We start from the raw sequence: 57,671 nt of genomic DNA on the forward strand, positions 1-57,671 counted from the left end.
CCCCCGCCCCGCCCCGAACATCACACCCAACTGCGGCCCCGCCCCGGGCATCGCACCCAACCCCGGCATCGCCCGCGATACCGCACCCAACCGCGGCATAGACCGGGGTGTCACACCCGACTCCGGCCGCGTACCCCGGACCCACCCCCCGCTTGGAGGACGACACACGCCTGCAGGCAGACGCCACCGGCCACCCTCATCCCACGAGCGCGGTCAGATCAGCACCATGGGTGCGGAGACAGTGACCCGCAGAAGATCACAAGGAACCGCTGAAGATCACGAGCTGATCGGCATCGGATCGCCGCGTTCGAGCAGGCTGTGAGCAGGACTTTGAGCAGGCTGTGTGCACGGCATCCTCGGCCCTTTGGGCGCGTTCACCATGGAAGGGCCGGTCGCTCTCGCCGACCCCGGATATGAGGACGCTCCCAGGGTGGGCGGGAGAACCATCGCGGCCATGGCGACGGCGGGGGCGGGCGGAGCCGGGAAGAAACCGGAGGGTGGGTGGGAGGTCCACGGTGATCGTTGGATGTTTGTAAGGGGGTGGTGGTGAGAGGTTGATGGTGTGAGTAGTCCACCCGCTGGGCGGCAGGATGCGTACGAGCCGGGGCAGGATCCCCGGCGGTGGCGGGCGCTGACGGTCTGCCTGGTGGCGGGGTTCATGACATTGCTGGATATCAGCATCGTCAACGTGGCGTTGCCGTCCATTCAGGCGAGCTTGCACGCCTCGGACAGTGCGCTGCAGTGGGTGCTGTCGGGTTATGCCCTGACGTTCGGCTTGGCCCTGGTCCCTGCGGGAAGGCTGGGGGACGCGCGTAGCAGGCGGGCCGTGTTCATGATCGGGGTGGCGCTGTTCACGGTGACCAGCGCGGCGGCGGGGGCGGCGCAGCACGAGTGGTGGCTGGTGGGGGCGCGGCTGGTGCAGGGCGTGGCGGGCGGGATCATGATGCCGCAGGTGTCCGGGTTCATCCAGGAACTGTTCGCCGGGGCCGAGCGGGGGCGCGCGTTCGGGATGCAGGGGGCGGTGGTCGGGCTGTCGACGGCGGTGGGGCCGCTGCTCGGCGGGGTGCTGATCCAGGTGTTCGGGGCGGCGGACGGGTGGCGGTGGGTGTTCTACGTGAACCTGCCGATCGGGCTGGCCGCGCTGGTGCTGGCGCGGCGGCTGCTTCCCGCGCGTCACCCGGTCGCGAAACCGGCCGCCGAGGCGAGGCAGCGCGGGTTCGACCCGGTGGGGACCCTGCTGCTCGGCACGGCCGTGATGCTGATCCTGCTGCCCTTCCTGCAGGAACGTATGTGGCCAGGATGGCAGAAATGGCTGCTCGAACCCGTGGGGCTGCTGCTGATCGTGGTGTTCGTGCGCTGGGAGCGCCGTGCCGCGAAAGGGATCGAGCCGCTGGTCCACATGGACCTGTTCCGCATTCGCGAATACCGGCTAGGCGCGCTGCTCTCGCTGAGCTACTTCGCCGGATTCACCGCCGTCTTCTTCACCTTCACCCTCTTCCTGCAGAACGGGCTGCACTACACAGCGCTGCTCGCGGGCGTCGCCTCGACCCCGTTCGCGCTCGGCTCCGCGCTCTCGGCGGCCGTCGGCGGCCGGCTGGTGCTCCGGTTAGGCCGGGCCATGGTCGCGGGCGGGCTGCTGATGGTGGCGGCGGGATTGCTGGGCACGATGTGGGCCGTGCACCAGGTGCCTGGCCCGCACGTGGGCTGGGCGACGGCGGGCCCACTCCTGCTGGCAGGCCTGGGCAGCGGCCTGGTGATCACGCCGAACCAGACGCTGACGCTCAGCCAGGTGCCGGTGATCCGCGCGGGCAGCGCGGGCGGCGTGCTGCAGACCGGGCAGCGCATCGGCGGCGCGGCGGGCATCGCCACCGTCGGCGCGGTGTTCTTCGCCCACCTCGCCGGCTCCGGCGGCGATTGGGCGGCCGCGTTCCAGCTCGGCATGCTGACGTCGACGATGTTCGTGCTGATCGCCCTCCTGGTGGCGCTTTACGACCTGTTCGGCCCGGGTTCTCTCTAGCATTCAGCTATGAAGCGATTAGCGTTCCAGGTGGCGGTGGGGCTGAGCGTGCTGGCGATCGCGCCCATGACCTGGGCGTGGCTGGTGAGCTCGCCGTACCGGACGGACGCGGTCACCCGCGACTGGGTCGAGCGCGTGCCCGCCGCGCCGGTGGCGCTGGTGCTCGGCGCGGGTATCTGGGGTGACCACCCGACGCCGATGCTGGGCTCCCGGCTCGACATCGCCACCACGCTGTACGCCCAGGGCAAGATCAAGGCCATCCTCGTCTCCGGCGACAACCACATCAAGGCGTACGACGAGCCGACCGTCATGCGCGACTACCTGATCGCCAAAGGCGTGCCCAAGGACAAGATCGTGCTCGACTACGCGGGCTTCGACACCTGGGACTCCTGCGTCCGCGCGAAGAAGATCTTCGGCGCGAGCGCGGTGACGGTCGTCACCCAGAGTTTCCACCTGCCCCGGGCGGTGACCCTGTGCCGGACGGCGGGCCTGGAGGCGTACGGCGTGGGCGACGACTCCTCCCAGGCGTTCCGCGGCACCACCTACGTCTACGCGGCCCGCGAGTTCTTCGCCTCAGGCAAGGGCTTCCTGGACGCCGTCATCCTGCGCTCGGATCCCCAATTCCTCGGCCGCTACGAAACCTCGCTGGATCAGGCGATCGCGTCTGGGTGAGGGCCTGGCCCAGCGCGTACGTCCGCGGCGTCGTCAGCGCGGTGAGGCCCAGGCGCTCGTGCGCGGCGAGGGCGCGCTCCGCGTGGTCGCGGGCCAGGCCGGGGTCGCCGAGCCCAGCGGCCAGGTCGGCCAGGATCTGGTGGGTCGCGCCCCAGCAGACGACCTGGCTGCCCATCACCACCAGTTCGTCGGCGTGCGGCAGCAGCCGCTCGTACATGACCTCGGGGTCGGGCGCGCCGAGCCGGGCGGCGACCATGCCCCAGCCCGCCGTGACGAAGCGGGTGCTCCAGTCGGAGGGCTGCCAGCCCGCCCAGCGCCCGGTCAGCCGCCGGGCCGCGGCCTCGTCACCGGCGTCGATGGTGGCCAGTACGGCGAGCGGCCGCATCGGCGCGTGCACCGGGAGCTCGGCGGTGGCCACCAGGCCGGCGGCCATCTCCCCGGCCTGGCCCCGCGCCCGGCGGCTGGTGAACAGGGTGGCCAGCCGGCAGTCTTCCAGCCCCCACATGGTGGTCCGGCTCAGCAGCCGGCCGTACTCGCCGGTGAGCCGCTCCGACTCGGCCCACTCCCCGGCCATCGCGGCCCGGGTGGACTCGGCCAGCCACACCATGGCCACCAGGTCGGGCTGGTGCACCTCGGCGGTCAGGCGGCGGCACCGGGCCAGCTCCGCGTGCCATTCGGCCACCTCCGCGAGTTCCAGCAGCGCCGTCATGCGCATGATCCGGGCGACCAGTTCGGCGGACCGGGTGAGCCCGGGTAGGGCGATCATCTCCTCGGCCGCGGCCAGCCGGTCGCGTCCGCCGCCGGGCACCCAGGCGGCGTTGATGTAGTTGTTCAGGGTTCTGGCCCGCAGCGCTACATCGCCATTCTGCCGGGCGATCTCGACGGCCGCGGCGGCGTGGCGTTCGCCTTCGGCGCGGCGCGGGCCGTAGTGCAGTTCGAGACTGAGCGTGCCGAGCAGCGCGGCCCGCTGCTCGGCCGGCAGTTCCCCGGCCAGCAGGTCCTCCAGGACGGCCACCATACGGTCGTCGACCGTGCCGTAGGAGCGCCAGTTCCACACCGTCACCCCGCCGAACACCATCGCGGCCTCGGCCATCGCGGTCCGGTCCCCGATCCCGGCGGCCAGGTCGATGGCCTCGGCCAGGGTGGCGTGCGCGCCGATGACGTCGCCGGTCGCCCTGCGGGCCCGGCCCAGTTCGATCAGCAGCGCGCCGCGTTCGGCCGGGTCCCCGGGCCCGTACGCGGCGAGCGCCTGCTGCCATAGCTCGACCGCCTCGTCGAAGGCCAGCTGGGCGGTGGCCTGCCGGGCGGCCCGCGCCGCGTAGGAGACGGCCCTGGCCGCCCCGCCGACCCGGGCGGCCAGGGCGAAATGGTGGGCGAGCACCGGAAGCGGGGCGGACTCGCCGCCGGTCGATTCCAACGCCTCACCCGCCCGCAGGTGCAGCCTGGCCTTCGCCAGCCGGTCCAGCCCGGCGTACAGCGCGTCGCAGACCAGCACGTGCGAGAACCGGTAGTCGAAACCGTCGGGCGTCTCGGCCAGCAGGCCGGTGGCCACGGCGGGCGCCAGCCGCGCCATGACGTCCTCGGCCGGGATGGCCGCCGCCGCCGCGAGCACGTCAAGCCGGACGTCCCGCCCGAGCACGGAGGCGGTCCTGAGCAGGTCCTGGGTGGGTTCGGGCAGCCGGGCCACCCGGCGGGAGATCACGTCGCGGACCGTTTCCGGCACCTGGTCGAGGCGCTCGCCGTCCAGCAGGCGCAGCAGTTCGCCCAGATAGAAGGGGTTGCCGCCGGTCCGCCGGTAGAGCGCCGCGGCCAGGGCGGGGTCGGCGCCGCCCAGGTAGGCGGCCACGTCGCGCGGGCTGAACGGGGGCAGCCGGAGGCGTTCCGTGCCGGGTTCGCGGGCCAGCGCGGCCAGCGTGTCGGCCAGCTGCTCCGGTTCGCGGCCGGGTTCCGGGCGGAGCGTGGCCAGCACCAGCATCGGCCTGCGGTGCAGCTCCCTGGCGGCGTACCTGAGCAGCCGCAGCGAGGCGGCGTCGGCCGAGTGCAGGTCGTCCAGGACGACCATGACGGGCTCGGCCGCGAGCGTGCCGAGCACCCGCTCGTGCAGGTCGAACAGGGCCACGTCAGGGTCGGCCGCCGGGTCGCCGGAGCCGGAGGTGAGCCGCCTGACCGTGTCGGCGGCCCGCTCGCCGACCTCGCGCAGGGCCTGCAGCCAGGGCCAGAACGCGGGCGCCGCGTCGGCCTCCACGCAGCGCCCCCACACCACGCGCACCCCGGCCGCGTCGGCGGCGGCCTGCGCCAGCCGGGTCTTGCCGATGCCGGCCTCCCCGGCGACCAGCAGCACACCGCCCTGGCCACGGGCGGCCTCCGCCAGCCGGTCGGCGATCCGGCGCAGCTGGGCTTCCCTGGCGATCAGGCCGGCGGTGACGGCCTTCGGCGGCGGTTGCGCCTCCAAGGTCACCGACTGGTCGAAGACCGCCTGCTCCACCCGGCGCAGCTCAGGACCCGGCTCCAGGCCGAGGTCCTCGGCCAGCCGGGCCCGCGCCCGCCGCAGCGCGGCCAGCGCGTCGGCCTGCCGCCCGGCCCGGTACAGCGCCATCGCCAGCAGGCCCCACAGCCGTTCCCGATAGGGGTGCGCCTCGACCAGGCGCTCCAGGTCGGCGATCGACGAGCCGGTGTCGCCGAGGGCCAGCCGCGCCTCGAACCGGTCCTCGGTCGCCGAGGCCTGCAGTTCGCTCATCCGGGCGATCACCGGCTGGGCGAAGCCGTAGGCGGAGAATTCGGCCAGCGGTTCGCCGCGCCAGGTGGCCAGCGCGCGGTCCAGGGCGTCCAGCGCCTCGCCGTACGCCTTGCGGGACAGGGCCTGGCGGCCCTGCTCGACCCCGGCGGTGAACCGGACCAGATCGATCTGTTCCGGTTCGACCGCGAGCAGGTAGCCGGGCTCGCGGGTCAGCAGGATCGCCGGCGGGGTCCGCGGGGCGCGGCCGGGTTCCAGCACGCGGCGCAGGTGCGAGATGTACGCCTGGAGCGTTCCGATCGCACTGGAGGGAACCGTGTCCGCCCACAGCTCGTCGATGAGCCGGTCCATCGACACGATCCGCCCGGGCTCCAACGCCAGCAGGGCCAGCACCGCGCGCTGCTTGCGGGGCCCCAGATCGAGGCGTTCGCCGTCGGCCCTCCCCACCTCAAAAGGGCCGAAAAGTTGGAACTCCAGCGGATTCATGGATGAAGCGTACGGCCGGTCGTGAACGGCTTGGAAGTGGCTTGGACCGTGTCCAAGCCGCCTCCAGGAAGCCTACAAACGCCCCCACGCACCCTGAAGTCACACAAAGACCTTTCAGGGGAGAACCATGAACGACTTCAGCGCCCTCCGGTCCGATCTGCGCCGTGTCGTGCGCGGGCGGGTGTTCGTCAGCGGCGACTCCGGTTTCGACGACGCGCGGGCGGCCTGGGACTCGGCGGTCGAGCAGCGGGTCAAGGCGGTCGTCGAGGTGGCCGACGCCGCCGACGTGGCCGCGCTGGTCGGATACGCCCGCGAGGCCGGGATCGGCCTCGCCACCCAGCCGCTGGGCCACGCCCCGGCGAGCTTCGACGACGCGATCCTGGTGCGAACCAAGAACCTATCCGATATCCAGATATTTCCCGATCAGCGCCGGGCGAAGGTCGGGTCGGGCGCGCTCTGGGGCGACGTGCTCGCCCAGTCCGCCAAGCACCAGCTGACCGGTCTGGCCGGGAGTACCACCTATGTGAGCACCACCGGCTTCACCCTCGGCGGCGGCCTCAGCTGGTTCGGCCGCAAGCACGGCTTCGCCGCCAACCACGTGCACGCCTTCGAGGTCGTCGACGCCGACGGCGTCCCGCAGCGGGTCACCGCCGACTCCGATCCTGACCTGTTCTGGGCGCTGCGCGGCGGCGGTGGTGACTTCGCCCTGGTCACGAGCGTCGAGTTCGACCTGTTCCCGGCCCCGGAGCTGTACGGCGGGCGCATCCTCTGGCCGGCCGCCCGCGCCCAGGAGGTCATGGCGGCCTTCCGCGAGGTCACCGCCACCGCCCCCGAGGAGCTGAGCACCTGGTTCACGCTGATCCAGTTCCCGCCCTTCCCCGAACTGCCCGACTTCCTGCGCGGCCTGTCCGCCGTCGCCATCGACGTCACGTACCTGGGCGCCACCGCGGCGGCCGCCGACCTGCTGGCCGCCTTCGACCGCATCCCCGGCGTGATCATGGACACCCGCGGCCAGGTGAACATCGCCGACCTCGGCGACATCTGCGCCGAGCCCACCGAGCCGACGGTCGCCCTGCTGCGCACCGAACTCTTCGACCGCTTCGACGAGGAGACCTCCTCCGCGCTGCTGGCCGCCGCCGGCCCCGGCACCGTCGCCCCGCTGGCCGTCCTCCAGGTACGGCACCTGGGCGGCGCCCTCAGCCGCCCGGCCGGCACCGACGGCGCCTGCGGCCACCTGACCGAGCCCTACCTGCTGTTCATGCTCGGCATCCTGCCCTTCCCCGAACTCGCCGGCCCGATCCAGGAACGCCAGCGCGCCATCGCCCGCGCGGTCGCCCCGTCCCTGAGCGGCCGCCGGCCCTTCACCCTGCTCAGCCACGACGTCCCCGCCGAAGCGGCCTTCCCCGCCGAGACCCTCGACCGGCTGCGCGACATCAAGCGCCGCCGCGACCCCCAGGGCGTCTTCCGCAGCAACCACCCGGTTCTCGGCTGATGGGCGGCAATATCAGCCTTCTACGGTAGATATGAGCGCGGGGTCTCATGGGAGATCCCGCGCTCACTGCCGTAGCCGGCTCGTGCCCGCTGGTCCCTGAAATCCCATGACCCTGCTGGAGTCGCAATGTCTTCGCGAACTAACGCTGCCTTGGCAGTTGTCCTCGGTGGTGCGGTAGTGATCGGTGCGGTGGTCGCCCTAATGATCGCGCTTGCGCCGGCCGGCGAGACTCCCGCTGGCGGCCGGACCTCCTACTCGGGTCCGCATGCGAGCGGCGGCTCCGAGGAGCGATCAGAGGCGGGGGCGCGAGCGGCCGCGACGCGGGCGTTCGACGCCTACTCGGCTGGGGACTACGAAACGTTCCGTGAGATGTGGTCGATGTCGGCCCATGGCCTCATCACGCCGCCGGACTATGCGCGACTGCAGGAGCTGTGCCCTCCAAGTGACCACGGGGTGCGGCACACGGTGGAATCTGTTCGGCTGGCGGGGGACGTAGCGGAGGTTAACGTCGCCACAACCGATGGAACCGTCATCCACGAGTTCGTCTTTGAGGACGGCCGCTGGCGGTACAGGCTGTCGGCAGAGCAGTACGCGGAGTACGCAGAGAATTCGGTTGAGCGGATTGTCATCGACAGGCGCCAGGCGGACGCCTGCGCGTAGAGATCGATTACACGGCTGACCGATGTCGATCCGGGCGCGGGCCGTTCGTATAAGGGGTGAGAAGCTGAACGAGGAGGGGCCAGAGATGAAGCAATACCTGCTCAGCGTTTACCAGCCCGACGGCGACCCGCCGCCCGACGTCGACCTGCAAGCGATCATGCGCGGGGTCGAGGAGTGGGACCGGGAGCTGCGGGACGCCGGGGCGTGGGTCTTCACCGGAGCGCTGCACCCGGCGAGCACCGCCACCGTGGTCAAGGCCAAGGACGGCGACCTGCTCCTCACCGACGGCCCGTATGTCGAGGGCAAGGAGCACCTGGGGGGCTTCACGGTGATTCGGGCCGAGGATCTGGACGCGGCGCTCGGCTGGGCGGGCAAGCTCGGCCGGATCACCACGCTGCCGATCGAGGTGCGCCCCGTCCACGAGGGCTGATGCACGACATCGACCGGATCTTCCGGGGCGAGTACGGCCGCGCGGTGGCCGTCCTGGCCCGCGTCTTCGGCGACCTCGACATCGCCGAGGAGGCGGTCCAGGACGCGTTCGCGGCGGCCGTACGGCTCTGGCCGGAGAGCGGCGTGCCGCCCAGCCCGGCCGGATGGATCATCGTCACCGCGCGGAACCGGGCCGTCGACCGGCTGCGCAGGGAGGCCGCCAGGGACGCCAAGCACGCGCAGGCCGCGCTGCTGAGCGCCGAGGCCGAGCAGGTGGAGGAGGGCGCGGTGCGCGACGAACGGCTTCGCCTGATCTTCATCTGCTGCCATCCGGCGCTGGGCACGGGGGCCCAGGTGGCGCTGACGCTGCGCTTGCTGGGCGGGCTCACCACGGGGGAGATCGCGCACGCGTTCCAGGTGCCGGAGCCGACGATGGCGCAGCGTCTGGTCCGGGCCAAGGGCAAGATCCGGGACGCGGGCATTCCCTACCGGGTGCCGCGCGAGGCCGATCTGCCCGACCGGGTGCGCGCGGTCCTCGCGGTGATCTACCTCATCTTCAATGAGGGATATTTCGCGACTTCGGGCGATCGCCTGGTGCGGGAGGACCTGTGCGGGGAGGCGATCCGGCTGGGGCGGGTGCTGGCCGAGCTGATGCCTGACGAGCCTGAGGCCCTGGGATTGCTGGCGCTGATGCTGCTCATCGAAGCCCGGCGGGACGCGCGCGTCTCCGGTGGCGAGCTGGTGCCGCTGGGCGAGCAGGATCGGAGCCGGTGGGATTCCGCGCTGATATCCGAAGGGCGAATCCTGGTCAGGCGATGCCTGCGGCGGGGCAAGCCGGGGCCGTACCAGATTCAGGCGGCGATCAACGCCGTGCACACGGATGCGGGTGGGACCGACTGGGAGCAGGTCCTCCGGCTGTACGACCAGCTGATGGTCGTAGCGCCTTCGCCGGTGGCTGAGCTCAACCGGGCGGTCGCGGTGGCCGAGGTCTCCGGGCCCGGAGAGGCGCTGGGCCTCGTCGACGGGCTGGGTCTCGATGGGTATCACGTGTTCCACGCGGTCCGGGCGAACCTGCTGCGTCGTCTCGGCCGGGACGACGAGGCGGTGGCCGCCTACGAGGCGGCGCTGGCCAGGACCGGGAACGAGGTGGAGCGCGAGTTCCTGCGCAAGGGCCTTAGCCAGGCCTCAGGCCGCGTCGATGACTGATGGCGCGGCCTGTGCGACGGGGTTCACGCGGCGACCAGGGTGCCTCGGTGCGGAGTCATCACGGAACGGTCCGGCATGAGCAGGCCGGTGTCCTCGAACAGGATGACGCCGTTGCACAGCAGGCTCCAGCCCTGTTCCGGGTGGGCGGCGGTGACGTGCGCGGCCTCGCGGTCGGGTGCGTACGGGGACGGGCAGTGCGGCTGGTGGTTGCACATGATCTTGGTCCTTCTCGGGTTTCTCCAGGTTTGGTCGTTCAGTAGGGCAACGTGCGGCCCGATGGCGTGCGGAGGTCGGCGGCGGCGAGCCGGGTCGGCCGCTTGGGCCGAGGCCGGAGCCTGATCTGTGCCATCCTCATCACGTCCTCTTCGGTGGTATACGGCGATCCGTACGTCTAGAGTGTCCCAGTCCCCACTGACATTTTCGTCGTATTTTTCCGGGTTCCGGGTCGTCGTCCGGTCTCGCAAGTTCAGAGTGCGCCGCGGCGCTGACAGTTTGCTTTCATTGCGCTTTCCATCCCCTTACCGGGGGTGGCGGGTGTGTTCACCGCCCTAGCGCGGTGCAGCGTGGCGATCGGCCAGCCGCTGCGGCGTGGTTTGAGTTGTGTACTTCTTTGTCAACGGCATAGGGCTCGCCCGTAATCCCGCTTCTGAGGGTCAGGCTCCGGTTATCCAGGTAAAGGATCCTGCGCGATGACGCAATGTCAGTCTAACGCGAGGCAAGGGCTATACAACCCCTTTGACCTGGCATTTTGAAAGATCTACCCAACAGGACGCCAGGGTGATCACATGACTGTCGTCAAGCTGATCACCCCCGCCACCTGCCCCTGGCCAACGGCTACAGCCATGTGGCCGAAATAGCCCCCTGGAAGCCGCATTATCTGGACATCCGGCCATGGTCCCGATCTCCGCCCGACGGCGCGCAGGAGACGGGGAATCCCAGACGCGTCAAGACAAGGTCAACGTGGGTCTGGCACCGGAAGCCGCCGGGACCGGCCGGATATCGTGGTCTTGGGAGGAATCATGGGAATCGTTTCGCGTGGCTTCTTTGGGCGGCGGCGGGAAGAGGACGTCAAGCTTCCGCCGGGGCAGTACCTCACCCACGACTTCCCGGTGCTGTCGGCGGGGCCGACGCCGCGGATCGGGCTCGATCGGTGGGAGTTCGCGATCGACACCGAGCTGGGGGAGACCCATCGCTGGTCCTGGCCGGAGCTGCTGGCGCTGCCGTCGGAGACGCCCACCGTGGACCTGCATTGCGTGACGAAATGGTCAAAGCTCGGCACCGGCTGGCAGGGCGTGTCGCTGGACGTGCTGATGGAGAACGTCGAGACGGGCGCCGAATACGCGCTGGCCTACTCCTACGGCGGATACACCACCAACCTGCCGCTGGAGGACCTGCTCGACGGCAAGGCGTGGATCGCCTACAAATACGACGGCGACGACCTGGAGCCCCGGCACGGCGGGCCCGCCAGGCTGCTGGTGCCCCACCTGTACCTGTGGAAATCCGCGAAATGGGTGCGCGGCATCCGGCTGATGAACGAGGACTGGCCGGGCTTCTGGGAGACGGCCGGATACCACAACTACGGCGACCCGTGGCGCGAGCAGCGCTACCAGGGCGACTGATGCCGCGCCTGCCCTGGCGCGTGGCCAAACTGGTCGAGATCCGCCAGGAGACGGCCACCGCGCGCACGCTGGTCTTCCAGATCCCGGGCTGGCCGGGGCATCTGGCCGGTCAGCACGTGGACGTGCGGCTGACCGCGCCGGACGGCTACAGCACCGAGCGCAGCTACTCGGTGGCCGCGCCGGAGCAGGGGGATCGGGTCGAGCTGACGGTGGAGCTGGTCCCCGACGGGGAGGTCTCGCCGTACCTGCTGGAGATCCTGGAGGTCGGCGACGAGGTGGAGATCCGCGGGCCGGTCGGCGGGTGGTTCGTCTGGCGGCCGGACCACACGACGCCGGTGCTGCTGGTGGCGGGCGGCTCGGGCGTGGTGCCGCTGATGGCCATGATCCGGGCTCGCCGCGCGGCGGGCAGCTCCGCGCCGTTCCGCCTGATCTATTCGGTACGGGAACCCGATCAGCGCTTCTACCTGGACGAACTGGCCAATCCCGACCCCGGCTTGGACATCGCTTACCTGTTCACCCGCAAAACCCCCGACGGCTGGGCCAGACCTCCCGGGCGCATCACCCAGGCCGACCTGACCGGAGCGTCCACGGACATCGACAGTTACGTCTGCGGCCCGACCGGGTTCGTGGAGGCCGCCGCCGACCATCTGATCGCCCTCGGCCACGCCCCGGACCGCATCAGAACCGAACGTTTCGGACCCACTGGAGGCTGACATGTCCATCGACTACCTGGACGGCAACGCGCTGGCGGGCCCGCTCGGCGAGCTGTTCGCGGTCGACGTGACCGCCGCGATCGGCACCTGCGCGGGCTGCGGCGCCGCGGGCCCGGTCGCCGCCCTGCAGGTGTACGGCCCCGAGCCCGGCCTGGTCGCCCGCTGCCCCAGCTGCGAGGAGGTCGTGCTGCGCCTGGTCAGGACCCCGGACGCGGCCTGGCTCGACCTGCGCGGCGCGGTCTCGCTGCGCATCCCGATGCCGGAAACGCGGAGTTAATAGGGTTTACGGGGTATTCACCACGGCTTGCGCCAGGCGCAAGACCCGCATTGCTTGCAAATATGGCGGTATCTGACGATCTTTTCATGAGGTTCTCCCTGTTCTATCCAGTCGCCGTGGCCGGCGCCGCGGAGCTCGGGACCGGCCTGCTCGGCCTGGATCGGCAGCGTTACCAGACCACGATCAACGAACTCCGCGAGCAGGCGATCTGCGCCGACGAGTCCGGCTGGACCTCGCTCATGCTCGCCGAGCACCACTTCGAGGTGGAGGGCTACCAGGTCACCCCGAACCCGCTGCTGCTCAACGTCTACCTGGCCCAGCACACGACCCGGCTCCGCCACGGTCAGATGGGCCTGGTCCTGCCCAACTGGAACCCGCTCCGCCTGGCCGAGGACATCGCGCTGGCGGACCACATGACCGGCGGACGGCTGGACATCGGGCTGAGCCGCGGCTACCAGAACCGCTCGGTCGGCGTGCTCGGCCAGCACTACGGCGCCAACGTGGCCGGCAGCGGCAAGGCCGAGGTCGAGGCCCGCAACCGCAGGGTCTTCGAGGAGTGGTTCGAGGTGCTGCGCCGCGCCTGGACCGAGGACCTGTGGTCGTACCAGGGGGAGTTCATCGAGATCCCGGTGCCCGGCCTGGAGTGGCCGCACCCCGTCTCGGCCCGGCTCGGCGCCGGGGTCGAGGACGGCGAGATCAGGCAGATCGCGGTGGTGCCCAAGCCGCTGCAGACCCCGCATCCGCCGCTGTTCACCACGCTCACCCAGAGCGCGGCCACGCTGGACTGGGCGGCCAAAGTAGGCAGCACTGTCGTCACCATCGCCACCGACCAAGAAATGCTGCGCGGCATCGTCCAGGGGTACGCCGACCTCGCCACCGGATACGGCCGCCCCACCCTGCCCGGCGAGGGAGTGGCGATCTGCCGGGGGATCGCGGTGGGCAGGACGCACGAGGAGGCGTGGGAGACCGCCCGGCAGGGTATGTCGATCACGGCCGACTGGCTCGGCGGGTTCGGGTTCTTCGAGGCCTGGCGGCTGCCCGGCCAGGAAGGCCCGGTGCCGCGCACGCTGGAGCAGATGGCGGCGGCCGGAGCCATGCTGGTGGGCACCCCGGACGAGGTGGGTGAGCAGGTGGAGCGACTCCGCGACGAGCTGGGCGTCCAGCACTTCGTGTTCATGGCGGCCGCCGGCGCGACCGAGCACGCCCGGATGCTGGACACCATCCAGCTGTTCGGCGAGCACGTGATCGCCGGCGTGCCGGTGTGAGCCCGTCGTTCGACGGCCACATCCGATCGGTGCGGCGCGGCCTCGCCGCCCTGGATCTGCTCGTGGCCGCGGCCCCGAACACCGTGCGGGTCGTCGACGTGGCCGAACATCTGGAAGTCGATCAGGGTACGGCGTCCCGCATGCTGGCCACCCTGGTCGAGTCGGGATACGCCAGCCGTACGCCGGATCGGCGGTTCACGGTCGGGCCCAGGTCGCTGCCGATGGCGACGCACTGGATCTCCCGGCTGCGGAACGCGGCGGCGGCGCCGATGGCCCGGGTGAGCCGGGCCACCGGTGAGATCGTGCTCCTCAGCCAGCTGCTCGGGAGCCAGGACGTGCCGATCGCGTATCTGCCGGGCCGGGACGGGGACCGGCACGGGCTGACGGCCGGTTTCACCTCGACCTACCCGCTGTGGGCGACGGCCAGCGGGCGGGCGCTGCTGAGCCGGCTGTCGCCCGCGAACCAGGTGCAGCTGCTGCCGCCGGAGCCGTACCCGCGGCTGACCCCGCGCACCACCAGCGACTGGCAGGGGCTGCGGGACACGATCAGGGAGGGTTCGAAGCGGCGGGTGTACATCGAGCAGGACGAGGTGATCGCGGGGTTCTGGTGTGCTTTCGTGCCGCTGGAGCGGTGCGTGGGCGGGGAGTTGCTGGCCATGGGCGTGGTCGTGCGGGGTGAGCTGTCGGGGCGGCAACGGGCGCGCATCCTGAACACGCTCGCGGCCGAGACGCGGGATCTGGGGTTCGCGCTGACCGCGTGATCAGGCGGCGCTCCGGCGGAGCACCTCGGCCAGCGGCGTCGCCGGATGCCCGGTGATGTCGGGTACGGCGCTGCTGACCCCGTCCATCTCGCCATTCGCGAGGGCGGTGTAGGTGGACACCCAGGCGTCCACCAGCCAGCCGGGGGCGTTGTAGGAGGAACGCGACGCGTAGGCTTCCTCGATCGTTTCCTGCTGGTAGCGGACGGGGTCGCCGGTGACCTCGGTGATGATCTCGCACATGTCCGCGAGGGTGAGGGCTTCGGGGCCGGTCAGGTCGTGGGTGAGGCCGGTGTGCGGGGCCGGATCGCGGAGTACGGCCGTGGTCACGTCGGCGATGTCGTCCTGGGCGACCACGGAGGCGCGGCCGGTTCCGGCGGGGCCGCGGATCACGCCGTCCGCGCCGACCATCATGGGGACGAAGTCGGCGTAGAGGTTGTCGCGGAGGAAGGTGTGGGGGAGGCCGGTGGTCTTGATGTGTTCCTCGGTGGCCCAGTGGTCGCGGGCCAGGGTGAACGTGGACGTGGGGCCCGCGCCGTAGAAGGAGATGTAGACGAGGTGGCCGATGCCGGCCTCGGCGGCGGCGTCCACGAAGGTGCGATGCTGGGCCAGGCGGCCGGCGTCCTCGGCGGCGGAGACCATCAGGACCGTGTCCGCGCCGGTCATCGCGGTCCGGCAGGCGGTGTGGTCGCTGTATTCCGCGGTGGCCACCGTGGCGCCGGGCAGGTGTGGCGCTCTGGCCTGGTCGCGGACGAGCAGGCGTTGCGGCACTCCGGCGGCGGCCAGGCGGCGGGCCACCCGGCCGCCCAGCCGGCCGGTGGATCCGGTGACGACGATCAGCCCCATGAGGTCATCATGGCATCAGGGGGTGGTGAGCGAGTTCAGCGCGGTGCGGTAGTCGTCGTCCACGTAGTAGTCGATGTGGCCGCGGATGGGGGAGTCCGGGGGCGGGGAGACGGGGTCCCAGACGGCCTGGTCGATGTCGGTGGTGACGGGGCCGCCGATGGGGTCGGAGTTGCGGTAGAGGTTGTTCCAGGGGGTGGCGTGCTGGACTTCGCGCAGGGTGGTCATGTCGAAGTACGTGGGGAAGTAGCGGGCGTACAGGCGGCGCAGGGGGGAGCCGTGGGTGAGCAGGCGGGTGGACGGGCGGGCGGCGGGGTCCAGCTGGAGCACGACGGCGGCGGCGATCACGCTGCCCTGGCTGTGGCCGGAGAGGACCACGATGTTGCCGTCGGCGATGAGGTGGTTGACGCGGGTGATGAGTTCGGGGACCACGCGTTCGCTGTAGCAGGGGGGTGCGAAGGGGTGGGTAGCGCGGGGCCAGAACGTGCTGATGTCCCAGAGCACGCCGACCGTGCGGCGCAGGCTGGGCAGGCGGTAGGCCGCGTATCCGACCACCATCAGGGCGACCACGAACACGATCAGGATGATCGCTCCGGCCAGGACCAGGGGAGGCGAGGGTTTCGTGGTCATCTGGGTGGTGAGGATCACGCCGACCAGGATGAGGGTGCCGATCGCGGTCAACGCGATGGTGGCGAACACCGCCTGCGCCCTGTCGGTGAGCGCCGCGGCGGCCCAGGCTTTGCTCACGCGTTCGTGTTCGGGTTGCGGGTAGTGGGAGGAGATCAAGTCGTTTGTGTTGCGGGCGGTTCGGCGGTAGGTCAGCCAGAGCCATAGCGCGAGGGCGATGAGCATGAGAACCGCGATCGGGACCGCGTAGAGCGCCCACGCGAACGACTCCGGGAGCACGATCGCCTCCGGGACCTGGAATCGCGAGAACGCAGGGGTTCCCACCATTTCAGCGACGATGAACGCCGCGCCGATCGCCAGCGCCGCCGTGTAGGTCCAGGCGATGAGCATGGTGGCCGGCGCCGCGAGCCCCATCAGCGCGCGCCCGTAGCGCTTGTCCCCCGAGGTGTCCTCATGACCCCGGGCGAGTATCGCCACACCGATCGCGACCACGACCATCAACACGATCTGCGTCCAGAAAACGCTCTCCACCATGGGATCGAAGCCCGGGAGCGCTCCAGGGGTCGCTTGCTTGCCGGGTCCGGAGAGGGGGATGAGCAGGGCGGCCACATAAACGAGCAGTCCGGCCCAGCGGAGGCTCGTACAAAAAGCAGTTAGGAGGCGCTCGCGCTCGGCCTCCGGGTCCTTTCGGGTTGCCGCCTGGGGTAAAGCGACGGTCAGGACGATGGCGGCTCCGATGATGGCTTCTGCGGTCAGGAGCCAGGGGTGGGGGTCGGCGAGGGTCAGGGTGGTGGCGATCAAGGTGAAGCCGAAGCCGACGTGGAGGGAGCGGAGGCGGCCGACTGGGGGGCCGCCGTTCCACATGCGGCGGCGGGTGAGGAGGGGGCCGTCGGAGGGAGGGGCGCCTTGGGGGACGGGGATTTGGTCGGTGTGTTTCCAGGTGCGGCTGCTGAGGAGCCACATGAGGGAGAGGGCCAGGGCGGGGATGAGGGAGGAGAGGGACAGGCGGAGGGAGATGTCGTTGGCGTTGAGGGTGCCTATCCAGGAGAGGGGGCCGCCGAAGGGGGTGAGGGAGGATTGCCAGGCGAGGATGTTGAGGTAGACGCCGGTGAAGCCGAACAGGGCGGTGGCGGTCAGGGAGAGGGCGAAGAGGCGTTGCAGGGAGTCGATGGTTTTGCGGAGGGGCTTGCTGCGTTCCCTGCCGTCGATGATGCGGTGGGGGGTCATGAAGAAGGCGATGTTGACCAGGGCGAAGGGGAGGAGCAGTAGCCAGAGGGCGCGGGTTCTGGAGCCGGAGGTGAGGCCGCCCCAGACGTAGGCCTGGCGGATCCAGCCGGGGGTGGGCTGCGGGTCGGGGCGGTAGAAGCCGACGCCGCCGGAGACGCCGTCTTCGAGGAGCTTGCCGGGCTTATCGGAGCCGGGATAAAGGACAGACCCGGGGGAGGCCCCCGCGACGCCGTGGATGCGTAATTCGACCTTCATCGCGTGCCACTTCCTGCTCAGCCCCGATCTTGAAAGAACCTGGTGCCTCAGTGTCCGCGCCGGTCGCGGGTGGTCACAGTCTCCGTAGAGTGCGTCCGCCGTACCCGAGTATTCTGGTGAACTTGACGTAACGATCAGTGGGAGCTCCAGCAGGGGGGCAGGGCAGGTGGGAAATCGGGTGGGTCTCGTGCGACACTCAGGGAAGGCCAGAAATCTGGTGAAATTGCTGCTTTGGAGCGAATATGCGCGTTGATCGGGCTGGAACCGATCTGCCCGACGTATCCGGCTTAGCCAACCAGCAGGCCGGTCCGACCATATTGCGTATCCTGGTCGGCGCGCACCTGCGCCGATTGCGCGAGGCCAGAGGCATCTCCCGGGAGAAGGCGGGCTACGCCATCCGCGGCTCGCACTCCAAGATCAGCCGCCTCGAGCTGGGTCGCAGCAGCTTCAAGCTCCGCGACATCGCCGACCTGCTCTCCCTGTACGGCATCCGCGACGAGGCCGAGCGCTCCGCCCTCCTCGCCCTGGCCGAACAGAGCAACGAGCCCGGCTGGTGGGACGAGTTCAAGGATGTCACGCCCGAATGGTTCGAGCCCTTCCTCGGCCTGGAGCAGGGCGCGTCCGTGATCCGCGGCTACGACGTGCAGTTCGTGCCCGGCCTGCTGCAGACCGAGCAGTACGCCACGTCGGTCATCAGGCTCGGCCACCCCGACCTCCCCACGGCCCAGGTCGAGCGCCGGGTCACCCTGCGCATGCGCCGCCAGGAGATCCTGGAGCGGCACGACCCGCCCCGGCTCTGGATGATCGTGGACGAGGGCGCCCTGCGCCGCCAGATCGGCGACCCCGCCACCATGCGCGGCCAGCTCAAGCACCTGACCACGATGGCCAGGCGGCCGCGGGTCACCCTCCAGGTGATGCCGTTCTCGGCCGGTCACCCGCTGGGCGGCGGCCCGGTCACCCTGCTCAGGTTCGCGGAGGACGAGCTGGACGACGTCGTCTATCTCGAACAGCTCGCCCACGCGATCTACGTCACCAAGGCCGCGGAGCTGGCGCCGTACTGGCACTTCATGAACCAGCTCGGGGTGCGCGCCCTGCCTCCGGACGACTCCGTCGAGATGATCGAACGGATCATGGCGGAGGACTGAGACTTTACTTTCGCCCGACCCCGCAGAGCCCGTCGACCTCGGCCGGCGGGCCGAAGGGGTCGGGGTCGGGCCGCCACAGCGTGATCGACACGATGCCCGGGTCCACCAGTTCCAGGCCGTGGAAGAAGCCCGCCATCTGCTCCCGGTCGCGCAGCGTGTACGGCGGCATGGCCGCGCTCGCGTTGAGATTCTCCTGGGCCTCGTCGAGCGCCGGTCCGGTGACCACGTTGGAACCGTCCCACATGGCCAGGTAGCTGCCCCGGGGGAGCGGGTCGAGCAGGCGCTTGACGATGCCGTAGGGATCCTCGCTCTCCTGCACGTAGCCGAGGATGCCCATCAGCATGAGCGCCACCGGCTGGTCGAAGTCGAGCGTGCCCGCGGCGGCTTCGAGGATCCGGTCGGGGTCGCGCAGGTCGGCGTCGATGTAGTGAGTGGCGCCTTCGGGGGTGCCCACCAGCAGGGCCCGGGCGTGCGCGAGCACCAGCGGGTCGTTGTCCACGTAGACCACGCGCGCCGTCGGATCCACCCGCTGCGCGAGCGTGTGGGTGTTGTCGACGGTCGGCAGCCCGGTCCCGATGTCCAGGAACTGCCGGACCCCGGCCTCGCCGGCCAGGTAGCCCACCATGCGCGCCAGCAGGTGCCGGGAGAGCCGGGCGATGGCCACGATGTCGGGGAACGCCTCCCGGAACTGGTCACCGGCCTCGCGGTCCACCGGGTAGTGGTCCTTCCCGCCCAGCCAGTAATTCCACATTCGAGCCGAATGCGGCACCGAAGTGTCGATCTGGGGATCGAACTCTAATTCGTCAGCCACGCGAGACTTCTCCTACGTTGTCGCATCTGTCGGTAGCGACAAACTTAGTGGCCGCGAGCCGCGACATGCCGGGAAAAACGGGCACCCAGCCGGGTGCCCGTTTCTCCGGTCAGACGACGGTGACGCTGTACGTCGCCCCCGCCACGGTCGGGAAGGTGATCACATCATTGGCCACGGTGTGGCTCACCGTGCCGGTGCCGACGCGGGTGACCAGGACGGTCCTGCCGGGCCACGGGTTGGCCAGCCGGACCTGCTTGCCCGTCCCGCTGGTGATGTCCACGTAGCCGACCTGCCCGCCGGAGCGGGCGCTGGACACCACGAACGCGTTCTTGGCCCGCAGCTTCACGAACGAGCCGTTCTTTCCGGACGGCCAGACCGGGAACACCCGCATGACGCCGCCGTCGGTCTGCAGCAGCATGCTGTTGACGGCCTCGATCGCGCCCGCCTTCTCCAGGCCGTGGTTGCCGTCGTACACCCGGCCGTTCTGCATGAGCTTGGTGGTCAGCTGGCCCTTGAGCTTGTCGATCAGGCTCTGGGCCGGGTAGCCGACCCTGGCGGCCTGGGTGAAGACCTTCGGGAAGCTGTTCTCCTGGCCCCAGGAGTTCATCTGGTCCAGGCTGGTGATCGCCACCTGCCGGTCGGCGGCCGGGCTGCTGAGGCCGAGCACCTCGCCCGGGTGGATGAACTCGAGGTTGACGGTGTTGTCGCCCGGGCGGAAGACCCGGGTGTCGCCGCCGGTCATCGTGCCGGGGTCGGCCAGGGCGTACACGGTCTGGCCGTTCTGGGTGGTGCGCGGGATGGGCGGCAGCGCGTTGATGATGTTCTGCCAGGTGGTGCGGTCGGCGGCGTCCACGTTCAGCTCGACGCTGGCGTTGACCAGGAAGGTGAGCACCTGGCGGAGCATGCCCAGGTCGGGGCTGGAGTTACGGCCCCAGGTGCCCTCGTGCGGCCCGGCCCAGAGCCGGTACCTGCCGCTGGCCGAGTCGAACTCCAGCCACGCCTTGAAGAAGGTCGCGATCTCCTTCAGGAAGGGATACGCCTTGGAAGTCAGGAAATTTCGGTCCTGGGTGTACTCGTAGTACGAGACGTACTGGGTGGCGGTGAACAGGGAGTTCGCCACCTGCTGGTGGTAGGAGCCGTCCGAGGTGAAGGTGAACGGGGTGATGCCGACCGGGAAGAGCACGCCGCCCGCGATGCCGTTGGGGAAACGCGCGGCGACGTAGTCGGCTTTGACCCGGTTGAGTTCCTGGACCGACTTGCGCCTGGCCTCGGGCAGGAAGGTGGTGACCAGGTCGTAGAAGGGGAGTGCCAGGTCGGCGCGGTTGCTGGAGTAGACGCCGTAGTAGTTGGCCTGCCAGTTGTAGTTGAGGTGCATGTCGCCGCCCCACTGCGGCCAGTCGGTGGTGGCCCAGATGCCGTACAGGCCGGAGGCCGTCTTGCCCTGGCGCAGCGAGGAGCCGAGCAGGTAAAGCGAGCCGTAGTAGAAACGTTCGAGCAGGTCGTCGTCCAGGTCCGCGTAGGACTTGAGCCAGTACTGCTTCCACCATTCGACGTGCGCGTTGTAGAGGCCGTCCAGGGACCCGGAGTTCTGGGCGTCGGCCAGCCCGCGCGCGGCCGGGGCCGGGTCGGCCGGGTTCATGCCGCCGCCCGCGACGCCGGTGACGATATGCGCGGTCTGGCCTGCGGGCAGGTCGAAGACGATCCGCCCGGCCGCGCCGCTCGCGGTCGGGGCGCCGATCTGGGTGCCGCCGACGACCCGGGTGGCCATCGAGGCCCGGGAGACCGGGTTCGAGCCGCCCGCGGTCTGCCTGGTCGCCCAGACGGTGTTGCCGGAGACGCCGGAGGTGCTGGTGAAGCCGCTTCGGGCGTCCGGGGTGCCGGTGGCGGTCTCGACCTGGAGCCGGACGGTGGAAGTGCCCGTGGACTGGATCCTGGTCACCATCAGGTTGTCGTCGGCCGCCGTCCAGGTGCGCATCGAGACGGGCACGCCGCCGATGCTCATTGAGGTGTCGATGTCACCCTTGAGGATGTTCTGCTCCTCCAGGAACGGCCCGGGCGGCGGGTTCGTGCCGCTGCCGTTGTAGAGCTCGAACTGGCCGATCCTGGCGCGCGGGTTGTTGATCGAGTCCTGCGTGGTGCCCTGGGTGGGCTCGGTGATGTTGAGGCGCAGGTAGCGGACCGTGGTCGACGGCAGCGTGCGGTCGGTGACGTTCGCCGTGTTGTTGGTGACGGTGTCGACCGTGTTCCAGGTGCTGCCGTTGGTGCTGGTGGCCAGCGTCCAGTTCTTGGTGTTGTTGGCGGTCTCGGCCGGGCGGGCCGCCGCGTCGTGCCGGAGCACGTAGCGGGTGAAGGTCTTGGCGGTGCCCAGGTCGAGGGTGAGCGTCTGCGGCTTGCCGATGTCGGAGACCCAGCCCTCGTAGCCGGCGCCCCACTGGCCGCTCACCGCGCGGCTGGCCGGGAAGGCCGGGTGCGTGCTGGAGGCGGTGGCGGTCGCGCCGAGCGCCAGGTTGGCGGATCCGGTGCCGCCGCCGACGGGGGTCACCTTCACCGTGCCGAGGGCGACGAGGGAGTTGCCGCCGTTGACGGTCCAGAAGTTGCCCTTGGAGACGGCGAAGGTCTTGAAGCCCTCGCCGCCGCCGGAGGTGATGGCGATGTCGCCGTTGCCGGCCAGCGCGGTCTCCGGCATCGTGCGGCTGACGAAACCGGCGTAGTTCTGGCTGGTCCAGCGGCCCTTGACGGCGCCAACCAGCTGCTGGACCGCGGTCCACTGCTGATCCGGGGTCGGGGTGGCGGCTGCGGCTGGCTCGGCGGCCAGCAGGGTGGCGAGAAGTGCGGAGGCGATGGCGGCGGGTAAGAACCCGCCCCGGCGTCGCTTCATGGTGCCTCTCTTCAGTGCTTCAGTGGCGGTGGGTGTGATCCGGGTGCCGAATATCCCCGGGGTGTTCGAATCCGGGCAGAAGGGTCGCCCGGGCGCAGCGGGCATCGGCCCACAGCGCGAATTGACGGCGCCGCCGCGCGCCCAGCAGGTCCGCCCGGATCCCGGGCGCCGCCTGCTCGTACGTGATTCCGCGATACCGATCTTGATTGTTCGAGAAATATTGGGAAATTTCGGTTTCTGGGATGAGCTGGTGGGCGGTGAGGGCGCGGTACAGGGCTTGCGCGAGGGGGTTGCCGGACAGGACGGCCGCCATCACACTGCCGAGTTCCAGCCGGGCGGTCGGGGTGAGCTCCAGCGGCGGGCCGCCGGGCACGATCCCGCGCCTGGCGGCTTCGTCGGCCACGATCTGCTCGGCGATGAGGATCTGGGTGACCCAGCGGCGCAGCTGCCGCCCTTCCGCCGTGCCGTCGGCGGGCAGGAGTTCCCCGCGCGGGCCCTGGCGCAGGCGCCGTACCCGCCGCTCGACCGTCTCGACGGTGATCGGCGTCTCGCCGACCAGGGCGGCGATCACCGGATCACCATCGGCACCGCCGGGGAGTACGACACCCGCCCGAACCACATGCACTTGACCAGCAGCCACCAGGTCCCCGGCCGGGCCCCGAGCGGCACGTCGATGTCCACGGTCAACCGGTCCCGGGAGCCGGCGGCCACCGCGATCGGGTGCACACCGGGCCCGGCCAGGTCCCAGGTGCCCCACGGGCTGATCACCTGGGCCTCACCCCGGATGTCGAACCGCGCGGTGTTCCGCAGCCCGACCGTCCACCGGGCCCGCTGCCCCGGCGCGAGCTCGATCGGCTCCACGTCCACCAGCAGCGCCCCCGCGCCGGGCTGCCCGCCGACGAAGACCACATCCTCATGGACCTGCCCGCCGTGCTCCAGCTGTACGGCCACCGGCCACGGCCCCGGTTCGGGTTCCCCCGGCGGGGTGAGCGTCACATCGAAGCCGGTCCAGTCGCCGGGCGCGAGCCGTACCACCTGATCGGCAGGGGAGGCGTCCCAGCCGGGCGGCGGGACGACCTGGAGTTTGCCCTCGGCCTCGATGTCGGTGCGGTCGCTGGCCAGGGTGACGTGCACGGTGCCGCCGTCGAGGCGGGCGTGCACGCTCATCGGCTGGTAACCGATCGGCCCCGAGCCCCGGTTGTGCAGCCAGAACCGGGAGAAAACCGGCTGGGCGGGCTCCGCGTCGCGCCCGAGAGACTCGGAACCCTCCTCATCGGTGTCAGTGTGCAGGACATAGGTGGCGATCTGGCTAGGGGCGAGCGCGGCGTGCAGGGCGCCGTCGCGGGTCTTGGCCTCGCCCGTCTCCACCTCCAGCACGTCGGCCAGGGCCGCCGTCACGAACGGGACCTGCGAGCTCAGCTGGAAGGAGACGTCCCGGCCGTGCGGCTCGTACAGCCGTGCCGTGAAACTGCCAGGTTCCGCCTGGCCGCGCCCGTGCGCGGTGGGGTTGCCCGCCGCCTTGAACGCCGCGAGCACGGCTTCGCCCGCCGGTTCGACGGTCAGCAGCGACGCGGTCGCCGGGAGAGGGCCGTCGTGCGCCTCCTCGACGACCGCCCGGAGCGGGTGACTGAAGTCGTGCGCGCGCGCCACCACACCCGCGTCCCGCCAGTCGCCCGCCCCAGAGGCCAGCGCGTATTCGAACGAGTGGCTCCAGTGCTGGAGCTGGAAACCGCTGCCATCCGGCGCGGTCCGCCGCGGCGGGTCGATCCACACCCCGGACGGCCAGCCGGTGCACGAACGCATCAACGACAGGTGCAACCGCCCCTCCGTGTCCACGGCGAAGCCCGGAATGCCCCGGTTGAGCACGGCCACCGTGCGGTTCTCAGCCGGTTCGCCCGGATCCACCGCGCAGGCGACCTCGATGACCGAGTCGGCCAGGTCGGCCACCACGGCCGCGACGGCGGCCCGCAGGTCGGGACCCGCGATCACCAGCACCGGCAGGTCGCCGGCCGCCCGCAGGTCCGCGTCCGGCCGGAACGTCTCGGCCGGGCCACGCGCAGCCGGGATCCACAACACCCCGGGCTCCCCGGCGGCCAGCAGCCGCTCCAGCTCCGCCCGATGGCGCGAATCCGCCAGAACCTCGGCCGCGAAAACGTTATCCTGCGGCCCGCCGATAACAATGCGCACGTCCGGCAGGTTGGAGTCAAACGAGAGCAGCCCATAACGGTTGCCCTCGGCGTGCGTCGTGGTCGCGGTGACCCCCGACTGCGCCAGCCGGATCGCCAGGTCGCGGCCCAGCTCGGCGGTGTCCTCCTCACGCGGCACGACGATCTCCGCCACCCCGAAGGCCGCACCCGCCGACACCCGCGCCATCGAGCTCAGCCCGAACCACTGGTACGCCGGGTTGTCCAGCGTCCACGGATGGCGGGCGGCGTCCACGTCCGGGTGCGCGAACGGCCGTCCCACCACCGCGTGCCCGACCTCCGAGACCGGTTTCGCTCCCGGGATCGCGCACGGCCAGCGCAGCCGCAGCAGCTGGTCGGACCCGTCGAAACCGTCCAGGTGCGTCACGCAGTCCACCCGGTTCACGCCGTGCCACAGCGTGATCACCTGGGTGTACCGGATCGTCCCGAGCGCACCGGTGACGGTGATCCGCTCCCCGAGAGGAGACCGCTCGGCCCGCACCGACAGCGCCGGAGCGGACGCCGAACCCGCGGACGCTCCGGTGGGCAGCAGATGCCAAGGGCCCTCACGGAAGACGGGATGCTCGTGATACTCCTCGTAGACCACGATCTCGTTCCCGGCCTCGCCCGGCGTGATCAGCTCATCGCCGGTCGCCATGTCCACCAGGCTGACCACGGCGCCGCCACGCGCCGGATCGACGGTCAGCCGATGGTGACCGTTGGCGATCGTGACCCGGTCCACGTCCCGCCACCGCGTCGGATCGACCGTGGCCGGAACCGGGTGCGGGAACCCGGCCAGCACGTATGTCCGGTAGCCCAGCGAAGGCACCTCCGCCACGAACACGATCTCGGCCCGCTCGCCGTCCTCGCCCTCCACCACGGCCGGGACCGGCACGCCATGCTCGTCGGTCAGACCGCGAAAGGGCGCGGGCACGCTAACCCGGACCACGTCCGTACGCGGCCAGGCCAGCGCGTTGAACACCGTCACCCGATGCCCCTCGCCCCCGGCCCGGTTGTCCACCCGGGCCGCCAGGTGCCGGATCGCGCCGTCGTGCACCTGCCTGGCCAGGTCGTACGCCTCCCGCCACCCCGCCAGCAGATCCAGATAGACCTGATCCGACTCGGTCCCCGTGATCGCGTCGTGGTGCGCGCCGTACACCAGCTGCCGCCACGCCTTGTCCAGCGCGGCCTCCGGATAGCCGGCGTCCCCCGCCAGGCAGGCCAGCGCGGCGAACTTCTCCGCGTCCAGCAGCTCGTTCTCGGCCGCCCGCTGCGCCTGCTTGGTGTCGATGTAGGAGACGTCCTTGCCGGTGTAGATGGGGTTCATGTCCCGGCTCTGCGGCGACAGCCGGGCTCCCGTCTCGGCCAGCTCCGCCGACACCGCCGCGAAGAAGTCCCGGGGCAGCGCGCACACGAACTTCGGCCAGGCGTAGCGGGTGGGCCAGTCGCGGTGGATCTCGGTCAGCCACTTGTTCGGCGGGCTGTAGTCGGTGCCGACGGGGACGAGCACGTTCTTGGTGGCGGAAACCTTCTTCATGCGCAGGAACAGGCCGTAGACCGACTCCTCCGCGTCCGGGAGGGTCTGCGCGGAGTCCATCGACCAGCCCGCGCTGTAGTGCGCCGCCATGTAGTGCGTGAGCAGCCCCCGCCCGCTGGGCGAGATCCACTCGAACTCGCTGCGGAACTGCATCCCCGACGGGTCGCCGTGCGGGGTGTCATAGGTCCCCATCTCCAGCGTCGGACCCCACTGGTGGAACGGCCCCCGCGCCCACGCGCTGGAGGTCAGCCCCGCGTCCGCCATCAACCCGGGGAACTGCGGATCGTGCCCGAACGAGTCCAGCTGCCACGCCGTAGCCGGAGCGCCCCCCAGGATGTCCCGCTGGAACCCGACCCCGTACACCGCGTTCCGGATCGTCGTCTCCGCCCCGGTCAGGTTGGTGTTCGGCTCGTTGTACGTGCCACCCATGATCTCCAACCGGCCCGCGCCGACCAGCTTCCCGATGATCTCCCGGTTCTCCGGGAACGCGTCCCAGTACGGCTTCAGGTAGTCCACCTCGGCCAGCACGAACCGGTAGTCGGGATCCCGCCTGGCCAGCTCCAGATGCGCGTCGATCAGCTGGAACGCGGTGAACTGGAAGCTCATCCGCACGTCCTGGGCGTCGGGTAGGGCGTCCCACTCGCTCGCGTACCCGGCCTGGGTGTTCCACCACACGGGGTCGTAGTGGAAGTGCGACACCAGGAACACCGTCCAGCCGGGTTCGGCGACGGTGAGGGAGCCGGGGGCGGTAGCCGTACCGGCGGGGCCGGAGGCCGTCACCACGACGGACAGCACGGAGCCGGGCGGCGCGCCGGTGGTCACCGGGATCTCGTGCAGGCCGGTGCCGGGGACGCCGGTCAGGTGTCCCTCGGCGTCGCCCGAGACGCGCAGGTCGATCGGGGAGTCGGCGGAGGTCCGGACCCGGAGGATCTGGCGCGGGGCGTCGTCGGGCCCGGCGAACAGCTCGGTGGACTCGACGGCGTCGATGGTCAGCATGGAGAGCCTTTGCAAAGAGAGGGAACGGGACGAAAGGCGCGGCTAACCTTTGACCGCGCCTCCGGTCAGGCCCTTCACGAAGTTCTTCTGCAGGGCGAGGTAGAAGATCAGGATCGGGAGGGTGGCCAGGAACATGAAGGCGAACAGGTCGCCGAAGTCGGATTCGTACTGGCCGATCGCCCGGTAGACGCCGACCGTCACCGTGGTGCCGCTGTCCGGGCCCAGCACGATCAGCGGGGTCAGGAAGTCGTTCCAGATCCACACCCCGAGGAAGATCAGCACACTGGCCGAGGCCGGGCGCAGCAGCGGGAAGACGACCTGCCAGAACACCCGGAACCTGCTCGCGCCGTCCAGCTCGGCCGCCTCCTCCAGCTCGCGCGGCACGCCCTTGACGAACCCCATGAACAGCAGCACGCCGAACGGCACGTAGTAGCCGACGTTCACCAGCACCAGGCCCTGCAACGTCGCCATCAGGTCGAACGCCTTCAGCACCGACGTCACCGGGGACAGGATCACCGGAATCGGGATCATCAGCCCGCACAGCAACGTCACCAGCAGCACCTTCGCGAACAGCCGGGTCGAGCGGGCCAGGTAGTGGCCGAGCATGGCCGACAGCACGGTCAGGATCGTGATCGACAGCGCGGTCACCGCGATGCTGTTGACCAGGCCGAAGGTGAACAGGTTGTCCTCGCGGGCGAACACCCCGCTGATGTTCTCCAGCGTCGGCGGCAGCGGCAGGCTGGCCGGGCTCGGCAGGATCTCCTCGCCCGGTTTGAAGACGTTCACCAGCATCAGGTAGAGCGGCAGGAAGAACGCCGCGCCCACGAAGATCGCGACCAGGGGCCGCAGCCAGGCATGCGTGCGCGCGTCGATCACTGAGTCACCTCTCTCATCGCGTCACCTCACGTCGCTGGAGCACCCGGAGCACGACCACCGAGACGCCCGCGACCAGCGCGAGCATCACCGCGGCCAGCGCCGAGGAGTAGCCGATCCGGTTGCCGACGAAGGCCTCCTTCACGACCTGGAAGGCCATGGTCGCGGTCGCCCCGGTGCCGGGACCGCCGTTGGTGATCACCTGGATCTGGTCGTACGCCTTGAAGCCGGTGATCAGCAGCATCACGGTGTTGATGGTCAGCGCCGGGGCCAGCATCGGCCAGGTCACGTTCCTGAACCGGGCCAGGCCGCCGGCGCCGTCGATGGCCGCCGCCTCCTGGAGCTCCCGCGGCACGCCCTGCAGCCCCGCCAGGTAGACCACCACGCAGAAGCCGAGCATCTGCCAGGTGATGATCCACGCGATCGAGTACAGCGCCAGCTCGGGATCCGACAGCCAGCCGGGCGGGTTCGCCACGCCCAGGCCGCGCAGCGCCGAGTTGAGCAGCCCGTCGTCGGTGAGCACAGAGCGCCAGATGACGCTGATCACCACCGAGCTGAGCACCACCGGGGTGAAGAACACCCCGCGCAGGGCCAGGTAGAGCTTGGACGGCCGGTCCAGCAACATCGCGATCAGCAGCCCGCCCACGTTCGCCAGCACGGTCACGATGAGCGTGATGATCACTGTGTTGGCGAGCGCCTGCAGGAACTCCGGGTCGCTCGCGAGCGTGACGTAGTTCCGGAACCCGACGAACTCGGTCGGCGGGTTGAACGGGTTGCGGTTGGTGAAGCTGTAGTAGCCCGTCATCAGGATGGGCAGCAGGACGAACAGTCCGTACGCCAGCAGACCGGGCAGGGCGAACAGGGCGAAGCGCCCCAGCTTCGGCGTCAGCCGGGCTCGGGCCGATCGCCGAGCCCGGGATGTGCGCGGCGGCGTGGCGAGCGCGGGCTCGCCACGAACCGCGTGCTTGGTGTCAGCCATCTACTGGGTTGCCTTGGCGTACTGCTCGTCGAGGTAGGCCGCGAACTCCTCGGCCGTCTTCTTGCCGGTGATCAGGTCCTGCACCGCCGTCGCCGCGGCGTCGGCCAGGCCCGGCGGCAGCGAGGCGTCCCCGGCCTCCTGGGAGAAGGCGTTGACGATCGACCCGTCCTTCATGCCCTGGTCGTAGATCGCGACGGTCGCCTGGTAGACCGGGCCCATGTCGGTCGGCGGGACATAGCCCTTGATCGCCGGGATCGACCCGTCGGCCTTGACGAAGGCGTCGTTGTTCTCCTTGTCCTCGTCGAACGCCAGCGCCCACTTCTTGGCCAGCTCGACGTTCTTCGCCGAGGAGCTGACCAGGGTGCCGCCGCCGGTGAAGGTCGGGGTGACCGGGGAGCCGTCGTCGGACGGCCACGGGAACGCGCCGATCTCGAAGCTCGGCTTGTTGTTGTCGGCCGAGGTCGCGAACCACGAGCCCATCGGATACATGGCGCCCTTGCCGTCCCGGAAGGCCTGCTCGCCGTCGGCGTAGGAGCGGCTAAGCCCGGCCTTGTCGATGTAGCCGTTCTTGGCCAGATCGGCGATCTTGCCCGCCGCCTTCACGAAGTCGGGGTCGCTGAACTTGACCGCGCCGGTGCGCCGCTGGACCAGCCAGTCCGGCGTCTTCTTGTAGACGTCGGTGGCCACCGTGCCGGTCAGCGGATACATGTCCGCCCAGGTGTCCGCGCCGCCACCGCTGACGATCATCGCGGTGAACCCGGCCTTCTTCAGCTTGGCCGACGCGTCTAGAAGCTCCTGGTACGTCGTGGGCGTCGCGGTGATACCCGCTTTGGAGAACTGGTCCTTGTTGTAGTAGACAACCGGGATGACCTGCGTGTTGTACGGCAACTGGTACACCTTGCCGTCGATCGCCCCCGCCGCCGGCGCGGTGAAGTTGGCCAGTTCCTCCGGCGTGAACGGAGCGAGCTTGCCCGCCTCGGCGAATCCGGCCGGGTTGACCGACTGCAGGATGTCCGGCAGGTTTCCGGCGGCGTCGAGCTGCTTGGCGTACGCGGTCCGGTCCACGTTCGGCGTGACCAGCTTCTTGATCTTCACCCCCGGTACCTTGGCGGTGGCCCGGGCGATGGCGGCGTCCCAGAACGCCGCGTTCAGGTTGGGCGTCTCGAAGACCAGGAAGGACAGCTCGACCTCGGCCGCCGCCCCGCTGGCGGCGGGCGCGCCGGACGGCTCCTGCGTACCCATTCCGCAACCCGCGGCCACCAGCATGCTGGTCACCGTTAATGCTATCGATCTGCGCACAAAAGTGGATCTGCGCACTGCACAGCCCTCCTTGCTCCAGTTCGGCTCCCCGGAGCCGGGGTGAGATAACGTTATCCCGAAAGGTAGAGTGTTACTGCGAGGTTTCAAAGAGCGAGGACGGCAACGAATTGGTCACATCCCCCGGATGGCCAAGAACGGCGATCATGAGAATGATGGGCACATGCACGGTGAGGTGAACAAGCGCGGCAGGACCCGGCGGCCGACGATGGTCGACGTGGCCCGGGAGGCGGGCGTGGCCCTGCGCACGGTCTCGCGGGTGGTCAACGACGACGCGACGGTCGGCTCCGAGCTGGCCAAACGGGTGCACGACGCGATCGCCGCGCTCGACTACCGGCCGGACGAGCGGGCCCGGCACCTGCGCCTGGGCGTGACCGGCACGCTCGGCGCGGCCGTCCGCCAGCTCTCCCACGTCAACCCGGTGCTGCGCGCCGTCGAGCGGGCGGCCAGGGCGGCCGACCTGATGGTGCTGGCCGCCTCCACCGAGGACGACGAACGGCTGGAACGCCGGGTGGTCGAGTCGATGTGCCGCCGCCGCTTCGACGGGATCGTGCTGGAGCCGATCGGCGCCGACCACGGCTACCTGCTGCCGGAACTGGCCGCCGGGCTCTGCCTGGTCGCCGTGGACCGGCCGGTGCTCGGCCTGGACGTGGACTGCGTGATCTCCGACAACGTGGCCGGCATCCAGGCGGCGTACGCGCACCTGGCCGCGCACGGCCACCGCCGCATCGCCTACGTCGGCGACGACGAGCGCATCTTCACCGCCCAGGAACGTGCCACCGCGTTCCGCGCCTGCGCCGCCGAGGCCGGAGCGGCCTTGGACGGCATGGTCCACACCGGCCCGATCGAACCGGCCAGGATCGTGCACGCCCTGGCCACCGCGCTGGAGGGCCCCGATCCGGCGACCGCGATCATCACGGGCAACGCCACGATCAGCGTCGAGGTGGTCCGCAGCTTCGACGACAGGAGGGTGGCCATCGTCGGGTTCGACGACTCCGAGCTGGCCACCTTGTTACGGCCGGACCTGACCGTGGTGGCCCAGGACGACCAGGCCATCGGCTCCACCGCCATCGACCTGCTCAGGGCCCGCATCGCCGACCACAACCGCCCGGTCCACCGGGTCACGGTCCCGGTGGAACTGCTCGCCCGGGGTTCGGGCGAGCAGCCCCCGTGATCAGGTGCCCGCCGCGCAGACGGCCCCGTTCCTGGGCGCCTTCCCCGTCAGCAGGTACGCGCTGACCTGGCCGTTCACGCACCTGGACTGAAAGAAGGCGGTGTGCCCGTCCCCGTCGAAGGTGAGCAGCACCCCGGACTCGAACTGCCGCGCCAGCGCCTTGGCCTGCTCGTACGGCGTGGCCGAGTCGCGTACCGTGCCCACCACCAGGATGGGCGCCGAGCCCTTGGCCGGTAGCGACTGGGGCACCGGGGACGGCTTGGCCGGCCACTCCGCGCACTCGTCGGCGGTGTCGTCTCCGTCGGAGAAGTAGTCGCCGAACAGCTCCGGCTTCCCGCCTTTCCCGCCTTTCCCGGCGTTTCCGGAGGAGGCGACCGGCGTGCCCCGCGGCCGGTCGGCGCAGTTGACCGCGCGGAACGCGTCGTCGATGTTGCTGTACGTTCCGTCCGGTCCCCGCTCGTGGTAGGAGTCGGCCAGCGCCTGGAGTGCCGTGCCGTCGCCGCCGAATCCCCCGGCCAGTGCCACCCGCAGGTCCGGCCAGCTGTCGGAGTCGTACAGGGCGGACATGATGCCGGTCAGAACCACCGGCTCGGTCACCTTCCTGCCGTCCGTTGTGGCGGGGAGCGCTTCGCGGTCGGCCCGCTTCAGCAGTTTCCTGGTCTCGGTGAACGCCTTGGCCACGGTACGCCCCTTGAACGGGCAGTTCGCGGCCTTGAAGCAGTCCGTCACGAAGGCGGTGTAGGCCACGTCGAAGCCCTTGCCCTGGCCCGCGGCCGCCTCGTTGCCGGTGAGCGCCGGGTCCATCGCGCCGTCCAGGGTCATCGCCCTGACCCGCTTGGGGAACAGGTCGGCGTAGACCGCGCCCAGGTAGGTGCCGTAGGAGAAGCCCAGGTAGGTCATCCGCTCGTCGCCGAGCGCGGCCCGCAGCACGTCCATGTCCCTGGCCGCGTTGAGCGTGCCCACATGCGGCAGCAGGCGGCCGGAGTTGCGCGCGCAAGCCTTCAGGTAATCGCGGTCCGCCGTGGCCAGCGCCCGCTCCTCGGCCTTGGTCTCGGGGGTGTCGTCCACGGCGAAGTACGCGTCCTGCTCCGGGCCGGTCAGGCAGCGCACCGGCGCCGATTCGCCCACCCCGCGCGGGTCGAAACTGACCAGGTCGAACTGGGCCCGCAAGGCCGGGCTGAAGGTGCCCTTGCCGCCGCGCAGGAACTCGAGCCCCGACCCGCCCGGGCCGCCGGGGTTGGTGACCAGGGAGCCGATGCGTTTGCCGCCGCCGGCCGGCAGCCGGATCACCGAAAGCTGGATGGTCTCCCCACCGGCGTCGCGGTAGTTCAGCGGCACGGTCAGCCTCGCGCACTGGAAACCGTCGCCACAGCCGGTCCAGCTGAGCCGTTGGGTGTAGAACCTGCCCAGATCGGGCTTCTCGGTTGCGGGCTGGTTGGCCCGGGCCGGCGACGCGAAGGGCGTGGCGAGCAGGCCCACGCCCAGCATCGTGATAAGTCGGGATGCGCGTCCCATATCCGTGTCCTTCGGGGTTGATTCGGATAGCAGGCTCAACCCGAATCGGCGCATCCCGCGCTTGCGGGGTTCTTGGGGTCGCTATTCCTTGATCGCTCCCATGAGGCCATTGGAGCGCTGGAGGAACGGGACGCGGCCATGACCTCGATGTGGCGGGGGACCTGGCTGGGGATCAGATTCCTGGGCGGTAGCACGCGGGGTCGTTGACGGACACCCGGGTCAGGACGCACTCGTTCCAGGTCGGCACGGCGGTCAGGACCGCGATGGTGATGTGCGCTGGGCGAGCCAGCGGCAAGTATACCGATGCGGAAGATGCCACGACCCTGGCGCCAAATGATCTACCACAGGATGCGTGGCTGCTCGCCCGGAGTTCGGGCGAGCAGCCACGTGATCAGACCTGCGCCTCCTGCTTGCAGACGAACCCCTTCTTGGGCGTCTCCAAGGTGATCAGGTACTTGTCGATGACGTCGGAGGAGCAGAAGGAGTTGCCGTAGGCGGTGTGCCCGTCGTCGTCGTTGGTGAGCAGCACGCCGGAGGTCAGGTGCTTGGCCAGGGCCACCGCCTCGCGGTACGGCGTGGCCGGGTCCCGGGTCGTGCCCACCACCAGGATGGGCGGCGCGCCCTTGGCCCGCATGGACCGGGGGACCGGCGTGACCTTGGCGGGCCACAGCGAGCACTCGTCGAACTTGTTCCGCTTCGGGCGCGGGTTGTCCAGGCAGTTGATGGCCCGGAACGCCGGGTCGGCGTTGGTGTAGGTGCCGTCGGCGGCGCGCTGGAAGTAGATGTCGGAGAACTGGATCAGGCCGGTGCCGTCGCCCCGGAACGCCTGGGTCAGCGCCACCCGCAGCTGCGGCCAGGTGAACTTGCTGTACAGCGCCGACCGCCAGCCCCACAGCGCGACGTTCATGGTGACCTTACGGTCGTCGATGGTGGTGGAGAACGGAGTCTTGTCGGCTTTGAGGAACATCGCGTTGGTGCGCTTCGCCGCCTTCAGGAGGTCGGCGTCGGTGCCGCGGCCCTTGAACGGGCAGTCCTTCCGCTTGAAGCAGTCCTTCAGGAAGGACGCGTAGGCTTCGGCGAATCCGTTGCTCTGGCCGGTGTTCTGCTCGGTCTGGGATTTGGTCGGGTCCATCGCCCCGTCCAGGACCAGCGCGCGGATCCGGGTCGGGAACAGGTGGGCGTAGACGGTGCCCAGGTAGGTGCCGTAGGAGAAGCCCAGGTAGCTCATCTTGGGGTCGCCGAGGGCGGCTCGCAGGATGTCCATGTCCCTGGCGGCGTTCATGGTGCCGATGTGGCCGATCAGTTTCGGCGAGCGCGTCCGGCAGGCCTGGACGAAGCGCTGGGCGGTGTTCTCGAGGAACCTGATCTCCGCCTTGGTCTCGGGGGTGATGTCCATCGCGATCTCGGCGTCGCGCTCCTTGTCGGTCAGGCAGTCGAGGCGCGTGGACAGGTTCACGCCACGCGGGTCGAAGCCGATCACGTCGAAGTTCTGCCGGAGCCGCTGGAACAGCGGGGCGCTTCCGAAGACGAACTCCACTCCGGACCGGCCGGGGCCGCCGGGGTTGGTCAGCAGCGATCCGATCTTCTCGCCCTCGCCTGTGGACGGCAGGCGCAGGACGGCGATCTTGATCTGGTCGGCCTCGGGCCTGGCGTAGTCGAGCGGGACCGTCAGCTGGGCGCACTGGACGCCCTTCTGGCAGTCGGTCCAGATCAGCTGCTGGGTGTAGTAGCCCTCGAGACCGGGCGGGGCCGGTGGCATCTCCTCGTCGCCGCGGCCCGGCTGGTCGCCGGTGTCGCCGGTGGACGGCGTGCCGTCGTTGTAGGTGGGCGGGACGTCGGCCAGCGCTGCCTGGGTGGGGAGAACGAGTGCTGTGGCCAGGATTGCGACAGCCAACGTCGTTGTGGTTCGGGCGGCGCGTCCCATAGGTGTCTTCCTTGCTCATGCGGCCGTTCTCGGGTTCCCCGGTATTGCCGCATTTGCGAGTAGACGCCCGCTTGCAAGGTGCTATCAGCCCTTGATCGCCCCCAGCAGGCCGTTCACGAAATACCTCTGAAGGAACAGGAACAGGGCGATAACGGGCAGCACGATGATCAGCGAGGCCGCCATCACCTCGTTGTAGCGCGGCACCTGGCTGGAGATCAGCGACTGCAGGCCGAGCGGCAGCGTGTAGAGCGACGGGTCGTTGATCGACACCCGGGTCAGCACGTACTCGTTCCAGGTCGGCACCGCGGTCAGCACCGCGATCGTGATGTGCGCGGGCCGCGCCAGCGGCAGATACACCGACCAGAAGATCCGCGCCTCCCGCGCGCCGTCCGCCCGCGCCGCCTCCCGCAGCTCCTTCGGAATCGACCGGTACGCCCCCGTGAGCAGCAACACGGTCAGCGGCGCCGTCCCGTTCACGAACGGCAGCACCAGCCCGAGGTGCGACCCCAGGATGCCGAGGTTCTTCTCCAGGATCACCACCGGCAGCAGCATCGTGATCCCGGGCACGAACAGCAGCGACACGAAGAACCAGAACAGGGCCCGCCGCCCGGGGAAGTCGAGCACCGCGAACGCGTACGACGCCAGCGAGTACACCACCAGCACCCCGAGCACGGTCAGCCCGGTCACCACCAGGCTGTTGCGGAAGTACTCCACGAAGTGCAGCTGGTTCCAGGTGGTGACCAGGGTCTCCCAGGTCGGCAGCCGGGGGATGAGATGCCCGCCTTCCAGCACCTCCTCGCGGGTTTTGACCGCGCCCGACACCATCCACAGGAACGGGTAGACGCTGATCACGGCGTAGGCCGTGAGCACCGCGTACCCCGCGATCCGGCCGGCTCTCATCGGACCCTCCTCAGCAGTCGCGCGTTGGCCAGCGTCAGCAGCAGCGCGCCGGCGAACAGCAGCCAGCCGAGCGCGCTCGACACCCCGAGGGTGGCGGCCAACCCTTTGAAGAACGCCAGCCGGTAGGACTGCAGCCCGAGCACGTCGGTATGCCCGCCGGGCCCGCCGTCCGTCATGATCAGGAAGATCTGGAAGCCGTGCAGGGAGTCACGAATCCCCAGCAGCACGATCCCGGCCGTGAGCGGCGTCAGCAGCGGCCAGGTGATCCGGCGCAGCAGCTGGCGCGGCGCCGCGCCGTCGATCCGCGCGGCCTCGAACAGCGCGGGGTCGATGGTCTGCAGGCCGGTCAGGTAGAGCAGGGTCGCGATCGGCACGCTCGACCACACCAGCACGACGATCAGCGTCGGCAGCGCGGTCGACGGGTTGCCCAGGAACCCTTGGGGTTGCGCCAGCGTGCCCAGTCCCAGCGAGCGCAGCAGCAGGTTGATCGCGCCGTCGGGCTCCAGGATGTACCGCCAGGCGTAATACACGGCGATGCCGCTCGTGACGTACGGCAGGAAATACACCGACCGTAAGACCGCCCGCAGCCGTTTCACCGAGTTGAGCACGACGGCGAGCGGCAGCGAGATGGCGACGGTGAGCAGCGGCACCAGCACCATCACCTGTCCTGTGTTCCAGGCCGCCTTGCGTAGCGGGGGAGCCAGCGACGGATCGGCGTAGAGCAGGTCGAGGTAGTTGTCGAAACCGACCCAGATCCAGTTCGGGGTGAAGCCGTTCCACTTGGCGAAGCTGAGCGCCAGGCCGCTGCCGATCGTGTAGACGCCCATCACCGCGAACAGGGCCACGGCGGGGAAGACGAACGCCCACCCGGTCAGGGCGGCCCGCCACCGGCCGGGCGGCCTGCGCCGCCCGGCCACGTGCTGGGTGATCATTCCGACGATTTCCACATCGCGCCGAAGATCTCGTCGAGTTCGGATCCGGCCTGGGCGGGGGTGCGCTCCTTCAGCGGGCTCAGCCTGACCATCGCGTCACCCGGCTTGACCTGGTCGTAGTCCGGCGGGAAGAACGTGTTGTCGGCCGCGTCGTAGGTGCTCTCCGGGGTGCCGGTGAAGTACTTCTGCAGGGCCGCCAGGTCGGGGCCGACCAGGCTCGCCGCGTCCGTGCCCAGGTCGGTGGCGGGCAGGTCGAGCGAAGCCGAGGCGACGATCCCGGCACCCTTGGCCGAGGTGGCGAAGTCGATCCACTTGATCGCCGCCTCCCGGTTCTCAGTGGTGGCGGTGACGCCGAGCGAGGTCAGCGCCAGCGGCGCCATCGCGATCTCCTTCTGCTGCCCGCCGGCCGAGGGCGGGATCGGGAAGGCGAGCACCTTGTCCGGCGACATGCCGTTCTGAGCGAGGAACGCGAGCGTGAACGTGCCGCCCACATTGAAGGCCGACTTGCCCTGCGCGAACGCGATGTCCGCTTCGTCGATGTTGAGCGTGGTGGAGCTGGGCATCCAGTACGGCGTGAGCTGCCCGTACAGCTCCAGGGTCTTGACGCCGTCAGGGGAGCCGAAGCCCTGCGCGGCGCCCTTGGCGAACAGCGCCTGGAACCGGTCGCGGCCCAGGTAGGAGTGGGCCAGCGGCTGATACACCCAGTTGAAGCCGGTCTGGCTCACCTTCAGGCCGAGGGAGAGCCCGCCCGCGTCCGGCTCCTTCTCGGTGGTCGCCTTCAGCGCGGCCAGGAACTCCTCCCACGTCTTGGGCGGCGTGTCCGGGCTGAGCCCCGCGGCGGCGAGCTTCTCCTTGTTGGCGAAGACGATGCCGAACGCGCCGGCCGTGAACGGCACGCTGAACAGCGTCCCCGCCTTGACCTGCTTGAACGGCGAGTCGGCCGCGGCCCGGTCGATGACGGCCTGGCTCATCAGACCGGCCTCCCTGGTGGTCGGCAGCAGCCGGTTCAGCCACTCCGCGCCGACGTCCGCCGACAGGTCGGACAGCAGCCCCGACGCGCCCATCTCCCGGTCCTCGCCGCCCGCGTGCACCTCCAGCACGTCGGGCAGGTCGCCGGTCTGGGCCGCGCTCTGCACCTTGGCCTTGAACACGTCGTCCGGAGTGACCGCCTCGACCACGACACTGATCCCCGTGTCGGTCTTGAACTGCGCCGCCGCCTTGTTCAGCGCGTCGGCATGGGACTGCTTGAACGTCCACATCCGTAAGGACTGCCCCGCCGCCTGGCTCCCTTCCGCGGCAGGCTGCGCGCCGGTGGAACACGCCGCCGCCAGCACTCCGCACAGGGCCACCGTGAGGATTCGCGCTCGATAAGTCATCAGGACCCTTCCGAGTGATGGATGACGCAAATCGTTAAGACTGACCCTGGAATCTACACGCGTGCATTCACGTGTCAAGGGTTACGCGGACTCGCGTTCGACTAGGCGGGCCGGGATGACGATCTCCGTCGGGATCAGTGCGGCCGGCTCGCCGGAGAGGCGTTCCAGCAGGCGCATCCCGCATGCGCGTCCGATCTCTCTGGCTGGGTTCGCCATCGTGGTCAGGCGGGGACGGACCAGGCTGGCCGCGTCGATGTCGTCGAAGCCCATCACGGCCAGGTCTCCTGGCACGTGGAGGCCGCGTCCTCCTGCTGCGTCGAGGGCGCCTATCGCCATCAGGTCGTTGGCGCACAACACGGCGTCGGGGGGTTCGGACAGGTCCAGCAGCCGGGATACGCCCGCCGCGCCGCCGTGCCTGCTGAAGTGCGTGTACGCCACGAGCTCCGGGTCTGTCGCTACTCCGGCGGCGAGTAGCGCGGACCGGTAACCGGACACTCGTTCGGCTGCCGGGCCCTCAGCGCTCGGTCCGCAGATGAAACCGATTCGGCGGTAGCCGCGGGTTAGCAGGTAGCGGGTGGCCTCGGCAGCGCCGCCCTCGTCGTCGCTGTGGACCAGGTCGACGCCGTCCTGGACCAGGGTGCCGCCCAGCCGTACCACCGGGATGCCCGCTTCGATGGCCGGGTTCAGGTCTTCGGCGTGGGTGTGGAAGACGGCGAAGGCCAGGCCGTCCACCTGGCGGGCGATCATCTGCTCGATGGCGGCGCGTTCGCGGGTCCGGTCGCCGTCGGTGTTGCTGATGATCTCGTCGTATCCGGCCGGTCGGAGCACGTCCTGCAGGCCGCGGGCCAGGGCTGGGTAGAACGGGTTGGTGATGTCCGGGATGACCAGGCCGATGGTCTGGCTGCGGTTGGTGCGCAGGCCTCTGGCCAGCGCATTCGGGCGGTAACCGAGCTGGCGGATGGCTTCCAGCACGCGGTCGCGGGTCTCGGCGGCGACCGGGCGGCGGCCGTTCAGGGTGTGCGAGACGGTGGTCGCGCTCACCCCGGCGACCCGGGCGACCCGGACGATGCTGACCCGTTCCCCGCCCCGGTCGCCGCGTTGTGCGGGTTTGGGCGGGTTGAGCAGGTTGAGGGTCTCCTGCGGGTCCAGGGGAGCGCTGGATGGGCGAGGGGTCCTGACCGGCGCGCGGTTGCGGGACAGCAGGTCGAGCGCGTTCATCAGGATGCGCCTGCCGTGCGCCGCCGCGTCCCCCGGATTCCCCTTGTCGGCCAGCATGAGCAGCGCGGACTCCCACGCCTCCCGCACGGCGGCCAGCAGCAGCGCGGCCATCACGCCCGGCGAAATCGCCAGATGACCGGCCTCGATGGCGCGAGATAGCGCGGCCTCGCGCGCCGCGAACGCCTCCCGCGCGTGCGCGCGCAACAGCGGGCTGTCCCGGTAGACAACCGCGCGTTCAGCCAGCGCCACGGCCGGGTTGGCTAGCGACCCCGCCGGGTTGGCCAGCGGTCCCGCCGGGTTGGCGAGGGGTCTGGTCGGGTTGGTCGGTGGTGCAGCCGGGTTGGCGAGCGGTCTGGTCGGGTTGGTCGGTGGTGCAGCCGGGGTGGCCAGCGGTGCGGTCGCGCATGCCCATTCGGCCAGGCCCTGGCGGAGGGTCTCCGGGCTGGTCCAGGAGGCGTCCGGCAGATCGGGCGGCAGCAACTTTGGCTCGGCGTCGAAGAAGAGCTGCTCTTTGGTGGGGAAGTAGTTGAAGATGGTCTTCGCGGCCACATCGGCGGCCACCGCGATCTCGGCCACGGTGACAGCCTCGAAACCGCGCTCCGCGAACAGGCGTTGCGCCGTATCGGCGATCGAGCGCCGGGTCAGCGCCTTCCGCCGTTCACGGCGATCGGGGACCTGCTCGGACATGGACCGATCTTATATCGAGACACTCCTTACACCGGCTATAAGTTAAGGGATCTGAGAAGGTCGCCAGCTTGCTCGCCGTTACCCGGCGCCGATCACGCCGACGATGGTTCTCGCCGTACCGGCGCCAAGGAGCGACGGCGAAGGTTCTTGCCGTACCGGCGCCATGGAGCGACGGCGAAGGTTCTTGCCGTACCGGCGCCGAGGAGCGACGGCGAAGGTTCCCGCCGTACCGGCGCCATGGAGCGACGGCGGCATTCTGAGTGGGTTCAAGGGCCAGCAGAGCAATAACTCATAGATCCTCAAGCCGCTGACCTCGGCGAACCCTTGGTGAGCACGCAAGTTATTTCTCTGCGGGCCCAAGCTTCAGAGCGCTTCTCGGGCTTCAGGGTGCTTCGATTCCGCCGTCTGGGCGGCGGACTCGGGAGGACCAGCGTTCGTGTTGGTGGGCCACTGGGGGGTGTTCTGCCGCTCTGGCCTCGTCTAGGTCGATTCCCCAGCCGGGGGTGTTGTTTGGGTAGAGGTAGCCGTTTGTTGGGTGGATTGTGCCGGGGAAGACCTCGTGGACGGTGTCGGCGTAGATGTGGCCTTCCTGGATTTGGAAGGCGGGGGAGGTGACGTCGAGGGCCACGTTGGCGGCGGCGCCGATGGGGGAGACGTCGGCGGGGGAGTGCCAGGCGGTGCCGACGCCGGTTAGTTCGCAGAGGGCGGTGAGTTTGCGGGCGGGGGTGAGGCCGCCGATCGCGGAGACGTGCAGGCGTAGCAGGTCGATGCCGCCGCCGGTGATCAGGCGAGCCGCGTCGGACACTGAGCTGAGCTGCTCGCCGGCGGCGATCGGCATTGGTGCGGCGGCGCGGACCTCGGGGAGCCGGTCGTAGAGTTCGGGTGCGATCGGGTCTTCCAGGAAGAACAGCCGGTAGGGCTCCAGTGCGCGGGCCAAGCCAACCGCTTGCTTGGGTGTGAGACGGGAATGCACATCGTGCATCAGGCCCGGTTCCTCGCCCAGCTCTTGGCGGGCACGCTCGAACAGCAGCGGGGTTTCGCGCAGGTAGCGCTGGACGTCCCAGCCGTCGGGGTAGGGCGAATTCGGGTAGCCGCCCGGGGATCCTGGCGCGCCGTAGTGGCCGAGGCCGGGTGCGCCGGTCTGGAGGCGGACATGGCGGTAGCCGGAGGCCAGCAGGGTGCGGGCGTGCTCGATGGTCTCCTCGAGAGTGGCGGCGCCCGCGTGCAGGTAGGTGTCGGCGGCGGCGCGAACCCGGCCGCCGAGCAGCTCGTAGACCGGCATTCCGGCGCGTTTGCCCGCGATGTCCCACAGCGCTTGGTCCACACCGGAGAGAGCGCTGTTCAGAACCGGACCGCCACGCCAGTACGAGGAATAGTGCACCATCCGCGTGATGTCCTCGATGTCCGCCGGATGACGACCCGTCAGCATCGGGGCCACATGCTGGTCGACCGCGGCGGCCACGGCGTGGAAACGCTGGGTGAAAGTGGCGCACCCCAGGCCGTACAGACCGGGTTCGGTGGTGTCGACCTTGACCACCACCAGCGGCACGCCCTCGGGGGCGGTGACGATGGCGCGGACTCTGGTGATGCGCAGGGCGTCGCGGGCCGCCCAGGGGGCCTGGGTCTCCTCCATCATGGCGCGAACAGGTGCTGGGCGGTGAAGCCGAGCAGGTCGGCGGCCACGGCGAGATCCACGGGCGCGGTATGGCCGGGCAGGGGCGATCGGCGTTCCACATCGGGATGGTAGCGGCCGAGCAGCTCCTCGGTCGGCTGCGGCGCCAGCGTCGTCGGCGCGGTCACGAAGACCGCGTGATACCCGCTGATCGGCCGCGTGAGCGCCTGCCACCCGGCCATCGCCGCGTCCCTGCTGTCCAGGTACGTCCACAGCTCCTTGGCCCCCGACTCAGGCGAGACCGCATACCGCGCCGCGGTGTCCTCGAACTTGTCGCCAGGCCCGCCCAGCAGCGGAAATCGCAACGCGACCACGGTCATCCCGTGCCGGCGCGCCATCATCGCCGCCGTGGCCTCGTCCACCTGCTTCGACAGCCCGTACGGATCCTCGATCTGCACCGGCAGCGCCTCGTCCACCGGCACGTACGCCGGATGCAACCGCCGAGCCGCCCACGGCAACCCGAGCACGGACAGGCTGCTGGCCACCACCGCCCGCGACACCCCGGCCTGCCCCGCCTCCTCCAGCACCACGAAGGTCGCCCGTGTATTCCCGCAGAAGACCGCTTCCGGCGTATCCAGCGTGGGCGCCGGAATCGCGGCCAGATGCGCCACCGCGTCCACGCCCTTGAGCGCCTCCCGCACCACCTCCGGATCGCCCGCGCCGCCCACCACGACCCGATCCGCTACATCGCCGGGATCTCGCTGGTCGAGCGCGGTAGCCGCGACGCCCATGGCCGCGAGCAGGCGGAGCGTGGCCCGCCCCAACCGGCCCGCTGCCCCCGTGACCAGGACCCGGCGAGGGACCTCCGCCATGCAACACCCTCCGCTTTCCGAGGTGCAAAACGTTTTGCCACCGTAGCGTGACCCGCCCTAACGCCTGTTGTCAATGCTCAGCCCTCAATGATCTTGCACTCGATGGCAGCAGGGCCCGGAAAAATAACGATCTTGATACATCCGATGAATGCACAGATTGTTGATAGGGGTTTCGGTCGTGGTTCGACAAAAATCCCCGCAGCTCGCCCCTGGTGCTGGGCATTTCTGATCGCTTTTGTTGGATAAGTAGTCAGCCAGCAGGCTATTGACGCCCTAAAGACATCCAATGTTAACTGCGCCTGACAGTCCCGAACTGGTGTTGGTGCGATGGCCTAGGCCACTGACCACCAGTGGTGCACATCGGGTCTGTGCTGCGCAGAGGGGCCTTCGGGCCGTACCCCGGTCGCCGATTGCCGGGCGTGCGTCTCGTGGCCCCTCTGCCAGGCTCCGCACCCCCCACCTGTCTGCCCAGAGTCACGCATTGCGGCGCCAATCCGTGCACGACCCCGCAACCTTTCGCTGGTCGCGAGGAAGCGAGATCATGTCAATGAGGCTTCAACGAATCCTGCTGGTGTCGCTCCTGGCGGCCGGACTGGGGCTGACCGGCGTGCCGGCGCCGGCCGTGGCCTCCACCACCGACCATGCCTTCGACCAGGCCGGCGGGACACTGAACGTCAACCGCGCGGCCTACATGTCCAAGCACGACATCGTGTACAACCGGCCGAACACCAACCCGCTGCACGGGCTCACGGTGGGCAACGGCAAGACCGGCGCGATGGTCTGGCACCAGAACGGCCTCACCATGCAGGTCGGCGGCGTGGACCTGTCCCAGCAGTCCGCCTTCGGCGCGGGCCTGCTCAACCTGCGGACCACCCCCGCGATGGACAGCGGCTACAGCACGTACCAGGAGCGCCTCTCCCTGTACGACGGCACGCACACCACCAAGTACGACAACAACCGCACCGTCACCATCATGGGCTCGCCCGGCTCCGAGGTGATGGGCATCCACGTGGACGACAGCCGTAGCGGCCTGTCCAACATCACGTTCGAGCTCAGCATGTGGGACCCGAACACGGTCCAGAACATGGCCGACGTGCCCGACCTCAACACCTGGCGGAACATCACCTCCTTCGCGGACGCCACCGCCGCCGGCATCAGCCGCGGCCAGACCGACGCGAACAACTTCGGCTACACCCTGGCCGCCAGCGTCGAGGGCGCGAACTTCACCACCCAGGCCGTCAACAACCGCACGGTCCGCTTCACCATCACCCCGACCGCCAGCTACACCATCTGGTTCACCGCGGCCAGCCGGATCAACTCGCCCGGCCTCAACTCGGTGACCCAGGCGCGCAACCAGCTGACCGCCGTGAAGAACACCGGCTACAGCACCACGTTCACCAACTACAAGAACTGGTGGCACGCGTTCTGGGAGAAGTCGTTCGTGCAGTACTCGAACGGCTCCAAGGACGCGGACTACATGGAGAACGTGTACTACCTGAGCACGTACATGATCGCGTCCGCGGGTTTCGGTAACTACCCGGCGCACTTCATCAACGGCAACTTCCGGGCGACGCAGGATCAGACCAAGTGGAGTAACGCGTACTGGTACTGGAACCAGCGCGACGTCTACTACTCCTTCCTGGCGTCCAACCACGCGGACATGTACAACACGTTCAACCGGTTGCAGAGCCGTAACTACAACGCGCTGAAGGCGTACACGCAGACCCGGTACAACGCCGACGCCCTCTGGGTGCCCGAGACGATGGGCTGGGACGGCAACGCGCGCGGGACGATCAACAGCGACTACACCAAGAACATCCTGTCCACGGGCACCGAGGCCGCCTACAGCATGTACCTGCAGTATCGGTACACCAACGACCTCAACTACCTGCAGACCGTGGCGTACCCGTTCATGCGGGAGTCGGTGAAGCTCTACAAGGCGCTGCTGTCCTTCGACAGCGCGACCGGCAAGTACTACATGGCCAACTCCAACTCGCACGAGACCTACTGGAACGTGCGCAACGCCATCACCGACCTCACCTCGGTGCGGCTGCTGTTCCCGCTGACCATCGCGGTGAGCCAGCAGCTGGGCGTGGACGCCGGCCTGCGGGCCGACTGGCAGAACATCCTGAACAACCTGGTCGCCTACAGCGTCGTCAACAACGCCTACCAGCCGCACCAGCCGCCGATCTCGCAGACCCGCAACAACGAGAACGTGGCCGCCGAGATCATCTGGCCGTACGACCTGACCGGCATCGGCTACCCCGACTACGGAACCGCCGTGCAGACCTGGAACGTCCGGCCGCACCCGTACGGCAACGTCTGGTCCAACGACCACGCCCAGGCCGCCCGCCTCGGCCTCGGCGACCAGACGTACAACGGCATGAAGACCATGCTGCAGCGGTACCAGAACTACCCGAACGGCATGACCAACAACACCAACGGCGTCTTCGAGTACCTCGGCATCCACCTGGTCGCGATGAACGAGTCGCTGCTGCAGTCGTACAACGACAAGATCAGGGTCTTCCCGGCGGTCCCGGGCGACTCCACCTTCGTCGGCAAGTTCACCCTGCTCGCCAAGGACGGCCACCTGGTCAGCTCCGAGCGCGAGGGCGGCGAGATCAAGTACGTCGGCCTCAAGTCGCTGTACGGCAAGCAGGCCACCGTGGTCAACCCGTGGGGCACCCAGCAGGTCCGGGTCCGCCGCACCTCCGACAACGCGATCATCACCACCAGCTCGGCCGCCGAGATCAGCTTCGCCACCGCCGCCAACACGGTCTACGTGGTGGAGCGCACCGGCAAGCTGCTGTCGGCCTACAGCGCCACCCAGCTGACCGGCACCGCCAACCAGGGCCAGAAGGCCCTGTCCGGCACCGCCTCCACGCTGGGCCTGGGCAGCGGCTCGGGCGGCGGCCTGATCAACGACACCGACCTCACCTACGACGCCAACTGGCACCACACCACCGCGCGGGGTTACGGCGACTACAACGACGACACCCACCACAGCAACACGGTGAACGCCGCCGCGACCTACACCTTCACCGGGACCGGGATCGAGATCCTGTCCGAGCGGTTCAGCGACATGGGCAACATGGATGTCTATCTCGACAACGTGTTCCAGCAGAACGTCAATCTGAACCAGGGCGGCGCCCGCCAGGCCCAGCAGGTCGTCTACGCCAAGACCGGCCTGGCCAGCGGCCAGCACACGCTCCGGGTGGTCAACAAGACGACCTCGGTCGGCATGATCGACGCCCTCCGGGTCACCACCGGCGGCACCCCGCCCACCGGGAACATCGTCGCCCTGCGGTCCCGGGCGAACAACCAGTACGTCACCGCCGCCAACGGCGTCGCGCTGATCGCCAACTCCACCACCGTGGGCACCGGCCAGAAGTTCGAGCGGGTCGACCTGGGCGGCGGCAACATCGCGCTCAAGGCCCAGGTCAACAACCAGTTCGTGGCCGCCGAGAACGCGGGCGCGGCGCCGCTCATCGCCAACCGCCCGTCGGCCGGCGCCTGGGAGACGTTCGCCCTGGTGAACAACCCCAACGGCTCGGTCAGCCTGCGGGCCACGGTGAACAACATGTACGTCTGCGCGGAAGGCGGCGGCGCCCAGTCGCTGATCGCCAACCGGGCAGCCATCGGACCATGGGAGCAGTTCGACCTGGTCCCCAGCTGAGGCACCTGATACCGAGCTGAGACCCGCACACCCCTTCAAATCGTCTAATGTCCGACCGGCGGTGGTTTTCCACCGCCGGTCGGCGGCGTTGCACGGTCTTCACCCGCATAGTCATCCGATGTATTGTCGACGGAACTCTTGACGTAACTCAGCAGTAAACGGCATGATTTAGAGACGAAACATCGGATGTATGGAGAGTCTCTGTGGATCTGTTGCGGGCCAGACCGGCGCTCACCGGTCAGACGGCAGGTGCCGAAATGCTGGTGGACGGCGGCAAGTGCAGCGCTCTCCGCGTGGTAACCGTATCTTTGCCGGATCATGTCTGGAAATGTGACCAGATTTCCGACGGCGGGATTAATCCGATGTATCGGGTCGGAGTGGTATGAGGGTCGTCGCGCTGGAAACCCACGACATCCGGTTTCCCACCTCACTCGAGCTCGACGGCTCCGACGCCATGAACCCCGACCCCGACTACTCCGCCGCCTACGTGGTGCTCCGCACCGACGAGGGCGCCAAGGGCCACGGCTTCGCCTTCACCATCGGCCGCGGCAACGACATCCAGACCACCGCGATCAAGGCGCTGGAGCCGTACGTGGTGGGCCGGGACTGCTCCGACCTGGGCGCGGTCTACCGCGACATCGTCGGCGACTCGCAGCTGCGCTGGCTGGGCCCGGAGAAGGGCGTCATGCACATGGCCATCTCGGCCGTGATGAACGCCCTGTGGGACCTGCGCGCCAAGCTGGCGGGCAAGCCGCTCTGGCTGCTGCTGGCCGAGCTGAGCCCCGAGGAGATCGTCGACCTCCTCGACTTCCGCTACATCACCGACGCCCTCACCCAGCAGGACGCCCTGGACATCCTGCGCGCCGCGGAACCCGGCAAGCGGGCCAGGATCGAGCAGCTGCGCGCCGACGGCTTCCCCGCCTACACCACCTCGCCCGGCTGGCTCGGCTACGACGACGACAAGCTCCGCCGCCTCTGCAAGGAGGCGCTCGACGAGGGCTTCACCCAGATCAAGCTGAAGGTCGGCGCCGACCTGGACGACGACAAGCGCCGGATGCGCATCGCCCGCGAGGTCTGCGGCACCGGCTTCCCGATCGCCGTCGACGCCAACCAGCGCTGGGACGTGGAGACCGCGATCGCCTGGATCGGCGCGCTGGCCGAGTTCGAGCCCTGGTGGGTGGAGGAGCCGACCAGCCCCGACGACATGCTCGGCCACGCCGCCATCGCCCGCGAGATCGCCCCGATCCCGGTCGCCACCGGCGAGCACGTGCAGAACCGGATCGTCTTCAAACAGCTTCTGCAGGCGGGCGCGATCTCGTTCCTGCAGCTGGACGCCGCGCGGGTGGGCGGCGTCAACGAGAACATCGCCATCCTCCTGCTGGCCGCCAAGTTCGGCGTGCCCGTCTGCCCGCACGCGGGCGGCGTGGGCCTGTGCGAGCTGGTCCAGCACCTGGCCATGTTCGACTTCATCGCGGTGAGCGGATCCATGGACGGCCGCGTCATCGAGTACATCGACCACCTCCACGAGCACTTCGTGGACCCGGTCGTGATCGAGAACGGCAGCTATGTCGCTCCCCTCGCGCCGGGTTTCAGTTCGGCCCTGCGGGCGGAATCGCTCGCCGAGTTCGCGTACCCCTGGGGTCCGGTCTGGAACACCGCCAATGAATCACCCCCCATTTCCTGAAAGGCAAATCGGCATGAAAAACCTATCTGTCGCGGCGAGCGTCACCCTGCTCGCGCTGGCGCTCGCCGCTTGCGGGTCCGCGGACCCCGCTCCCACGACGGCCGGAAGCGGCGCCGCGTCCGCGCCCGCCGCGGCCGCCGGGGGCAAGGTGGGCGTGGACTTCCCGCGCGCCGACTCCGACTTCTGGAACTCCTATAACAAGTACGTCCCGGAGCTGGCCACCGAGCAGGGCGTCGACCTGATGCCCCCGACCAACTCGCAGAACGACATCGCGAAGCTGGTGGCCAACACCCAGGCGCTGGTCAGCCAGGGCGCCAAGGCCATGATCATGGCCCCCCAGGACACCGGCGCCATCGCCGCCACCCTGGACCAGCTGGCCGAGAAGAAGATCCCGGTGGTCACCGTGGACACCCGCCCCGACAAGGGCAACGTCTACATGGTCGTGCGCGCCGACAACAAGGCGTACGGCACGAAGGCCTGCGAGTTCCTCGGCGAGAAGCTCGGCGGCACCGGCAAGGTCGTGCAGCTGATGGGCGCGCTCTCCTCGATCAACGGCCGCGACCGGGCCGAGGCGTTCCGGGACTGCATGAAGACCAAGTTCCCCGGCATCACCGTCTTCGAGGAGCCCACCGAGTGGGAGGGCACCAAGGCCGCCTCCATGCTGCAGACCCGCCTGGAGCAGCACCCCGACATCAAGGGCGTCTACATGCACGCCGGCGGTGTGCACCTGGCCCCCACCCTGCAGGTGCTGAAGGCCAAGAACCTGCTCGTGCCGCCGACCGACCCCAAGCACATCTTCGTGGTCTCCAACGACGGCATCCCGCAGGAGTTCGCCGCGATCCGGGCCGGTGAGATCGACGCCACCGTGTCCCAGCCCGCCGACCTCTACGCCAAGTACGCGCTCTTCTACGCCAAGGCCGCGATCGAGGGCAAGACCTTCCAGCCCGGTCCGACCGACCACGACAGCACGATCATCCAGCTGCCCAACGGCATGGAGGACCAGCTGCCGGCCCCCCTCGTCACCAAGGACAACGTTGACGACCCCAACCTCTGGGGTAACCAGGTCAAGTAATGACATCTACTGAATTGGCGGTGGTCGAGGCGCGCAATATCACCAAGCGCTTCGGCCCCACCGTCGCCCTCGACAACGCCGGCATCACCATCGGCGCCGGCCAGACCCACGCCCTGGTCGGCCGGAACGGGGCGGGCAAGTCCACGCTCGTCTCCATCCTCACCGGCCTGCAGCGCCCCGACCAGGGCGAGGTGCTCTTCGCGGGCGAGCCCGCGCCCGCGCTCGCCGACCGCGACGCCTGGCGGAGCAGGGTCGCCTGCGTCTACCAGCGCTCGACCATCATTCCGGCGCTCACGGTCGCGGAGAACCTGTTCATCAACCGCCAGACCGAGGGGGGCCGCCTGATCAACTGGCGCGCCCTGCGGGCCCGCGCCCAGAACGTCCTCGACCAGTACGGCGTGGCCATCGACGCCGGCAGCCAGGCGGGCGACCTGAGCATCGAGCAGCGCCAGCTGGTCGAGATCGCCCGGGCGCTCTCCTTCGGCGCGCGATTCATCATCCTCGACGAACCCACCGCCCAGCTGGACGGCCCGGCCATCAGCCGCCTGTTCGACCGCATGCGGGCGCTGCGCGAGCAGGGCGTCACGATGATGTTCATCTCGCACCACCTGGAGGAGGTCTACGAGGTCTGCCAGACGGTCACCGTCTTCCGGGACGCCAGACACGTGATCACCAGCCCCGTGCCCGACCTGCCGCACGACGCCCTGGTGGCCGCGATGACCGGCGAGGCCGCCGTCGCCTACCAGGCCCGCAACCGCAAGGTGAAGGCTAAGGCCCCCATCGTGCTCGCGGTCTCCGGCCTCGGCCTGGCCGGCCGTTTCCAGGACGTGGACCTCCAGGTCCGGGGCGGGGAGATCGTCGGTCTCGCCGGTTCCGGCAGCAGCGGCAAGGTGGGCCTGGCCGAGAGCCTGGTCGGCCTGCGCCGCCCCGACACCGGCACGATCACCGTCAACGGCGCCACGCCGCGCCTCGGTGACGTGCCGTCAGCCCTGAAGGCCGGGCTCGGGTTCGTCCCGCAGGACCGGCACCACCAGGGCTTCGTCCCGCTGCTGTCGATCGGCGAGAACGCCACCATGCCGATCGCCCACAAGCTGGGGCGGTTCGGCACGATCTCCTCGGCGCGCCGCCGTACCCGGGCGGAAGGCATGATCGAGCAGCTGGACATCAAGACCACCGGGCCCGACCAGCCGGTCGGCGACCTGTCCGGCGGCAACGCGCAGAAGGTCGTGCTGGCCCGCGCGCTGGCCGACGACCCGTCCGCGCTGGTGGTCATCAACCCGACCGCCGGGGTGGACATCAAGGCCAAGCGGGCGCTGCTCGGCTCGGTGGAGGACGCCGCCGCCCGTGGCGCGGGCGCGGTGCTGGTCTCCGACGAGCTGGACGACCTGCGCATCTGCGATCGGGTGCTGGTCATGTTCCACGGCAGAGTGACGAAGGAATTGCCACGCGGCTGGACCGACAGCGAGCTCGTGGCGGCGATGGAAGGTATCTCCTCATGACGGACTCAGCCATGTCCGACCGGCGGACCCTCGCCCGTCCGGGAGCCGGGCTGCGACTGGGCAGGTTCCGCGACCTCACGCTGGTCCCGGTGATCGTGGTGCTGCTCATCGCCGGATCCTTCGTGGACCCGGTCTTCCTCACCCCCGGCAACCTCACCAACGTGCTCCAGCAGCAGTCCGCGCTGGCGCTGGTGGTGCTCGCCGAGGCGCTCATCCTGATCGCGGGCAAGTTCGACCTGTCGCTGGAGTCCACGGTCGGCATGGCCCCGGCGGTGGCGGTCATGTTCGTCATCCCGGTCTCGGCCGGGGGCTTCGGCCTGGAGATCCCCGCCGCGCTGGCGATCCCGCTGTGCCTGCTCATCGGCGCCGCGATCGGGGCCTTCAACGGCTTCCTGATCCTGCGCTTCCAGCTGTCGGCGTTCGTGGTCACGCTGGCCATGCTGATCGTCGTGCACGGCCTGCAGCTCGGCCTGACCGGCGGCAAGAGCCTGTTCGCGCTGCCCGAGTCGTTCACGTATCTCGGCGGGGCCAACTGGCTCGGCCTGCCCGCCGCCGTCTGGATCACCGGTGTCCTGTTCGCCGCCGGAATCGCCGCGCTCGGCTACTTCCGCGCCGGCCGCTCCCTGTACGCCATCGGCGGCAACGCCGACGCGGCCAGGGCGGCGGGCATCCGGGTGGAGCGCGTGCTCTGGGTGGTCTTCATCGTCGGCGGCACCCTGGCCGCGCTCGCCGGCGTCCTGGAGACCGGCCGCCTGGGCGGCATCAGCGCCAACCAGGGCGTCGGCTGGATCTTCATGGTCTTCGCCGCGGCGGTCATCGGCGGGGTCAGCATGGACGGCGGCAAGGGCACCATCCTGGGCGCGCTCACCGGCGTCCTGGTGATCGGCCTGGTGGAGAACATCCTCACCCTCAAGGGCGTGCCCGGCGAGTGGAAGCAGCTCGTGTACGGCGCGATCATCCTGGTGGCCCTCATGATCAGCCGGTTGGCCGGCGGACGAGCCCAGGACTAACCCATGATGCGAATTTGTGATATTTCATGGGGATGTCGGGCGGAGTATGCCCGTGTTATAAAGCGGTTAATTAATCTCCAATAAAAACAAAGAGGGGAGTGACGTGTCGCGCCAGCCCTCCATCCGGACAGCGCTCCCCAGAGCGCAACCGGTGGGACACGCCTCCCTTCGCCGGGCCAACCTCTCCCTGGTGCTGCGCCACCTGCGGGACGAGGGCTCGTGCTCCCGCTCCGACGTGGCGGACGCGACCGGCCTGCACCGGGCCACCGTCTCCAGCCTGATGGCCGAGCTCATCGAACGCGGCCTGGTCCGCGAGCTCGGCACGGCCAGGGCCGGGGCCATCGGCCGCCCGCGCCGGGCCGTCGCGCTGGACGGCTCGCACGTGGGCGCGCTCGGCATGGAGATCAACGTCGACTACATCGCCGTGCACGGCATCGACCTGGGCGGCCGGGTCCTGGTGGAGCGGCGGATCGGCTTCGACGCGATGGGCGAGGGCCCCGACCGCTCCCTGGTGGAACTCGGCCGGGTCGCCAGGAAGGCCATCGCCGAGATGCGCAGGGCCGGCGCCGCGCCCGGCGGGATCGTGGTCGCGGTCCCGGGCCTGGTCGACATCGGCCCCGGCGTGGTCACCCTGGCCCCCAACCTCGGCTGGGACGACCTGCCACTCGCCGAGCGGCTCCGCGCCGAACTCGGCGGCTTCCGCGCCCCCGTCGGCGTGGACAACGACGCCAACCTGTCCGCCCTGGCCGAGTACACCTCGGGCGTGGCGGCGGGGACCCCCGACATGGTCTACCTCACCGGCGAGGTCGGCGTCGGCGGCGGAATCATGGTGGGCGGGCGATTGCTCCGCGGCGCCGACGGCTTCTCCGGGGAGGTCGGCCACCTGCCGGTCAACCCGTCGGGGCGGCGCTGCGGCTGTGGCCGTACCGGCTGCTGGGAGACCAAGGTGGGGCTCGCCGCGCTGGTGCGGGCCGCCACCCCGGATCGGGCGTACGAGCGGGGCGCGGCAGCGCCCCCCGACCCCGAGGTACGCGTGAAGGAGATCTCCAGAGCTCTGGCGGCGGGCGAACCGCGCACGCTGGCCGCCGTCGCGGAGGTAGGCAGATGGCTCGGGCTCGGCGGCTCGATCCTGGTCAACCTCTTCAACCCGAGAGTGATCGTGATAGGCGGATATTTCGCCCGGCTGGCCGAGCGGCTCATCCCGCCCGCGCAAGCCGAGCTGGAACGCCTCGTGGTGGCGGGCCCGGCGGCCCGCTGCCGGTTCCTCGCCTCCAACCTGGGTTTTGGCGCCGCATCGCGCGGCGCCGCGAGCATGGTTGTCGATCACATCATGGACGATCCCGCCGCGATCGGCTTCGCGCCGGTAGCGCGCTCGTCCGTGGGCAGTGTGTAGTTTGCACTGCCCTTTTGCTGTACCTGCCGGCGGCGGCACCCCGTCCGGCGACTTGTGGTATCCGCACGACCGCAGCACCCGGCAACAAGCGCGTCGGCGCGCGCCTTGCCTGACAGATCGACTCATGTCAGGAAAGGAAGTTCCATGTCTCACCACGTCTCCTCTTCCCTCCAGTCGTCATGATGGTCGGGATTTGGCTAATCGGGGCGCGAGGCTCGGTGGCGACGACGGTCGTCGCGGGCGCGGCAGCTCTCAGGGCCGGGCTCGCCCCGCCGATTGGATGTGTTACTGAATCGCCTGAGTTCCGGGGTCATGGACTGCCGGGATTCGGGCACCTCGTGTTCGGTGGACATGACGTCACCAGCACGCCGCTCACCAAGCGGGCCGAGGAGCTGACCCGGTCCGGGGTCATTCCGCCCCCGCTGGCCGAACTGGTCCGGCCCGCGCTGGACGCGGCCGACAGCGAGATCCGGCCCGGGGCCACCGAGGGAGGTCCCCAGGGCGCGGTGGCCCGGCGGCTCATCGGCGACCTGGCCGAGTTCCGGGAACGCCGGGGCCTGGCCCGGGTGATCGTCATCAACGTCTCCTCCACCGAGCCGCCCGCGGCTCCCGATCCCGCGCATCTCAGCCTGGAGGCGCTGGAGCAGGCGCTGGAGGGCGACTTCCCCGTGCTGCCCCCCTCGTCGCTGTACGCCTATGCGGCGCTCAGCGCCGGTTGCCCGTATGTCGACTTCACTCCCTCCACGGGTGCCCGGTTACCCGCCCTGGATGAATTAGCCAGGCGGCGCGGGCTGCCGTACGCCGGGAGTGACGCCAAGACCGGCGAGACGCTGGTCAAGACCGCGCTCGCGCCGATGTTCGCGGTGCGGGGGCTGGCGGTGCGGTCCTGGTCGGGCACCAACCTGCTGGGCGGCGGGGACGGCGCGACGCTGGCCGATCCGGCGGCGGGGGAGAGCAAGCTCATCTCCAAGGACCGGGCGCTGGCCGAGATTCTCGGGCATCCGGTGGAGGGGCGCACCCACATCGACAACGTGCCGCATCTGGGTGACTGGAAGACGGCCTGGGATCACATCACCTTCGACGGGTTCCTCGGGGTGCGGATGTCGATGCAGTTCACCTGGCAGGGGTGCGACTCGGCGCTGGCCGCGCCGCTGGTGCTGGACCTGGCGCGGCTGATGGCGCGGGCGCACGAGCGCGGGGTGGCCGGGCCGGTGGCCGAGTTCGGGTTCTTCTTCAAGGATCCGGTCGGCAGCGACGAGCACCGGTTGCACGCGCAGTACGAGGCGCTCCGCCAGTGGCTGGGGGAGTGAGATGGATCTCGCCTCGTTAGTCCAGCTCGTCCGGGCTCCGGCCGCGCTGACCGTGCCGGGCGATACGGTCGCGGGCGGGTCGATCCAGCCTGGTCTGGCCGCGTCGTCGGTGTGCCTGTACTGGGCTGGGATGGCGCTCAACGACTACGCCGACCGGGATCTCGACGCGCGGGAGCGGCCCGAGCGGCCGATTCCGTCCGGGCGGATCCAGCCGGGGCAGGCGCTCGCCGTCGCCGCGGGTCTGACCGCGGCGGGGGTCGGGCTCGCCGGGCTCTCCGGTGGCCGCCGGGGTCTCGGTGTCGCGACCAGTCTGGCCGGGGTGGTCTGGGCGTACGACATGGGTCTGAAGGACACGGTCCTCGGGCCGGTCGCGATGGCCGCCGCGCGCGGGCTCGACGTGCTGCTCGGCGGGCCTTCGACCAGCCCGCTGGCGGCGGCGTCGGTGGCCGCGCACACGCTGGGCGTCACCACGCTGAGCCGGGGTGAGGTGAACGGCGGCTCGACGGTCCGATCCGCCGTCACCCTGGCCGCGACGGGCGTGGCGGCCGGGCTCGCCGCCTGGCACATCGCCAAGGGCGGCGACCGGCTGGCGAAACTCGCCGGGTTCGGGCTGCTCGCCGGTTACGCGGCGCTGGTCGGGCGTCCGCAGGTGGCGGCGGCCCGCAGCGGCGACGCCAAGCTGACTCGGTCGGCTGTCGGGCGCAGCATCATCGGGCTCCTGCCGTTGCAGGCCGCGCTCACCGCCGGGAGCGGGCGGCTCGCCCCCGCCCTCGCCCTGGCGGCGGCGCATCCGGTGGCGGCGAACCTGGCCAAGAAGGTGTCACCGACATGAGGGCCATGACCCTGGCGAGCTTCAGCGCGTCGGCGAAGAAGGTGTCCCCATGAGGTTCGGTTATGGAACCAATGGGTTCGCGAATCATCGATTGTCGGACGCGCTCGTCGTCATCGCCGACCTCGGCTACGAAGGTGTCGCGCTGACCCTGGACAGCGGCCACCTCGATCCCTACGGGCCGTTCTTGTCCCGGAGGCTCGCTCAGGTCGGTCGCTGGCTGGATCGGCTCAAGCTGAGCCTGGTGATCGAGACCGGCGGGCGTTATGTCCTCGATCCGGTGCACAAGCACCACCCCACGCTGGTGCACCCGCCGGACCAAGCCGCCCCCCGGGTGGATCTGCTTCGGCGGGCTGTCCGGGTCGCGGCCGAACTCGGGGCGGAGGCTGTCTCCTTCTGGAGTGGCACCCGCCCGCCCGGCGTTCAAGACGGCTGGGACAACCTGGCCAAAGGCGTCGAAGCCGTGCTGGTCGAGGCGGAAACGTGCGGGGTCACGCTCGGGTTCGAGCCGGAGCCCGGGATGCTCGTTGACGATATCGCCGGGTATGAGCGCTTGCGCGGCATGCTTGGGCAGCCGGCGCGGCTCGGGCTCACGCTCGATATCGGGCACTGCCGGTGCAATGAGCCGGATTCGGTTCCCGAGGCTGTGCGGCGGGCTGGGCCGTATCTGGTGAATGTGCAGATCGACGACATGCGGCGGGATGTGCACGAGCATCTGGAGTTCGGCGAAGGAGAGATCGACTTCCCGCCGGTGCTGGCCGCGCTGACCGAGACCGGGTACCAGGGGCTGGTCAGTGTCGAGCTGCCCCGGCACAGCCACGCCGCGCCGGCCGTGGCCGAACGTTCACTGCGTTTCCTTCGTGAGGCGGTGTCATGATCCCCACCATTCGCTCGTACCTGACCGGCGACGGCGTCAGCTGGCTGGACGCCGCCATCGCCAAGATCCATGCCGATGCCGGGGCGATCTTCGCGGTCTTCCCGGCGGCCGGGCGGCGTTGCGGCCGGGGCGCGCTTGACGACGGCTGGACCGTCGATCAGGCCGTCCGGGTCACCCTGCTGCTGGAACTCCCGCTCGACGGCGAGCCGCTCGGCCTGCTCCTGTTCGACCTGTACGCGCACGGCGACGCCGGAGAGCGGCTCGCCGTGCTGGCGTCGCTGTCCGTCTTCGACGACGCCGGTCGCCTCGGCGAAGCCGGGCTGCCGATCGTCCGCGACGCGTTGCGCACCAGCGACACCCGCCTGATCGGCGCCGCCATGAGCCGGTACGGCGCCGCCCGGCTGCCCGCCGAGGCCTACCGGCAGGCCGTCCTGAAATGCGTCTTCACCGGTGTGCCCCTGTCCGGCGTGGCCGGTCTGGAGTCGCGCGCGGACCGGGAACTGGCCCGGATGATGGCCGATTTCGCGAAAGAGCGCGAAGCGGCCGGGCGGGTCGTGCCGCCCGACATCTGGCCGATCCTCGAACGCCACCCGGACCTGCGGGCCGGCCTGTCCTCCGACACGAAGGGTGCGTCGTGATGCGAATCTTCGACCCGCACATCCACATGACCTCGCGAACCACCGACGACTACCGCCGCATGTACGACGCCGGGGTTCGCGCCCTGGTCGAACCCGCGTTCTGGCTCGGCCAGCCGCGTACGTCGCCGGGGACCTTCGCCGACTACTTCGACGGGCTGCTCGGGTGGGAGCCGTACCGGGCGGCGCAGTATGGAATCGCCCATCACTGCGCGATCGCCCTCAATCCCAAGGAGGCCAACGACCCTCGGCTGCGCGGCGTGCTCGACCTGCTGCCGCGTTACCTGGCCAAGGATCGGGTGGTCGCGGTCGGCGAGGTCGGCTACGACGAGATGACCCCCGCCGAGGACGAGGTGCTCCAAGCTCAGCTGGCGCTCGCTCTCGAACACGAACTGCCGGTCCTGGTCCACACCCCGCACCGGGACAAAGCGGCAGGAACCCTTCGGACTCTCGACGTGGTGAAGGACTCGGGCCTCCCGCCGGAGATGATCCTCGTCGACCATCTCAACGAGATGACCGCCAAAGCGGTGGCCGACAGCGGCTGCTGGTCCGGCTTCTCCGTCTATCCGGACACGAAGATGGACGTGCACCGGATGATCGCCCTGCTTCGCCTGTACGGCACCGACCGGGTTCTGGTGAATTCGGCCGCCGACTGGGGTCACAGCGACCCGCTCAAGACCCGCGCGGTCGGGGACGCCATGCTGGCCGACGGCTTCACCGAAGAAGACGTGGACAAGGTCCTCTGGGCCAACCCCGTCGCCTTCTACGGGCAAAGCGGGCGACTCGAGCTCGACGAGGTCAGCCCGGCCGCCGACTACGCCGGAAACACCATCAAACGGGGAGTGGCGCCGTGAGGTTCCGCCACCCCGACGGTTCCACCGTGCACCTCGCCTACTGCACGAACGTGCATCCGGCCGAGGACCTCGCCGGGGTGCTCGCCCAGCTCCGCGACTACGCCGGTCCGGTGCGGCGCAAGCTGGGCGTGTCCCGCCTCGGGGTCGGGCTCTGGCTGTCCCGCCCGGTCGCCGACGCGCTGGCCGCCAGCCCCGCCGAACCCGTACGTCTTCGCGCGGCCCTCGACCGGGAGGGCCTTGAGGTGGTGACCCTCAACGGGTTCCCGTATCGGGGGTTCCATGATGAGGCGTCCGCCAAGTTGCGCGTCTACCAGCCGGACTGGACGTCGGACGATCGCCTTTCTTACACGCTCGATCTGGCCAGACTGCTGACGGGGCTGCTCCCCGATGACGTCGTCACCGGGAGTGTTTCCACGTTGCCGCTGGCTTGGCGTACGCCGTGGTCGGCCGAACAAGCCGCCACGGCCGCACGGAACCTGGACCGGTTACGGGACGGGCTCGCGTCGCTGGCCGAGGCGACCGGGCGGACGATCAGGGTCGGCTTCGAGCCCGAGCCCGGCTGCGTGATCGAGACAACCACCCAGGCGGCTTCCCATTTGACCGGTCTGGATCCCGATTATCTG

45 protein-coding genes (1 of these 45 running past the window's edge) are annotated in these 57,671 nt (G+C 69.8%); 26 read left to right on the forward strand and 19 right to left on the reverse strand.

Annotation, left to right across the window (positions count from 1 at the left end; all coding sequences use genetic code 11):
* Window positions 1-562: 562 nt before the first annotated feature.
* Entirely contained in the window at window positions 563-2,017 is a 1,455-nt protein-coding gene (locus tag Amac_RS42125; RefSeq protein WP_246269054.1) for an MFS transporter, read from the forward strand.
* Window positions 2,018-2,026: 9 nt separating this feature from the next.
* Window positions 2,027-2,689 (forward strand): SanA/YdcF family protein, encoded by a 663-nt coding sequence (locus tag Amac_RS42130; protein ID WP_155360045.1) that lies wholly within the window; start codon window positions 2,027-2,029, stop codon window positions 2,687-2,689.
* Here the strand turns inward: Amac_RS42130 and Amac_RS42135 are convergent.
* A complete protein-coding gene (locus Amac_RS42135; protein WP_155360046.1) occupies window positions 2,616-5,909 on the reverse strand; it encodes an ATP-binding protein in 3,294 nt (1,097 codons plus the stop codon). The two genes, Amac_RS42130 and Amac_RS42135, sit on opposite strands and share 74 nt — an antisense overlap.
* Window positions 5,910-6,036: 127 nt before the next feature.
* Between Amac_RS42135 and Amac_RS42140 the strand changes: the two genes are divergently transcribed.
* The 4 genes from Amac_RS42140 (at window position 6,037) to Amac_RS42155 (ending at window position 9,696) form a co-directional block, all read left to right on the forward strand.
* Window positions 6,037-7,401 (forward strand): FAD-binding oxidoreductase, encoded by a 1,365-nt coding sequence (locus Amac_RS42140; RefSeq protein WP_155360047.1) that lies wholly within the window; start codon window positions 6,037-6,039, stop codon window positions 7,399-7,401.
* 177 nt (window positions 7,402-7,578) lie between these two features.
* Complete coding sequence (locus Amac_RS42145; RefSeq protein WP_155360048.1) at window positions 7,579-8,061, forward strand: hypothetical protein; 483 nt, start codon at window positions 7,579-7,581, stop codon at window positions 8,059-8,061.
* Between the two features lie 85 nt (window positions 8,062-8,146).
* The gene (locus tag Amac_RS42150) at window positions 8,147-8,491 is read left to right on the forward strand and encodes a YciI family protein (RefSeq protein ID WP_155360049.1); all 345 of its coding nucleotides are present in this window, start codon (window positions 8,147-8,149) and stop codon (window positions 8,489-8,491) included.
* Window positions 8,491-9,696, forward strand: a complete 1,206-nt coding sequence (locus Amac_RS42155; protein ID WP_155360050.1) for an RNA polymerase sigma factor — start codon at window positions 8,491-8,493, stop codon at window positions 9,694-9,696. Before Amac_RS42150 ends, Amac_RS42155 begins: the two co-directional genes overlap by 1 nt.
* Before the next feature lie 23 nt (window positions 9,697-9,719).
* On the opposite strand, the gene Amac_RS42160 is transcribed toward Amac_RS42155, so the two are convergent.
* Window positions 9,720-9,911, reverse strand: coding sequence for a DUF5999 family protein (locus Amac_RS42160; protein WP_155343456.1), 192 nt, complete (start codon window positions 9,909-9,911; stop codon window positions 9,720-9,722).
* Between the two features lie 804 nt (window positions 9,912-10,715).
* On the opposite strand from Amac_RS42160, the gene Amac_RS42165 reads away from it, so the two are divergent.
* The 5 genes from Amac_RS42165 (at window position 10,716) to Amac_RS42185 (ending at window position 14,331) form a co-directional block, all read left to right on the forward strand.
* Window positions 10,716-11,315, forward strand: coding sequence for a sulfite oxidase-like oxidoreductase (locus Amac_RS42165; RefSeq protein WP_155360051.1), 600 nt, complete (start codon window positions 10,716-10,718; stop codon window positions 11,313-11,315).
* A complete protein-coding gene (locus tag Amac_RS42170; RefSeq protein ID WP_218041618.1) occupies window positions 11,315-12,028 on the forward strand; it encodes a ferredoxin reductase in 714 nt (237 codons plus the stop codon). The genes Amac_RS42165 and Amac_RS42170 overlap by 1 nt, the downstream gene beginning before the upstream one ends.
* A 1-nt stretch (window position 12,029) precedes the next feature.
* Window positions 12,030-12,305 (forward strand): DUF6510 family protein, encoded by a 276-nt coding sequence (locus Amac_RS42175; RefSeq protein ID WP_155360053.1) that lies wholly within the window; start codon window positions 12,030-12,032, stop codon window positions 12,303-12,305.
* A gap of 86 nt (window positions 12,306-12,391) precedes the next feature.
* Complete coding sequence (locus Amac_RS42180) at window positions 12,392-13,570, forward strand: LLM class flavin-dependent oxidoreductase (protein WP_170322937.1); 1,179 nt, start codon at window positions 12,392-12,394, stop codon at window positions 13,568-13,570.
* Window positions 13,567-14,331, forward strand: coding sequence for an IclR family transcriptional regulator (locus Amac_RS42185; protein ID WP_155360055.1), 765 nt, complete (start codon window positions 13,567-13,569; stop codon window positions 14,329-14,331). Before Amac_RS42180 ends, Amac_RS42185 begins: the two co-directional genes overlap by 4 nt.
* Here Amac_RS42185 and Amac_RS42190 read toward each other — a convergent pair whose 3' ends face one another.
* A complete protein-coding gene (locus tag Amac_RS42190) occupies window positions 14,332-15,174 on the reverse strand; it encodes an SDR family oxidoreductase (RefSeq protein WP_155360056.1) in 843 nt (280 codons plus the stop codon). It lies immediately after the preceding gene.
* Between the two features lie 15 nt (window positions 15,175-15,189).
* Window positions 15,190-17,280, reverse strand: a complete 2,091-nt coding sequence (locus tag Amac_RS42195) for a hypothetical protein (protein ID WP_155360057.1) — start codon at window positions 17,278-17,280, stop codon at window positions 15,190-15,192.
* Window positions 17,281-17,522: 242 nt separating this feature from the next.
* Here Amac_RS42195 and Amac_RS42200 point away from each other — a divergent pair, with 242 nt between their 5' ends.
* Entirely contained in the window at window positions 17,523-18,425 is a 903-nt protein-coding gene (locus Amac_RS42200) for a Sco1979 family transcriptional regulator (RefSeq protein WP_155360058.1), read from the forward strand.
* A gap of 4 nt (window positions 18,426-18,429) precedes the next feature.
* On the opposite strand, the gene Amac_RS42205 is transcribed toward Amac_RS42200, so the two are convergent.
* From Amac_RS42205 to Amac_RS42235, 7 genes are all read right to left on the reverse strand, one after another.
* Complete coding sequence (locus Amac_RS42205; RefSeq protein ID WP_281356403.1) at window positions 18,430-19,236, reverse strand: SAM-dependent methyltransferase; 807 nt, start codon at window positions 19,234-19,236, stop codon at window positions 18,430-18,432.
* 109 nt (window positions 19,237-19,345) lie between these two features.
* Window positions 19,346-22,114, reverse strand: a complete 2,769-nt coding sequence (locus Amac_RS42210) for a discoidin domain-containing protein (RefSeq protein ID WP_170322938.1) — start codon at window positions 22,112-22,114, stop codon at window positions 19,346-19,348.
* 19 nt (window positions 22,115-22,133) lie between these two features.
* A complete protein-coding gene (locus tag Amac_RS42215) occupies window positions 22,134-22,685 on the reverse strand; it encodes a DUF7158 domain-containing protein (protein ID WP_218041619.1) in 552 nt (183 codons plus the stop codon).
* Window positions 22,682-26,830, reverse strand: coding sequence for a glycoside hydrolase family 38 N-terminal domain-containing protein (locus Amac_RS42220; protein WP_218041620.1), 4,149 nt, complete (start codon window positions 26,828-26,830; stop codon window positions 22,682-22,684). The genes Amac_RS42215 and Amac_RS42220 overlap by 4 nt, the downstream gene beginning before the upstream one ends.
* Before the next feature lie 42 nt (window positions 26,831-26,872).
* Window positions 26,873-27,706, reverse strand: coding sequence for a carbohydrate ABC transporter permease (locus Amac_RS42225; protein WP_218041621.1), 834 nt, complete (start codon window positions 27,704-27,706; stop codon window positions 26,873-26,875).
* A 13-nt stretch (window positions 27,707-27,719) separates the two neighbouring features.
* Window positions 27,720-28,682 carry a carbohydrate ABC transporter permease gene (locus tag Amac_RS42230; RefSeq protein ID WP_155360060.1) on the reverse strand — a complete coding sequence of 321 codons (963 nt, stop codon included), beginning with the start codon at window positions 28,680-28,682 and terminating at the stop codon, window positions 27,720-27,722.
* On the reverse strand, window positions 28,683-29,948 hold the full coding sequence (locus Amac_RS42235; RefSeq protein WP_155360087.1) for an ABC transporter substrate-binding protein: 1,266 nt from the start codon (window positions 29,946-29,948) through the stop codon (window positions 28,683-28,685).
* 214 nt (window positions 29,949-30,162) lie between these two features.
* On the opposite strand from Amac_RS42235, the gene Amac_RS42240 reads away from it, so the two are divergent.
* Complete coding sequence (locus Amac_RS42240) at window positions 30,163-31,173, forward strand: LacI family DNA-binding transcriptional regulator (protein ID WP_218041623.1); 1,011 nt, start codon at window positions 30,163-30,165, stop codon at window positions 31,171-31,173.
* On the opposite strand, the gene Amac_RS42245 is transcribed toward Amac_RS42240, so the two are convergent.
* The 8 genes from Amac_RS42245 to Amac_RS42280 form a co-directional block, all read right to left on the reverse strand.
* A complete protein-coding gene (locus Amac_RS42245; RefSeq protein WP_246269055.1) occupies window positions 31,174-32,688 on the reverse strand; it encodes an alpha/beta hydrolase in 1,515 nt (504 codons plus the stop codon).
* Window positions 32,689-33,079: 391 nt separating this feature from the next.
* Window positions 33,080-34,582, reverse strand: coding sequence for an alpha/beta hydrolase (locus Amac_RS42250; RefSeq protein ID WP_170322939.1), 1,503 nt, complete (start codon window positions 34,580-34,582; stop codon window positions 33,080-33,082).
* A gap of 114 nt (window positions 34,583-34,696) precedes the next feature.
* Entirely contained in the window at window positions 34,697-35,512 is an 816-nt protein-coding gene (locus Amac_RS42255; protein ID WP_155360062.1) for a carbohydrate ABC transporter permease, read from the reverse strand.
* Window positions 35,509-36,459, reverse strand: a complete 951-nt coding sequence (locus Amac_RS42260) for a carbohydrate ABC transporter permease (protein ID WP_218041624.1) — start codon at window positions 36,457-36,459, stop codon at window positions 35,509-35,511. Before Amac_RS42260 ends, Amac_RS42255 begins: the two co-directional genes overlap by 4 nt.
* A complete protein-coding gene (locus Amac_RS42265; RefSeq protein ID WP_155360063.1) occupies window positions 36,441-37,820 on the reverse strand; it encodes an ABC transporter substrate-binding protein in 1,380 nt (459 codons plus the stop codon). The genes Amac_RS42260 and Amac_RS42265 overlap by 19 nt, the downstream gene beginning before the upstream one ends.
* Window positions 37,821-37,901: 81 nt before the next feature.
* Complete coding sequence (locus tag Amac_RS42270; RefSeq protein ID WP_155360064.1) at window positions 37,902-39,725, reverse strand: substrate-binding domain-containing protein; 1,824 nt, start codon at window positions 39,723-39,725, stop codon at window positions 37,902-37,904.
* A 382-nt stretch (window positions 39,726-40,107) separates the two neighbouring features.
* The gene (locus Amac_RS42275; protein WP_170322940.1) at window positions 40,108-41,361 is read right to left on the reverse strand and encodes an enolase C-terminal domain-like protein; all 1,254 of its coding nucleotides are present in this window, start codon (window positions 41,359-41,361) and stop codon (window positions 40,108-40,110) included.
* A complete protein-coding gene (locus Amac_RS42280; RefSeq protein WP_155360065.1) occupies window positions 41,358-42,209 on the reverse strand; it encodes an NAD-dependent epimerase/dehydratase family protein in 852 nt (283 codons plus the stop codon). Before Amac_RS42280 ends, Amac_RS42275 begins: the two co-directional genes overlap by 4 nt.
* Window positions 42,210-42,750: 541 nt before the next feature.
* Here Amac_RS42280 and Amac_RS42285 point away from each other — a divergent pair.
* The 13 genes from Amac_RS42285 to eboE form a co-directional block, all read left to right on the forward strand.
* Entirely contained in the window at window positions 42,751-45,885 is a 3,135-nt protein-coding gene (locus tag Amac_RS42285; protein ID WP_218041625.1) for a fascin domain-containing protein, read from the forward strand.
* A gap of 203 nt (window positions 45,886-46,088) precedes the next feature.
* Window positions 46,089-46,271: a hypothetical protein gene (locus tag Amac_RS42290; RefSeq protein ID WP_155360066.1), complete on the forward strand. Its 183-nt coding sequence runs from the start codon at window positions 46,089-46,091 to the stop codon at window positions 46,269-46,271.
* A complete protein-coding gene (locus tag Amac_RS42295; protein ID WP_155360067.1) occupies window positions 46,268-47,569 on the forward strand; it encodes an L-fuconate dehydratase in 1,302 nt (433 codons plus the stop codon). The genes Amac_RS42290 and Amac_RS42295 overlap by 4 nt, the downstream gene beginning before the upstream one ends.
* A 13-nt stretch (window positions 47,570-47,582) precedes the next feature.
* On the forward strand, window positions 47,583-48,641 hold the full coding sequence (locus Amac_RS42300) for a sugar ABC transporter substrate-binding protein (protein ID WP_155360068.1): 1,059 nt from the start codon (window positions 47,583-47,585) through the stop codon (window positions 48,639-48,641).
* Window positions 48,641-50,140, forward strand: coding sequence for a sugar ABC transporter ATP-binding protein (locus tag Amac_RS42305; protein ID WP_155360069.1), 1,500 nt, complete (start codon window positions 48,641-48,643; stop codon window positions 50,138-50,140). Before Amac_RS42300 ends, Amac_RS42305 begins: the two co-directional genes overlap by 1 nt.
* A complete protein-coding gene (locus Amac_RS42310) occupies window positions 50,137-51,150 on the forward strand; it encodes an ABC transporter permease (protein WP_155344510.1) in 1,014 nt (337 codons plus the stop codon). The genes Amac_RS42305 and Amac_RS42310 overlap by 4 nt, the downstream gene beginning before the upstream one ends.
* 151 nt (window positions 51,151-51,301) lie before the next feature.
* Window positions 51,302-52,543 (forward strand): ROK family transcriptional regulator, encoded by a 1,242-nt coding sequence (locus Amac_RS42315; protein ID WP_246269056.1) that lies wholly within the window; start codon window positions 51,302-51,304, stop codon window positions 52,541-52,543.
* Window positions 52,544-52,725: 182 nt separating this feature from the next.
* Window positions 52,726-53,853: an inositol-3-phosphate synthase gene (locus Amac_RS42320; protein WP_307729828.1), complete on the forward strand. Its 1,128-nt coding sequence runs from the start codon at window positions 52,726-52,728 to the stop codon at window positions 53,851-53,853.
* Between the two features lies 1 nt (window position 53,854).
* Window positions 53,855-54,685, forward strand: coding sequence for an SCO3242 family prenyltransferase (locus tag Amac_RS42325; RefSeq protein WP_155360071.1), 831 nt, complete (start codon window positions 53,855-53,857; stop codon window positions 54,683-54,685).
* A 49-nt stretch (window positions 54,686-54,734) separates the two neighbouring features.
* Window positions 54,735-55,559 (forward strand): sugar phosphate isomerase/epimerase family protein, encoded by an 825-nt coding sequence (locus Amac_RS42330; RefSeq protein ID WP_155360072.1) that lies wholly within the window; start codon window positions 54,735-54,737, stop codon window positions 55,557-55,559.
* The gene (locus Amac_RS42335; RefSeq protein ID WP_155360073.1) at window positions 55,556-56,197 is read left to right on the forward strand and encodes an EboA domain-containing protein; all 642 of its coding nucleotides are present in this window, start codon (window positions 55,556-55,558) and stop codon (window positions 56,195-56,197) included. Before Amac_RS42330 ends, Amac_RS42335 begins: the two co-directional genes overlap by 4 nt.
* Window positions 56,197-57,048 (forward strand): TatD family hydrolase, encoded by an 852-nt coding sequence (locus Amac_RS42340; protein WP_155360074.1) that lies wholly within the window; start codon window positions 56,197-56,199, stop codon window positions 57,046-57,048. Before Amac_RS42335 ends, Amac_RS42340 begins: the two co-directional genes overlap by 1 nt.
* On the forward strand, window positions 57,045-57,671 hold the 5' portion of the coding sequence (gene eboE, locus Amac_RS42345; protein WP_155360075.1) for a metabolite traffic protein EboE. The gene runs 528 nt beyond the window's last position; 627 of the gene's 1,155 nt are visible here — the first part of the coding sequence; it begins with the start codon at window positions 57,045-57,047; its stop codon lies beyond the right edge, outside the window. Before Amac_RS42340 ends, eboE begins: the two co-directional genes overlap by 4 nt.

It is taken from the genome of Acrocarpospora macrocephala (genome assembly GCF_009687865.1).
Taxonomy (GTDB): domain Bacteria; phylum Actinomycetota; class Actinomycetes; order Streptosporangiales; family Streptosporangiaceae; genus Acrocarpospora; species Acrocarpospora macrocephala.

Excerpts from the sequence above, each read along its gene's own strand:
- Amac_RS42140 (WP_155360047.1), top strand. The coding sequence starts at position 6,037 with ATGAACGACTTCAGCGCCCTCCGGTCCGATCTGCGCCGTGTCGTGCGC.
- Amac_RS42240 (WP_218041623.1), top strand. The coding sequence starts at position 30,163 with ATGCACGGTGAGGTGAACAAGCGCGGCAGGACCCGGCGGCCGACGATG.
- Amac_RS42300 (WP_155360068.1), top strand. The coding sequence starts at position 47,583 with ATGAAAAACCTATCTGTCGCGGCGAGCGTCACCCTGCTCGCGCTGGCG.
- Amac_RS42270 (WP_155360064.1), bottom strand. The coding sequence starts at position 39,725 with ATGTCCGAGCAGGTCCCCGATCGCCGTGAACGGCGGAAGGCGCTGACC.
- Amac_RS42275 (WP_170322940.1), bottom strand. The coding sequence starts at position 41,361 with ATGATGGAGGAGACCCAGGCCCCCTGGGCGGCCCGCGACGCCCTGCGC.
- Amac_RS42235 (WP_155360087.1), bottom strand. The coding sequence starts at position 29,948 with ATGCTGGTGGCCGCGGGTTGCGGAATGGGTACGCAGGAGCCGTCCGGC.
- Amac_RS42130 (WP_155360045.1), top strand. The coding sequence starts at position 2,027 with ATGAAGCGATTAGCGTTCCAGGTGGCGGTGGGGCTGAGCGTGCTGGCG.
- Amac_RS42195 (WP_155360057.1), bottom strand. The coding sequence starts at position 17,280 with ATGAAGGTCGAATTACGCATCCACGGCGTCGCGGGGGCCTCCCCCGGG.
- Amac_RS42295 (WP_155360067.1), top strand. The coding sequence starts at position 46,268 with ATGAGGGTCGTCGCGCTGGAAACCCACGACATCCGGTTTCCCACCTCA.
- Amac_RS42155 (WP_155360050.1), top strand. The coding sequence starts at position 8,491 with ATGCACGACATCGACCGGATCTTCCGGGGCGAGTACGGCCGCGCGGTG.
- Amac_RS42340 (WP_155360074.1), top strand. The coding sequence starts at position 56,197 with ATGCGAATCTTCGACCCGCACATCCACATGACCTCGCGAACCACCGAC.
- Amac_RS42285 (WP_218041625.1), top strand. The coding sequence starts at position 42,751 with ATGTCAATGAGGCTTCAACGAATCCTGCTGGTGTCGCTCCTGGCGGCC.
- Amac_RS42150 (WP_155360049.1), top strand. The coding sequence starts at position 8,147 with ATGAAGCAATACCTGCTCAGCGTTTACCAGCCCGACGGCGACCCGCCG.
- Amac_RS42265 (WP_155360063.1), bottom strand. The coding sequence starts at position 37,820 with ATGACTTATCGAGCGCGAATCCTCACGGTGGCCCTGTGCGGAGTGCTG.
- Amac_RS42220 (WP_218041620.1), bottom strand. The coding sequence starts at position 26,830 with ATGCTGACCATCGACGCCGTCGAGTCCACCGAGCTGTTCGCCGGGCCC.
- Amac_RS42245 (WP_246269055.1), bottom strand. The coding sequence starts at position 32,688 with ATGGGACGCGCATCCCGACTTATCACGATGCTGGGCGTGGGCCTGCTC.
- Amac_RS42190 (WP_155360056.1), bottom strand. The coding sequence starts at position 15,174 with ATGGGGCTGATCGTCGTCACCGGATCCACCGGCCGGCTGGGCGGCCGG.
- Amac_RS42305 (WP_155360069.1), top strand. The coding sequence starts at position 48,641 with ATGACATCTACTGAATTGGCGGTGGTCGAGGCGCGCAATATCACCAAG.
- Amac_RS42310 (WP_155344510.1), top strand. The coding sequence starts at position 50,137 with ATGACGGACTCAGCCATGTCCGACCGGCGGACCCTCGCCCGTCCGGGA.
- Amac_RS42255 (WP_155360062.1), bottom strand. The coding sequence starts at position 35,512 with ATGAGAGCCGGCCGGATCGCGGGGTACGCGGTGCTCACGGCCTACGCC.
- Amac_RS42165 (WP_155360051.1), top strand. The coding sequence starts at position 10,716 with ATGGGAATCGTTTCGCGTGGCTTCTTTGGGCGGCGGCGGGAAGAGGAC.
- Amac_RS42180 (WP_170322937.1), top strand. The coding sequence starts at position 12,392 with ATGAGGTTCTCCCTGTTCTATCCAGTCGCCGTGGCCGGCGCCGCGGAG.
- Amac_RS42210 (WP_170322938.1), bottom strand. The coding sequence starts at position 22,114 with ATGAAGCGACGCCGGGGCGGGTTCTTACCCGCCGCCATCGCCTCCGCA.
- Amac_RS42320 (WP_307729828.1), top strand. The coding sequence starts at position 52,726 with ATGGTCGGGATTTGGCTAATCGGGGCGCGAGGCTCGGTGGCGACGACG.
- Amac_RS42175 (WP_155360053.1), top strand. The coding sequence starts at position 12,030 with ATGTCCATCGACTACCTGGACGGCAACGCGCTGGCGGGCCCGCTCGGC.
- Amac_RS42160 (WP_155343456.1), bottom strand. The coding sequence starts at position 9,911 with ATGTGCAACCACCAGCCGCACTGCCCGTCCCCGTACGCACCCGACCGC.
- Amac_RS42135 (WP_155360046.1), bottom strand. The coding sequence starts at position 5,909 with ATGAATCCGCTGGAGTTCCAACTTTTCGGCCCTTTTGAGGTGGGGAGG.
- Amac_RS42280 (WP_155360065.1), bottom strand. The coding sequence starts at position 42,209 with ATGGCGGAGGTCCCTCGCCGGGTCCTGGTCACGGGGGCAGCGGGCCGG.
- Amac_RS42200 (WP_155360058.1), top strand. The coding sequence starts at position 17,523 with ATGCGCGTTGATCGGGCTGGAACCGATCTGCCCGACGTATCCGGCTTA.
- Amac_RS42330 (WP_155360072.1), top strand. The coding sequence starts at position 54,735 with ATGAGGTTCGGTTATGGAACCAATGGGTTCGCGAATCATCGATTGTCG.
- Amac_RS42335 (WP_155360073.1), top strand. The coding sequence starts at position 55,556 with ATGATCCCCACCATTCGCTCGTACCTGACCGGCGACGGCGTCAGCTGG.
- Amac_RS42170 (WP_218041618.1), top strand. The coding sequence starts at position 11,315 with ATGCCGCGCCTGCCCTGGCGCGTGGCCAAACTGGTCGAGATCCGCCAG.
- Amac_RS42325 (WP_155360071.1), top strand. The coding sequence starts at position 53,855 with ATGGATCTCGCCTCGTTAGTCCAGCTCGTCCGGGCTCCGGCCGCGCTG.
- Amac_RS42230 (WP_155360060.1), bottom strand. The coding sequence starts at position 28,682 with ATGGCTGACACCAAGCACGCGGTTCGTGGCGAGCCCGCGCTCGCCACG.